Below are 56785 nucleotides of genomic sequence, written 5' to 3' on the forward strand. Positions count from 1 at the left end.
ATGGGAAATCTTTCGTCGCTGGGGGCTGTTGCGCCCGTGCTGAGTACAGGGCTGTTTCCGGATTCGGACCTGACGGGCGAAAGGACAATTTGGAGACAGTCCCTACGCCAGGCGCATAACCCGCAGGATATGCTCGCTCACCTTGTCGGCGTCGAACTCGGTTTCCGCCAGCCGCCGCCCGGCCTGCCCCATGCGGGCGATCAGGTTGCGGTCGGCAATGAACCGTTCCATGGCGGCGGCCAGCGCCTCGGGGTCGCGCAGGGGCACGCGGAAGCCGTTCACCCCGTCCTCCACCACCTCGCGGCAGCCGGGGGCATCGGTGACCACGGCGGCGCGGCCCATGCTCATGCCTTCCATCACCGAGCAGGGGGTGCCTTCGCGCCACGAGGGCAGCACCACCACGCTGGCGTCGGCCACGTACGGTCGCACGTCGCGGGTCTGGCCAAGATATTCGATGATTCCTTCGCGCGTCCAGCCTTCCACCTCGGCAAGGGGCACGCTGCCCGGTCCGGTTTCCGGCGGGCCCAGCACGCGAAAGCGGGCGTCGGGGTGTTTCGCCTTCAGCAGGCGCGCGGCCCCGGCGTATTCGCGCAGGCCCTTGGCCTCCAGCAGGCGGCCCACCAGCAGGAACGTGGGCGGGTCCAGCACCGGCTCTGCCTGGGCGAAGTGGTCCAGCGCAACCCCGGTGCCCCGGCACATGGCCACGGACGTGCCGTGCGGAATGATATGGTTGTCCTCGAACACCCGGCGGTCCTCCATGTTCTGGAAGAACACCGTGCGCACGCACGAAAGGGCAATGCGGTAGAGCAGGGCGGCCACCTTGGTCAGCACGCGCTTGACCGGGGTATCCGCCTCGAACATGTAGCCAAGCCCGGTGATCATGGCGAAGCGGGCGGGCACGCGCGCCAGCGCCGCCGCCGTGGCCCCGTAGATGACCGGCTTGATGGTGAAGCAGAAGGCCACGTCGGGCCGTTCCTGCCGAAAGACGCGGTACAGCGTGGTGAAGGTGGCGGCATCGCGCACGGGGTTCAGCCCCTTGCGGTCCAGGGGATAGCCCGCCACGCGCGCCCCCATGGCCTCGAGCGCGGCGCGGCCTTCGACGTCGGTGTCGGCGTCGGGCACGATGCACAGCACCTCGTGCCCCAGTGAACGGAGCCTGCGGATGAGCACGCTCCAGAAATTGACCATGGCCCGGGCCTGATTGCCCAGAATGGCGACCTTCATCTTATGCCTCGCTGGCTGCGCGCCCTGTCACGGTGGTCATGTCTGTCGTACAGGAGGGGCCGGACGCTGGTCCCGGCAGGGTGCCGGGGTGGTGTTGCCCCGCCCTTGGCGCACGGGGCGCGGGGGGCGGAAGAACGCGCACCTTGTAACAGGTGGGCAGCACGCTGAAAAGGGGGCCGCACGGCGGGCAGCCGGGCGGCGTTTACGGGCCAGGCGGACCGGACGTGCGCCCGATGTGAACCCGACGTGCGCCCAATGTGCGCCCAATGTGCGTCAGACACGCGGGAAGCGGCGGGGGTTTGCCCCGAGCGTCGGCATCCCGCCGCCATGCACGTACCGGAGGAAACTCATTCACGTTTCGTGCCGCACCGCGCGCCACCCCGTCGCCTCTTTACAGGGTGTGGCGTTGGGGGTAGAAGCGCGCACGTTGGGGTGGTGCGCGGCGAACCCCACCGCAAGGCCGTACCGTCAGCACGCCGCCGGGCATGTGCGCCTTCGCGCAACGTTCGCGCGGGGGCCTCGACGCCCTTCATCCCGTTGGCCCCTGCCCCATCATCTTTTGACGCGGCACTCCGGCGCACGTACAATAATCACTCTATCCGAAACCGCCACTCCCTTGGGAGGAACCTCCATCATGACCCGTTATACCGCCCTGCTGCAGGAACTGGAAGCCGCCCCCCGCACCTGGCTCGTCACCGGGGTTGCCGGCTTCATCGGCTCGAACCTGCTGGAAACGCTGCTGCTGCACGGCCAGAAGGTGGTGGGGCTGGACAACTTTGCCACCGGCTACCAGCGCAATCTGGACATGGTGCGCGAAATCGTGGGTGCGGACCTGTGGCGCAACTTCCGCTTCAAGGAAGGCGACATTCGCAACCTGGACCACTGCCGCGAAGTGTGCGAGGGCGTGGACCACGTGCTGCACCAGGCGGCCTTGGGCTCGGTGCCGCGCTCCATCGAAGACCCCATCCTGGCCAACGAAAGCAATATTTCGGGTTTCGTGAACATGATGGTGGCCGCCCGCGACGCCAAGGTGAAGACCTTCGTCTACGCCGCGTCCAGCTCCACCTACGGCGACGAACCCACCCTGCCCAAGGTCGAGGACAAGATCGGCAAGCCGTTGTCGCCCTACGCGGTGACCAAGTACGTCAATGAATTGTACGCCGACGTGTTCGCCACCTGCTACGGCATGAAGGCCATCGGCCTGCGCTACTTCAACGTGTTCGGCAAGCGGCAGGACCCCTTCGGCGCGTACGCCGCGGTCATTCCGCAGTGGTTCGCCTCGCTGCTGCGCGGCGAGACGGTGTTCATCAATGGCGACGGCGAGACCAGCCGCGACTTCTGCTACATCGACAACTGCGTGCAGGCCAACCTGCTGGCCGCCACCGCCACCGACGAGGCGGCCCTGAACACGGTGTACAACGTGGCCTTTGGCGAACGCACCGACCTGAACCAGTTGTTCGACCTGATCCGCGAGGAAGTCAGCCGCCACAAGCCGGAAGCCGCCACGGCCAGGCCGGAGCATCGCGAATTCCGCTTTGGCGACGTGCGCCATTCGCTGGCCGACATCAGCCGCGCCCACACCCGGCTGGGGTACAAGCCGGTGTACAGCGTGCGTCAGGGGCTGCGCCTGTCCGGCGACTGGTACGCCGCCAACCTGAAGTAGACGCGGCGCGCGGACTGCCCCGCGCAGCCTGCAATGATCGCATTGCCCGTTCCGCCCCGCCGCAGCCACTGCGGCGGGGCGTCGTGCGTGGGGTGCCCGCTGGTGACCGGCTACCGGACGGCGCACGGATCCGGGGACTTGCCAAGTCCGGCCCGGAGGAGTATTTGGCGAAACATGCAAATGATCGCATCGCAACGCCCCGCCGCCCACCGCAGGCTCATCGAGGCCCAGGCCGAAATCTTCAAGGCCCTGGGCCACCCCAGCCGTCTGCTGATGGTCGAGGAACTGACGCGCGGCGAGCGCTGCGTGTGCGAGTTGCAGGCGCTGGTGGGCTCGGATGTGTCCACGGTGTCCAAGCACCTGTCCATTCTCAAGGGGGCGGGCGTAGTGCGCGACGAGAAGCGCGGCGCCAATGTGTACTACTCGCTGGTGCTCGGGTGCGTGCGGTCCTTTCTGGAATGCACGGGGCGGCACATCGACCAGGCCGCCCAGGATTTGTCCCAGGATCTTGCCCGTCTGGCCGCTTTGCGGTCCGGAACATAACGCCGCGCGCGCCGATGTCGCCGCCGTGGCGTCCGCTTTTTTTTATGGCAACACTTGCACATTTAGCCAAATAAGCAAGCTTGGTGGCGGGCACGCAGGTGCCCCTCACCGAGCGCAAGGGAACGCGATAATGACCAACGGACACGGTAATGACGGCAAGGATACGGGGGCGTTCGCAGCACCCACGAATACGTCAGCGGACACGTCGGCGAACACATCGGCGGACACGCGGGACGGGCAGGGGATGCCATCCGGCGCGGCGGGGGGCACATCCGGGTGCGCCTGCATGGCGGGCAAGGGTGCGGCCCCTGGTGTTCGCGCGACAGGATTGCAGCCGCTGCAACCGGTTGCGCCACAGGGGGCGCCTTCCGGCGGCGGGTGTGGCTGTACGTCTGCGCCCGGCCCGTCTTCTCAGTCCGGCATGTCCGCCACGTCCGCCATGTCCGCCACGTCCGGGGAGTCTGGCCCGCCTGGTCCGCCTGGCCCGTCCGGTCCCTTGTTGACGCCTCTGGCACCCCTGTCCGGGGGTACTTCCGCTGCCGGTGGCGGCTGTGCCTGTGCCGCCCCTGCCGCGTCCGTACACTCCCCGGACCTGTCGCCACAGCAGGAGCGTGCCGGACTGCTGCGCCGCCTGGCCATCATGTCCGCGTGCCTGGTGGCGTGGTGGGCGGTGTACCTGAATCTGCCCGCCGCCTCGCGGGCGCTGACCTACGGCGTGCTGGGACTGGCGCCCGGCTCGCATCTGGGCGAGGCGGTGGAATTTTTCCTGTATGACACACCCAAGGTGCTCATGCTGCTTTCGCTGGTGGTGTTCGGCATCGGGATGGTGCGTTCGTTCTTCACCCCGCAGCGCACCCGCCGCCTGCTGGCCGGGCGTGGCGAGGCGGTGGGCAACGTGCTGGCCGCCCTGCTGGGCATCGTCACCCCGTTCTGCTCCTGTTCGGCGGTGCCGCTGTTCATCGGCTTCGTCTCCGCCGGGGTGCCGCTGGGGGTGACCTTTTCGTTCCTGGTGTCCGCGCCCATGATCAACGAGATCGCCGTGGTCATGCTGTACGGCCTGCTGGGCTGGAAGGTGGCTGCCCTGTACGCGGGCACGGGCCTTGCCATCGCCATCGTTTCCGGGTGGGTCATCGGGCGGCTGGGCATGGAGCGCCACATCGAAGGCTGGGTGTTGCAGGTGCGGGCCGATGCCGAGCAGCAGCATGACGCGGAGCTGTCCTGGTCGGGCCGCATCGACTACGGCGTGCAGGCCATGCGCGACATCGTGGGCAAGGTCTGGCCGTGGGTGGTGCTGGGCATCGCGGTGGGCGCGGGCATCCACGGGTACGTGCCGGAGGGCTTCATGGCCTCCATCATGGGCCGGGGGGCGTGGTGGGCGGTGCCGCTGGCCGTGGCCATCGGCATTCCCATGTACTCCAACGCGGCGGGCATGATTCCCGTGGTGCAGGCCCTGCTGGGCAAGGGGGCCGCGCTGGGCACGGTGCTGGCGTTCATGATGGCCGTCATCGCCCTGTCCCTGCCGGAGGCGGTGATGCTGCGCCGCGTGCTGAAGCCCCGGCTGGTGGCCGTGTTCTTCGGCGTGGTGGGCCTGGGCATCGTGCTGGTGGGATATCTGTTCAACGCCCTGGTCTGAGTTGGCGGGCCTGGCGGAACCAGTCCGGCCCGTTTCGGCTCTTCCTGAAGAGTGCTGGCCAGTTCTTGTCGCCCCAGATCAGACGGGATCGGGCCTGAACGGGCGGCATCCGGCGCCAAGGCATTTTTCCTTGGCGCCGCCGGAAAAACGCTGACGGTCGCATGGCACTCCCCCGGGGAAGTGCCATGCGACCGTACTGCGTTTCCGCTCCCTCTCGCCGCCTGAGCGTTGGCAGAATGACGGCGAAAGGTGATTTTCCGGCCCCTAGCGCCAGCATCGGGGCCGGAAAATCGTATGGGGAGGGGAGTATCTTGCCGATGCCTGCCGCGCGAAGCGGCCAGCGCCTCGGCTACCCGAGCAGGGCGTACATCTCGCGGGCGTCGGCGTGGTCGGGCACGCGGTCGAGAATGGTCTCGAGCTCGGCCCGCGCCTCGTCCTTGCGGCCAAGGGAGATCAGGCACCCGGCCAGCGAGAAGCGTACGTTGTCCTTATCGGGGGAAAGTTCCAGGAAGGCCCGCAGGTGGGCCACCACTTCGTCGATGCGCCCAAGGTGGTAGCCAAGGCGCAGCACGCCGTTCATGGCCACCAGGTTGCCGGGGTTCATGCCCAGCGCGGCCACGAAGTGGTCGAAGGCCTCTGCGTGCGCGCCGGTTTCCATTTCCACCAGGCCCATGCCCGCCAGCGACTTGTCGGTGGCTTCGATGTTGGCGGCCTTGCGGTACAGTACCAGGGCGGCTTCAAGGTTGCCGCGCTGCACGGCGATGGTGGCGAGCCCGAGGTACGGATCCGGATGCACGCCGTTGCTGCCGGCGGCCTTGCGGTAGTACTCCTCGGCCTTTTCCAGGTCACCCATGAAAAGGTAGCACTCGCCCAGTTCCTTGTTGATTTCGTAATCGAGATGGTTGCTCATGTTCTCCCCTCCATGCCGTAAGGCATTGCGCTTCTGGGTCGCCCCGCGCTGCGCGGGGCGGGCGCCTTGTCCGGCGCCGGAGCGGTTCGCCTGTCGGTTTCGCGAACGCTCACGGGAAAGCTGTGCCCATGCCCTCCGCTTAGCACGATGCGTGCCATTGCTGGCTGCGGAGTTGTCGTGAGCACAGCGAACCTAGCAAGCCGCATGCCACACCATTTTGACGGGTTGGCGGGCTATAGGCAACCCATGAATATATAAGTTGTATTTGTAATCGTTAAGCTGGGCGGCAGTCACCTCCGCATGCCGTGCGCGCCATCTGCCCAGGCACAAAGCGCCGGTTTGCCGTCCCTCCGCCATGCTCCTGTCCGGTACGGGGGGGCAAATCCTGCCGCCACGACCCCATGCCCCGCATGACAGCAACGCCGCCCGACCATCCGCGTGATGGCCGGGCGGCGTCGTCATTCCGGCGGGTGCGGTACGTGCGAAACAACGTTTTTTGTATGTAGTTATTTGAAATTAAAAAGATTCATGGTGCTGGAACAGCTCTTGCTGAACCGGGGGTGCATCCACGGGCCGCACGTCGGTCACCACCCCCCCTGGCGGTTCAGCCCCAGGGGCGAAAAGGGGAGGAATCCCGCATGAAAAGCCTTTACGAACCGCATGTGAACCTTGTCGGCAAGGTCATGGACATGCAGCTCCAGCGTCAGAATGTCGTCATGAGCAACATCGCCAACGTCCGGACGCCCGGCTACAAGCCGCGCGAACTGGAGTTCGAGAAGCAGTTGCAGGCGGCGCTGGGGCTGGACGCCAAGGGGCGGATGACCCGCACCGAGCAGAGCCACATGCCCTCCGAGTTCAGCCCCGACGGTTTCAACGCCGACTGGGAAAAGGCGGCCAAGCCGCGCATCATCCATGGCGAAGACCGCGTGAACCTGGACAAGGAAATGGCCAAGATGGCCAAGAATTCCCTGCATTACACCGCCCTTTCCACCGTCATTCGCGGCAACCTCGAGGGCGTCAAGAACATCATACAGGAAGGGCAGAAGTAATGGACTTCATGACTGCCATTGATATCGGCGCTTCCGCACTCAATGCGGAACGCACGAACATGAACATCATTTCCATGAACCTGGCCAACGTGAAGACCACCCGCACCGAGGACGGGGGGCCCTACCGGCGCAAGACCACCATCATGGCGGCCCAGGACGTGGACGACCCCTTCTCCAAGCATATGAAGGGCGCCCTGGACCGCGAGCTGAAAGGCGTGCGCGTGATGCACGTGGCCACCGACTCGCGCCCCCTGAAGCGCGTGTACGAGCCCGGCCACCCGGACGCGGACCAGGACGGCTTCGTCGCCTACCCGGACATCAACGTGGTGGAGGAAATGGCCAGCCTGATGACCGCCCAGCGCGGCTACGAGGCCAACGTGACCACCATCGACACCGTGAAGGCCATGTATACCAAGGCCTTGGAAATCAGCCGCTAGGCAGCGGGGAGACACGGCCATGAGCATCCAGGCAGTAGGACTGAAGGCGTATTCCAACGCCCTCGGCAATTTCATGAAGGCCGAACAGGCCACCCGCACCACCCCCGCGTCCACGGCCTCGGGCGTTCAGGCCAAGACGTTCACCAACACGCTCTCCGAGTCGCTGACCAAGGTCAACGACATGCAGACCGAAAAGGCCAGCATGATCCAGGCCTTCGCCTCCGGCGAAACCCAGAACGTGCACGAACTGATGATCACCCTGCAAAAGGCCGGGCTTGCCGTGAACATGACCTCCGCCGTGCGGAATAAGGTCATGGAGGCGTATAAGGAACTCAGTCGCATCCAATTCTAGCGATCTGCCGACCTTCCGCCCTGCGGCGTCGTCAGGCATCGTTTTTTACTCCGGTCACGTACGAGAAAAGTACGCTCCCTTCGTAAAAAGCTCGCCTTCCTCGCCGCAGAACGGAAATCCGGCAGATCGGGACGCCCGGCAGACGACGGGAATCATCCGAATGCCCCGGCGGGGTGCCTCCCGCCGGAGAACGAGAATCCGACCACGCCAAGCGCTCGGCAGGCGACGGGAATCACCCGAATGCCCCCGAATGTTTGTCCCGGCCTTTCCTGAGACTGCACACACGGCTTACAGCATCACGACCACTCGCCAGAGACGCCCCCGGAGGAAGAACACATGGCTCCCGCTCTCGCAGACGTCATCCAGAAGGCCAAGGGCTTCTGGGAACGCATCTCCATCTCGCAGCGCATCTTCATCGCCGGCATGGCCGTGGCGGTGGTGGCCGTGTTCTTCGGCCTGGTGTTCTGGATCAACCGTCCCGACTACCGGGTGCTGTACTCCAACCTGTCGCCCGAGGACGCCAGCCGCGTGGTCAAGCTGTTGCAGGCCGACAAGGTGGCCTACAAGCTGGAGGGCGGCGGCTCTTCCATCACCGTGCCCGCCGACAAGGTGTACGACCTGCGGCTGAAGGTGGCCGGTGAAGGCAACCTGGTGGGCCAGGGCATCGGCTTCGAGATTTTCGACCAGGTAAAGGTGGGCCAGACCGACTTCGTCCAGAAGATCAACTACCAGCGGGCCCTGCAAGGCGAACTTTCGCGCACCATCTCGGAATTTCCCAACGTGGAAAGCGCGCGCGTGCACCTGGTCATTCCGCATCGCAGCCTGTTCATCGAAGAACAGCAGAAGCCGTCCGTCTCGGTGGTGCTGAAGCTGCGCGACAGCACCAAGAAGCTGGAACCCAAGGACGTGCAGGCCATCGTCAACCTGGTGGTCATGGCCGTGGAAGGGCTGGACAAGTACAAGGTGTCCATTGCCGATACCACCGGCAAGATCCTGTACGCCCCAGACGAGGACGGCAGCATCAACGGCATGACCACCACCCAGCTCGACCACAAGCTGCGCATGCAGCAGACCCTTGAGCGGCGCATAGAAGAGCTGCTCTACCCGGTGCTGGGCGCGGGCAAGATCATCGCCAAGGTCAACGCCGACCTCGACTTCAGCCAGCGCACCATTCGCAAGGAACTGTACGACCCGGAAAAGACCGTGGTGCGCAGCGAACAGCGCAGCGAAGAATCGCAGCGCGGCCGCTCCAACCTCGAGGCCGGATCGCCCGACGCCAACTTCCGGGGCGATTCGCCCACGGGGGGGGCCTCCACCCAGGAAGGCAACCGCGAAAGCCGCACCACCAACTACGAGATCAACAAGGAAGAGCAGAACATCGTGGCCCAGGTGGGTGATATCTCCCGCCTGACCGTTGCGGTGATCGTGGACGGCACGTATGAGAAGGGGGCGGACGGCCAGTGGACCTTCGTGCCCCGCAAGGCTGAAGATGTCGAACGCATCCGCCAGTTGGTGGCAAATGCCGTGGGCTACGAGCGCTCGCGCGGTGACACCATCGAGGTAAGCAGCATTTCGTTCGGCGGGCCGGACGTGCAGCAGGAATCGAGCCTTGCCCAACTGGTCATGGACTACGCCCTGCGCCTCGGCAAGCCGCTGCTCAACGCCCTGCTGGTCTTCCTGTTCCTGGTGCTGGTGGTGCGCCCGGTGGTGCTCGCCATGATCCGTCCCCGCGTGGAGGGAGAGATGATCGAAGGGTTGGAAGGTCTGCCCGAAGGTGAAGAGCGCCTTGCGCTCATCGAGGGTGACGAGGAAATGGACGCGCTGGACGCGTTGAAGAAGATCGAGGACATCAAGGCTCACGCCCTGCAGATGGCCGAACAGAACATGGATCAGGCCGTGAGCATCATCAGGAGCTGGTTGAAGCATGGCGACGGAACAAAGGTTGGAGCAGCTTAAGGGGCCCCAGAAGACGGCGATCCTGCTTCTCGCCCTGGGCGACAAGTTTACCGCCGAAATCTTCAAGCGCATGGAGCGGCAGGAAATCGCCGCCGTCTCCAAAGCCATCGTGGAGCTGGAGACCGTGCCCAAGGAACTGGTGGAGGACGTCCTGCGCGAATTCCACCACGCCCTGGTCACCGGCCAGGACATGATCTCCGGCGGTGCCGAGGCCGTGAAGCGCATGCTCATGAAGAACCTGGACAGCGAGACCGCCAAGTACATCATGGACTCGCTGAACCTCGACTCCGGCCCTGCGCCGTTCCGCGAGTTGGGCAACGTCAGCCCGCGCCTGCTGGCCCAGATACTGCGCAACGAACACCCGCAGACCCTGGCGCTGATCCTGGGGCACATGCACCCGGAAAAAGCCGCGGAGCTGTTGACCAACCTGCCTGCCGGCGTGCGCCCCGAGGTGCTCATGCGCCTTGCCCGGCTGGAAGCCGTGCCCGAAGACATGCTGATGGAAGTGGACAAGGTGTTGCAAAGCCAGCTCATCGCCATGGGCGGCAAGGAAGGCAAGAAGGTGGGCGGCGTGCCCTCCGTGGCCGAAATCCTCAACGCCGTGGACCGCGCCACCGAAGAAGAAGTGCTGGCCGAAATCGAGGAAGAATCCTCGCAGATGGCCGAAGACATCCGCAACCTCATGTTCGTGTTCGAGGACGTGAAGGCGCTGGACGACCGGGGCATCCGCGAACTGCTCAAGGAACTTTCCAACGAGGATCTGACCATGGCCCTGCGCGGCGCCTCCGAGGATCTGCGCGAGAAGTTCTTCAAGAACATGTCGGAACGCGCGGCCACCATGATCCGCGAAGATCTCGAGATCATGGGCCCCACGCGCCTGTCCGACGTGGAAGGCGCGCAGCAGAACGTCGTGAAGACGGTGCGCAGACTGGAAACCGAGGGCCGCATCATCGTGGGCCGCGGAGGCGGAGATGTCTTCGTCTGATTCCGGCAAGCCGGAACGGTGGGGCACCATCTTCATGGGGCCCACCCCCTTCTCCGAGACCACCCTGACCGGCATGGAGGGCGCCAACCCGCGCCCGTTGTGGGACGAGTCCACCGAAGAGGAATACATGGCGCGCGTGCGCGCCAAGGCGGAAGCCAGGGCGCGCGAGGTGCTGGACAAGGCCGCCGACGTGCTGGCCCAGGCCCGCGCCGAGGCCGAGGTGCTGCGTGCCGCCGCCCACGAGCAGGGTCGCAACGACGGCTACGCCGAGGGCATGGCCCAGGCCCAGCACGAACTGGACGAGTTTCGCGCGGCCATGGGCGAATCGGTGTCCGCCGTGCTTTCCGCTATCCAAGGGCAGTGCTCGTCAATCTTTGCCGCGTGGCGCGGTGACCTGGTGGACCTGATGCGCGCGGCGGTGGAACGCAGCGTGGGCCTGGTGGTGGACGCGGAACGCGCCGCCGTGCTGGAAACGCTGTTCGTGAAGTCGGTGCAGGCGCTGGAGCACCGCCGAACCCTCACCGTGCGCGTGAACCCGGAGGACGAACCGGCCGTGTCCGACATCATCGCCGCCACCAAGGACCGCTTTCCCGGCCTGGAGGCCTGGAGCGTGCGCGGCGATGCCGGCATCGACCCCGGCGGCATGGTGGTGGAAAGTCGCGACGGCATGGTGGACAACACCATCGAAACGCGCCGCCGGATCATCGAGGACGTGCTGGCCGGGCTGACCCTGCCCGAGGATCGCCCATGATCCTGTCCGCCCTGTCCGCCCTGTCCGACCTGTCCGAACCGTTGCCTGGGGATCGCTCGTGACCTCGCCAGACAGCCCGCACGACAGCCGCCTGTCCGGGCTCGATCCTGCCGCCTGCCTGCGCCTGCTGGGCGAGGTGCAGGCCATGCAGACCTACGGCAAGGTCACCAAGGTGGTGGGCCTGGTTGCCGAAGGCTGCGGCATAAAGGCCCCGCTGGGCGCGGTGTGCCACATGCTGCCCGAAGGGTGCGATTCCGGCCTTGCGGGCGGCGCCGGGCGGCAAGGGGCCGCGCCGGACCCCGCGACATGCGAAGGCATTGCCGCCGAGGTGGTGGGCTTTCGCGACGGCAGCCTGCTGTTCATGCCCTATGGCGACCTGCGCGGCATCCGCCCCGGCAGTCTCATCCGCAACACCAGCCTGCCCCCCGTTTTTCCCGTGGGCGATGCCCTGCTGGGCCGCGCCTTCGACGCCTTTGGCGCGCCGCTGGACAGCGGCGTCCACGTGGCCACCAGCGGCGTGGCCCCCCTGTACGCCTCGCCCCCCAACCCGCTGGCCCGGCCCCGCATTTCCGACCCGCTGGACGTGGGCGTGCGCGTCATCAACAGCCTGCTCACCCTGGGCAAGGGGCAGCGCGTGGGCATCATGGCCGGGTCGGGCGTCGGCAAATCGACGCTCATGGGCATGATGGCCCGGTACACCGTGGCCGACGTGAACGTCATCGGCCTCATCGGCGAACGCGGCCGCGAGGTGGTGGAGTTCATGGAAAAGGACCTGGGGCCGGAAGGCATGGCCCGGTCCGTGGTCATAGTGGCCACGTCCGACCAGTCGCCCCTGGTGCGCATGCGCGCCGCCTATGCCGCCACCGCCGTGGCCGAACATTTCCGCGACCAGGGCAAGGACGTGCTGCTGATGATGGATTCGGTGACGCGCTTCGCCATGGCCGCGCGCGAGGTGGGACTGGCCGTGGGTGAACCGCCCACGACCAAGGGGTACACCCCCACCGTGTTCGCCCAGCTGCCCAAGCTGCTGGAACGCGCGGGCCGCAGCGAAAAGGGCACCATCACCGGCATCTACACCGTGCTCGTGGACGGTGACGACTTCAACGAACCCATCGCCGACGCGGTGCGCTCCATCCTGGACGGGCACATCGTGCTTACCCGCGACCTGGCCGACATGGGCCATTTTCCCGCCATCGACGTGCTGCGCTCCATCAGCCGACTGCGCAGCGACATCTGCGCCAAGAACGTGGTGGACGCGGGCCGCGTGATCACCCGGCACCTGGCCACCTTCCGCAAGGCCGAGGACATGATCAACATCGGTGCCTACGCACAGGGCAGCAACCCGGACATCGACAAGGCCATCGCCATGAACGGTCCCATCAATGCCTTTCTGCGCCAGGACGTGACCGATGCCGCGCCGCTGGCCGATTCGTTCGCGCAGTTGCAAGGGTTGGCCGCTGGGTAGGGGGCAGTCTCCAAATTGTCCTTTCGCCCGTTGGCGTCCGACCCGAAGGGCGCGAAGCGTGGCCGTTGGGCGAGCTTGCGAGCCCTACGGCCATCGTGCGCAACGCGGTCAAACTTCGCCTGCCATAGCTCTGCTGTCCTTATCCGTAAGACTCGCGCTACGCGCTCGCCTAACGGCTAAGGCTCGGTCGAATACGATAAGAGTATGCGTTGCTGTCCTCATCCGTAGTGCTCGAAGACTCGCAAACGGCTGAGGCACTCCCTCATGGCAGGCTCGTTTTCCTCGCCAACGAACGAAATGCCTGCTTTGGAGCCCCCCTGAGCGCAAGACAGTTGCTTTGATTTTCCCAAAAAAAGCGGGCGGGGCAGCAATGTCCCGCCCGTTGGCGTTCTGAGGGGGAATTCGGCGTGGTGCGCAGGGGGCGGGTGGCCCGGGGTCACGCGGGCCGTCGCTGCCCGGTGGCCAGCCGCCACGCCCACACCGCCGCGTATCCGGCAAGCAGCCCCACCAGCCAGCCGCCCAGCACGTCGGAAGGGTAGTGCTTGCCAAGGTAGAGGCGCGAATAGCCCACCACCAGCGGCAGCAGGAAGGTCAGGTGCAGGAGGCGTGACGCGGGGCGCGGGGAGGCCGCGTCCGGACCGGCTGGTGAGGCCGGGGCGCCGTTCCCGCGTCGGGCGGCGCAGGCCGCGCCCAGGCCCGGCAGCAGGGCGTACAGGGCCACGGCCACGGCCATGGTGTTGGCCGCATGGGCCGAAACGAAGGAGTCGCCCTTGTTCTTGCGCTGTTCGAAGTCTGCGGGGTTCTGTTTCCACTCCCCGCCGTCGCGGTAGTGCACCAGCGGCAGGGCCTTCAGCGGGCGCACCCGGTCGGTGGTCTTCTTGAACACGTTGCTGGATGCATCGGCCAGCCCGGCGGCAATGCCCACCACCAGCAGCAGGGCCAGCAGTGGCCGCAGTCCGGCCTTGCCGGTGCGGACCAGGTACAGGGCCGCGCAGGCGGCAATGGCCACCCACAGCAGCAGGGTGCTGGAGACGAGCGGCATCAGCAGGTCGAGCGCCGTGTTGCGCCAGTCCACGTTGACGCGCAGCAGCCACTCGATGTCCCACGGGAAAGGGGTGTCGAAGATGTGCAGCATGGGGTGTGAGGAAAGAGTGTGAACCGGGCCGGGTGCCCCGGCCACGAGGGCGAAGCGGGCGTGCCTAGTTGAGGATGTAGCGCATGGGATTGACGCACACCCCGTTCAGGCGCACCTCGTAGTGCAGGTGCGGGCCGGTGCTGCGCCCGGAGTTGCCGATGTAGCCGACCAGGTCGCCCCGGTTGATGGTCTGGCCTTCCTTCAGCACGAAGCGCTGCATGTGCGCGTAGCGGGTGGAAAGCCCCCCGCCGTGTTGCAGCACCACGCAGTTGCCGTAGGCGCCGTCCACCCCGGCAAGGGTCACGGTGCCGCGCGCGGGGGCGTAGATGGGCGTGCCGGGACGATTGATGACGTCGATGCCCTTGTGGAATTCGCCCTTGCCGGTAAACGGCGAGACGCGCATGCCGAAGGTGGAGGAAATGTAGCCGTCGGCGGGCCAGATGGAGGGGGTGGCGGCCAGCACCTCGCGGTTGTCACGCAGGGCGCGCACCAGTTCCTGCTGGCGTACCTCTTCCAGCCGCACGTCGGTGGAAAGCTGCTGCAGGAAGCTGTGCATCTTGCGGGCCAGCAATTCCTGGCGGTGCAGGGGCAGGTAGCTCTTGGAAAAATCCTCCGAGCGCGCACCGCCCATGGATGCGGCCTCCCCGGCGTCCTTCTCCATGTTCATCATCAGGCGCAGCTTGGAGTCGAACTGCTGCACGCGCGAAAGGTCGGCCTGCAGGGTGCGCACCTTGCCCACCATGTTCAGCATCTGTCCGTTCTGCTCTTCCACCGTGCGCTCGGCCTCGGCCAGGCGGCGCTGTAGCGCCAGGTTGTCGGAGTAGAAGCCCCACAGCCACACGTTCGCTCCGGCCAGCGCCAGCACAAGGCTTACCGCGACGAAACCGAACCACCCGCGCATGCGCAGGTTGCGGTGGGCGCCGTCGCGCTCCTTGAGGATGACGATGTGGTACTTGCCGAGCAGCATGTGTCGGATGTTGTCCCTGGTTACAAGGGGAGCCGGGGTTGCAGGGGGGCCGGGCGTGTGGGCGTGGGTGGGCCGCGCTGCGGCTGGCGTCAGGGCGTACCGAATGGTCTAGCGTTATTGGTCCGACGGTGTCAACCCGAGCTGCCAACGGATTAACCCATTGAAAATGTTTGCTTTCGCAAATTTGCTGCCCTTGCACAACTCCTTCACCTCGTCGGTCATCTCGCTGCGGCGCGAATCGAAGGCCGACGGGCAGGGGTTTGTCCACACCGGCAGGTTCCACTGCTTCACGGCGCGGGCGATGACCGGTTTTTCCACCAGCATCATGGGGCGGATGACCATCAACCTGCCGCCGAAGAACGCCTCTTTCATGGACATGCCGTCCACCCGCCCGGTCTGGACCAGGTTCATGAAGAAGGTGGTCACCAGGTCGTCGGCGTTGTGGCCGAAGGCCAGGTGGGTCAGCCCGTACTGCTTGCACAGTTCGAACAGCCGGGTGCGGCGCAGCTTTGCACAGTAGAAGCACGGCGAGTTGCGCAGGTTGGCGGGCGAATGGGCCACCGGGCCGTGGTCGGTGACCTCGATGTGCGCGGGCACGCCGTTGGCGCGCAGCCAGGGCAGCAGCGGGGCGTGGTTGTGCGGGTCGAAGCCGGGGTTCACGTGCAGGGCCATGATTTCGAACTTGAAGGGCACGATGCGCTGGCGCAGCTTCAGCACCTGCAACAGCACCCAGCTGTCCATGCCGCCGGAAACGGCCACGCCGATGCGCGCGCCGGGGTGGATCATGGCGGTCTGCTGCATCAGCTTGCCTGCGGCGGTGACGCACTGCTTCTGGGCGTAGGACAGTTTTTCGCGGGGCATGGAATTCTCCGTAAGTCGGGATGGCGGGGCGGACCGGGGAGACAGGGTGGACCGGTCGGCTGCGGGCGGCAAGAGCCGGCACGGAGCGGTGCATGGCGGGATGCCGACCCGCGCAAGGCAGGTCGCCGGGCCGCCCCCCGATACCCCGGCGCGGGGGCGGAAGCAACCGCTGACCCTTGCCGGTACGCAGGCGGCACGTGTCCGCATGCGCCGCGCAATGCCTTCCGTGGCCTGTCGCCCGGTCATCGCGTCAATGCGCCATCCAGAAGCAATCGCGCATCATTAGCATGGTGCCCGTCCGCGTCCTGCCCCTTCGCCACAAGGTGCTTGACGCGCCTTGACAGTGCGGGTATCTTGCGCAGCTTGGCGTAATGCGTCCGCATGTCGCCAGTGTGCCGCCCCCAATGTCGCCCCAATGTGGACCAGTGCCGGAAGTTCACCGCCGCCCGCCGGAAATCGCGCGGGGGGCTGGACAACCGGCCTTGCCGCATTACCTGAAAGAGGCGTTGCGCGCCCGTGCCGCACGCCCAATCCTTTCCGCAAGGAGCTCCCATGGCCCGCATTACCGTCGAAGACTGCCAGGAACGCGTCGATAACCGTTTCCTTCTCGTGCAGATGGCCATCAAGCGTGTGCATCAGTACCGTGAAGGGTACGAGGCACTGGTCGATTCGCGCAACAAGGAAGTGGTAACCGCCCTGCGCGAGATTGCCGCCGGCAAGGTGCTGCCCGATGAAGAGGCGCGCTACGTGGAGACCGAGGAAGACTTCCGGGCCGAATAGCCAGCCATGAGCCAGCGTGACTATTACGAGGTGCTCGGCGTAGCCCAGGACGCGTCGGAGGACGAGATCAAGCGGCAGTATCGCAAGCTTGCGCTCCAGTACCATCCCGACCGCAATCCGGACAATCCCGAGGCCGAACAGATGTTCAAGGAGGCCGCCGAGGCCTATGACGTGCTGCGCGACGCCGACAAGCGGGCGCGGTACGACCGCTTCGGGCATGCGGGCCTCAATGGCAACGGCGGCGGACATGGCTTCGCCAATGCCGACGACGTGTTCGCGCATTTCAGCGACATCTTCGGCGATCTTTTCGGCTTTGCCACCGGCTCGTCGCGCATGCGCGGTCCGCGTCCCCAGGCCGGGGCAGACCTGCGCTACAACCTGTCCATATCCTTCCGCCAGGCCGCCAAGGGCGACGAAGTCACCCTGCGCCTGCCCAAGAAGGTGGTCTGCGACGAGTGCAACGGTTCCGGCGCGGCAGCGGGCACCAAGCCAGAAACCTGCCGCCACTGTGGCGGCAGCGGGCAGATCCGCCAGAGCCAGGGCTTCTTCCAGATCGCCGTACCCTGTCCCGTGTGCCGGGGCGAAGGCCAGGTCATCCCCACTCCCTGCCCCAAGTGCAAGGGATCGGGCATTCTCCAGCAGGTGCGTGAACTGGCCGTGCGCATTCCCGCCGGGGTGGATACCGGCAACCGCCTGCGCCTGCGCGGCGAGGGCGAGCCGGGGCTGCATGGCGGCCCGCCCGGCGACCTGTACGTGGTCGTCAGCGTGGAGCAGGACAAGACCTTCCGCCGTCAGGGCCAGGACCTGGTGATCACCCACGAGATCAGCTTCGTGCAGGCCGCCCTTGGCGACCGCATCGAGGTGCCCACTCTGGACGATCCGGTGACCCTGGAAATTCCCAAGGGCACCCAGAGCGGCGAGGTGTTTCGCCTGACCGACCAGGGCCTGCCCTACCTTGGGCACCACCAGAAGGGCGACCTGCTGGTGGAGGTGCGCGTGCTGACGCCCGTCAACCTGACCAAGAAGCAGGAAGAACTGCTGCGCGAGTTCGCCAAGCTGGAAGAAGGCAAGCCCTTCGAGAAGGTCAAGAAGGTGGCGCGCAAGATAGGCAAGGCCATGGGCATGGAATAGGGGCTTGCAGACGCAAGCCCGGCCTTGCGCCCTGGTCTTGCCGCAGGTTTCTTTTTTCGCTGCATGTTTCGTCCGCCCCCGGTGTTCCGCCGGGGGCGGACGTCGTTTGCGGGTGGGGGCGGCTGTGCGCGGTGCCGGTTGATCACCCGCACAGCAATAGGGGTTTTGCCTACCTTTGAATGGGGGAATACCCATAAAACCCCCATAAGTCCCTCCCAGAATCTTGACGGCCCGCAAGGGACCGTGTCACTACACAACCAACCGGAACGCACGGTATCCGTGCACTTGGGCCGCTGGCGCACGCCTGCTGCCCCCTGGGTTCCCGTACCGGTCTGGCGCGGCCGCCGGAGTGCCATGCCCGCCCGCATCCCCCATTCGTGTCCGCAAGGAAGCACCCCGACATGAATCCAGTCCAGCCGTTCCCGCGTCACGCCCAAAGCCGTACCCCCGGCAGGGGTGAGGCACAGGCGCGGTGCGGGGCGCACGTCGCTGGACGGGAAACACCCGGTCTCGGCATGGCCGATTCGTGGCGGACGGTCCTGCTTGGGGCGGGGGTGTTGCTGATCGCGCTGTCCTGTCTTGCCGTCCCGTGCACGGTCCCCGCATTTGCGAAAGACGCGGCCCCTGCGCTTGTGAATGACGCGGCATGCCCTCCCTGTGCGTCGGCGCGGCCCCGGTGCCCGGCGTCCGCACAGTCCCCCTCCCAGCCGTTGGGGCTTGCGCAATGCATCGCCCTGGCCCTGCGCAACAACGCGGGGCCAGCGGCCGCGCGCGAGGGGCTGGCCATGGCCAAGGCCCAGCACCGCCAAGCCCTTTCGGCCTACTGGCCGCAGCTCACCGCATCTTCCTCCCAGACCCGGCTCGACCGCGACCTCATCTTCATCTATCCGGAAAATTCCTTCGACTACACCGTGGACATGGGCGGCGGCCCCATGACCATGCGCACCACCGTACCGGAGCAACGCATTCGCATTGCCGATCGCGACATCGGTGAATTTCGGGCGGACCTTGGCCTTCTGCTGTACGATGGTGGCCGCCGCGAAGCCCGCGTGCGCGAGGCCGAGGCCGGGCAGGCCGCCGCCGCCGGAGAGGCGCGCCTGACAAGCCTGCAACTGGTGCACGACGTGACCACCCGCTACTACGGTGTGGTTCTGGCGCGGGCGCTGCGCGACCTTGGCCGGGAAACGGTGCAACGGCTGGAGGCCAGCCGCGATGTGGCCGAGCATTTCTACAAGGGCGGCTCGCAACGGGTGCGCAAGACCGACTGGCTGCGCGCCCAGGTTGGCGTGCTGGGCCTGCGTTCGCTGCTGGCCGAACTGGACTCCAACGTGGAACTGGCGGAATCGGCCCTGGCCAATACCCTGGGGCTGCCGTGGGACGGCCGGGTGCGGGTGGCGGACACGGAATTGCCCGCCGCGCCTGAAACAGGCGACCTGGATGGCGCCGTGGCCGACGCCTACCGCCTGAACCTGGACCTGGCCCGCTTCGATGCCGGGGTGCGCGCGGCAGAGGCCCGGCTGGACGACGCCACCGGCGAATACCTGCCGGTGGTTTCGCTGTTCGGCTCCCTGTCCACGGTGACCAATGCCTACGACGGCGGGCTGGTGGCCGAGGGCGAACGTACGCACGGCGCGACGGGGCTGACCGTGGAGTTGCCGCTGTTCGAAGGTTTTCGCACCCAGGCGCGGGTGGAGGAAATGCGCGCCCGCCTGCGTCAGTTGGCCCACCAGCGCGTGTTGCTGCGCGAAGGCGTGGCCCTGCGCGTGAAGGACGCGGTGCTGCAAGAGCGCCGCGCGGCCCGGCAGGCCGCCATCGGTGCCGAAACCGAGGCCGTGGCCACGGAAAGCCGCGCCCTTACCGAGCGTGCCTACCGCGAAGGCCTGGTGGATACCCGCGAACTGCTGGAAACCCAGATTTACGAGGCCATGGTCCGCGCGGCGCGGCTGCGCGCCCTGTACGAGGCGCAGGCGGCCGCCGCCGCGCGCAATCTTGTGGCGGGCACCGAGATTCTCGAACAGCTGCGGGAGGTGGGCTATGGCGCCCGTGCGCTGCCCTGAGTCTTCCGCCCGCTCCATACGGTCTGGCCTGTCTGGCCGACATGTCAGGAAGCTGCTGCCCCTGCCTGCGCTGCTGATGCTGCTGTGCGCCATGGCCTGGGCCCGGCCCGTGCCTGCCGCCTCGGCGGAACTGCGCCTCGGGTACGTGGAATATTTCCTGCCCGGCGTGGACCGCAAGGACGTGGCCCTTGCCGTGCAGTTGTGGGCGCGCCGCTACGTGGAGACAGAGCGGGGCCTTGGCGTGCAACTGTCGGCTTACGGATCGCGGGCCGAAATTCGCGCGGCGCTGGTGGCGGGGCGACTGGACGTGGTGCACCTGCCCACCGTGGACTATCTGCTGCTGTCGCGCGAGATGGACCTGAAGCCCTTCGGTGTGCCCGTCACCGACGGCGAATACGGTGAGCGCTACGTGCTGCTGGTGCCCAAGGGGTCGGGTATCACCCGGCTCGGGCAATTGCGCGGCAAGCGGCTGCTGGTGCAGGCCATGTCCCTGGGGCCCGAAAGCCTGCCCGCGCGCTGGCTGGAGCGGCAACTGCGCGAGCAGGGGCTGCCCCCGACCGCGAAGCACTTCGTGTCCGTCGAGTACGAGGTACAGCCCTCGCGCGTGCTGCTGCCGGTGTTCTTTGGGCAGGCCCCGGCCTGCCTTGTCACCGAGCGGTCGTTGCGCACCATGACCGAGCTGAACCCCCAGATCGGGGAGCGCTTGGAGCGCATTGCCGTTTCGCAGCCGCTCGTAGATTTCGTGATGTGCCTTGCGCCGTCGGTGGACCCTTCGCTGGCGCCGCGCTACGCGGAACTGGGCCTGGGGCTTTCGGACAACCCGTGGGGCAGGCAGATGTTGCTGCTGCTGCAACTGGACGGCATCGCGCCGTTCCGGCCAGAGGCCATCGAACCCGCGCGTCGCCTGGTGGAACCATGAGCATGCCCCCGAACGATATCCCTGCGCTTGATCCGGCCATTGCCGGGGCTGCGCGCGGCGGGCCGCGTGTTCCGGCCACTGGCGCTGGCTCGGTGGCAGCGGCGGGCACGCATGGGCAGGCCGGGGTGAAGGCAGGGCGGCCAGATGTGCCGGGCATGCCAGATGTGCCGGACATGCCAGATATGTCGGACATGCCAGATATGGGGGACGGGCCCGGTGCGCCCGGTATGGCAGGTGCGTCACGCCCGTCCAGTCCATCCGGCCCGTCCAGTCCATCCAGTCCATCCGGCCCGGCTGGCCCGACTGGCCCGACTGGCCCGGCCCGCCCGCCGCGTCGCGGGTTCGGCATTGCCTTCAAGGCGGGTGTGTTGGCCTTTGTGGCGGGCGTGATGATCATTGCGGCCGTCCTTGGCATGATCATTCCGTACCAGCAGGGGGTATTGCGCCGGGGCATGGAATCGCAGGCCGACAAGCTGGCCTCTTCGGTGGCCGAGGTGGCCGCCAGCGCCCTGGCGGCGGAAGACTACGCCGCCCTTGTCGATCATTGCACCGGCGTGCTGCACCGGCAGTTGGGGCTGGAATACATCGTGGTCACCCGCGTGGACGGATCGTCGCTGGTCTTCCGGCGCGGTGGCTGGGGATTCCGGGCGGCACCGCATGCCCTTGCCGGCGCTGCCGCCCAGCCGGAACAACCCAGCGGTTTTCGGCGCGGGCTGCCCCCCGGCACGGATGCCCCGGCGGCAGACTGGAGCGCCCAGTGGCTGGGCGGCATGAGCGGGCAGGCGGGCGTCCTGGATTCCACGGACACCGCCGCTGACCCGAATGCTTCCGCCAGTCGCCCCGATGCGGCCAGTGCTCCCGGCCCGGCCAGTGCTCCGGATTTGACCGCCAAGGCCGCAACCGCCGACGGGCCGGAAGTATACCACCATCTGCTGCCCGTGGAACGGGCGGGCATTTCCATCTGCACCGTGGCCGTGGGGCTTGCCCTGGACGGCTACCGGGCGGAGCAGCGCGCCGCGTGGTGGCACATCGGCGCGCTGACGGCCATGGCCATGCTGGTGGCCCTGGCCACGGCGCTGCTGCTGTCGCGCACGGTGACCCGCACCGTGTTGCAACTGTCCGACTGGGTGCGCTCCATCGGTCCCGGCAACATGGGCCAGCGCATCCAGATACGTACCGGCGACGAACTGGAGGGGCTGGGCAGCGCCTTCAACGGCATGCTCGACCTGCTGGAGGCCTCGCAGCGAGAGCTGAACGAGGCCCACCGCGAACTGGAACGCCGCGTGCGCGACCGCACCGCCCAGCTGTGCGACGCCAACGCCAAGCTGCACCTGATGGGCGAGGTGTTCACCCACGCTGTGGAGGGCATCTTCATCACCGACAGCGCGGGCATGGTGGTGGCCGTCAACCCGGCCTTCGAGCGCATCACCGGCGTGGACGCGCAATCCATGGTGGGGCGTCTTTCCCCGACCCTGGGCATGGTGCCCGTGGGCGGCACGCGCAGCGTGTGGGACGAGATGCTGGAGCACGGATCGTGGATCGGCGAGACGCGTGGACCGCACCGCGACGGCTGGCAGATTCCGCAGTGGCTGAGCCTGGTGTCCATCCGCGACGAGGCCGGGGTGATCCTGAACTGCGTGGGGGTGTTCTCGGACATCACCGACATCAAGCAGAAGGAAGCGCAGATCACCCATCAGGCCAACCACGACGACCTGACCGGCCTGCCCAACCGCAAGCACATTTTCGAACTGCTGCGCGAGGCCATCGCCAAGGCATCCGTGCGCGGGCAGAAGCTGGCCGTGGTCTTCATCGACATGGACGGCTTCAAGTTCATCAACGATTCGTACGACCACGCCACCGGCGACCAGTTGCTGTGCGACGTGGCCCGGCGGCTGCGCGCGGCCCTGCGGCCCGGCGACATCCTGGGGCGGCTGGGCGGCGACGAATTCGTGGCGGCGGTGGGCGGCATCAGCGACAAGGGGCATCTGGACGGCATCATGCGGCGGCTGTTCGAAACCTTTGCCGAGCCGTTCGAGTACGGCGGCATGGGCTTTTCGGTCACGGCCAGCTTTGGCGTTTCGGTCTACCCCGACGACGGCGATTCGGCCAACGCCCTGCTGTCGCGCGCGGACATCGCCATGTACCGCGCGAAAGACATGGGCAAGAACGCCATTGCCCTGTTCTGCGAGGAACAGTGCCTGGAATTCACCCGGCGCTACCGCATGGACCAGGACATCAAGGCGGCCATTGCCGGGCGCGAGTTCCGGCTGGTGTACCAGCCCATCACCGACGCGCGCACCCTGCGGGTGCGCAAGGTGGAGGCGCTGCTGCGCTGGGAGCGCGACGGCACCGTGGTGGCCCCGCCTTCGGTGTTCATCCCCGTGGCTGAAAGTTCCAATTCCATCCGCGAGATAACCCGGCTGGTGGTGGAAATGGCCTGCGCCCAGCACGCCGCGTGGCGGCTGGAGGGGCTGACCCTGCCGGTGGCGGTGAACATTTCGTCGCGCTGCCTGAACAGCGATGAGACCATCAGCCACATCGCCGCGTGCCTGAACGCCTACGACGTGCCCCCGGACGCGCTGGAGGTGGAGATTACCGAAACCTCGCTGATGCAGAACTACGAGCGCGGCAACGCCATGCTGTGCACCCTGCGCGACCTTGGGGTGCGCGTTTCGCTGGACGACTTCGGCACCGGGTATTCGTCGTTGCAGTACCTTGCGCGCATGCCCATCCATGCCCTGAAGATAGACCGCACCTTCGTGCAGGAACTGCTGGACGAGGGCGGCAGCCTGGAGATCGTGGAAACCATCCTGGGGCTGGCGCGCAGCCTGCGCCTGGCCACGGTGGCCGAGGGAGTGGAGACGGCGGCCCAGCTTTCCGCCCTGCGCGGCATGGGGGTGGACTATCTGCAAGGCTACTGCCTTGCCCGGCCCCTGCCCGCCGACGACATCCTGACCCTGTGCCGCAGGGGGATGCGGCTGGTGCCCAAGGACGTGGAGGGGTAGAGCGCGCACGACGCGCCGTATCGGCCCAGTACCGGTCCAGTCCCGTCGAGTCCCGGTCCGGTTCCGCTCCAGTCCCGCAACCTGCGCTCGGGACTTTTCATGCCCGGCACGCCACTTCCGATTCCCGTGCCCTTTCCGACGGACGCCGCATTGGCGTCCGTCCTGTTTTGGGCTACAGCCAAGAAGGATGGAACCGCCAGCGCGGGGCCGCGCCAGCGCCATCCCTTTGCCCTGTTTCACGCCCGGCAGGAGGTTATCCCCATGTCTTCCGATACGCCCAAAACGCCCAATGCCCCTGAAGGCGATGCGCCCGACGTCCGGCTTGACGATATGCCCGACCCCCTCGACCCCCTCGACCCCCTCGACTATGACGAAGACGGCCCGGACCTGCCCAACACCGGGTGCGGCTGCGGGTGCGGCGCACCATCCGCGCTGGAATGCACCGGCGGCATGCACCATGCCGGACCGGAGCACGACGACGCGGAGGCCGCCTTCAGCCACATGACCGAGGACGGCAGCGTGACCATGGTGGACGTGGGCGCAAAAGCCCCCACCCAGCGCACCGCCATAGTGCGGGCCGTGGTGGAGGTGAACGAAAATACCCTGCACCTGCTGAAGCACCGCGCCCTGCCCAAGGGCGACGTGCTGACCACCGCCAAGATCGCGGGTATCATGGCGGCCAAGCGCACGGCGGACCTGATTCCCATGTGCCACCCGCTGGCCATCAGCTACGCCGACGTGCGCTTTGTGGTGGTGGACGCCCCCCCCTCCATCGAACTGGAGGCGGAGGTGCGCACCACCGGCCAGACCGGCGTGGAAATGGAAGCCATGGTCGCCGCGCAGGTGGCCGGGCTGACCATCTACGACATGTGCAAGGCCGTGCAGAAGGATATCGTGCTGCGCGACTGCCGCCTGGTGTTCAAGTCCGGCGGCAAGAGCGGCACGTTTCGGGCGGAGTAGGGGGAAGGGCGCGGGGGGCGGCTGTGGCGGCGTGCGCCATAGCCTGCGCGGTTACAGCATCACCGCTTCAAGCCCCTTGTGCTTGACGATGGCCAACAGGCGCAAGGCCGGGCCGCCTGGTTTCTTCACGCCGCGCTCCCAGTCGGAGACCAGGTTCTTCGAGACGTTCAGATAGCGGGCGAACACGGGCTGGGAAAGCCGGGCCTGTTCGCGGATATGCCGGATTTCTTCCGGAGTGATGCCGTCCACGGGGGCAAGGCAGGAATCGTCGAATTCCTTCATGGTGACCTTGTCGATCACGCCGTGCGCGTGCAGCGCCTCTGCCGTTTCGTGGACAGCCGCCAGCAGGTCGCTTTTGTATGTCTTGGTCATGATCTACTCCTGGCGAAGAACTTCCTGAAATGTTCCGGCCCGGACCTCGGCCTGCAACTGTTCGTCACTCATGGACAGCAGTATCTTTGCCAGTTTCTTGAGGCTGTCGCGTTCCTTCGCCGTGATGTTCCCGCGCTTTGACTTGGGATACCCGTAGACGAAAAAGGCCCGGTCTCCCCGCCGGAAACAGACGATAACCCGGTAGCCGCCGGATTTTCCTTCCCCCGGTCGGGCTACCCGCTGCTTGTACACACACCCGCCAAGGTCTGCGTCAAACTGCCCGGCATCCACGTCCGCCACCGCGTCATGCAGGGCTGTGCCAGTGATGCCCTGGGCATCCGCGAAGCGCGCGAACCAGGAGTTGGCGTAGATTTTCATGCGGTTCCTGCGGATGCGTGGCTGTGCGGACGCCATGGTCGGATAGCCAAGACATAGGTCACACCTTGTGTGACGTCAAGGTGCGTGGTCTGGCGCGGTTGCCGCCTGGTGTTCATATCCGGCAGGGGCCAGCCACGGCGGATTCCGCCAGTTTTTGGAGAGTTGAAAAGCAGAGAGGCCGCCCATGCGGCCTCTCTGCTTTCGTTGTATCTGCATGTACCTAGTCCACGAACTCGCACCCCTGCTCTTTCAGCATCTCGTCCACCCAGGTGCGGTCCCAGGTGCCGTCCGCTATGGCGGCCATGACGCGGGTTTCCTTCTCGACCATGGCGCGGGTTTTTTGCAATACCGCCGGGGCGTCGTCGGGGCGCACCACCACGATGCCGTCGCGGTCGCCCGCCACGATATCCCCGGGGTTCACCACCAGTCCGCCGCAGGCGATGGGAAAGTTCACCTCGCCGCCGCCGTTCTTCATCGGGCCGTTGGGCGAAATGCCCGTGGCGTACACCGGAAAGTCCATGGCCTCGATTTCCTCGGCATCGCGGATGCAACCGTCAATCACCAGTCCGGCCAAGCCGCGCTGCTGCATCCATGTGGTCATCTGCCCGCCCACGATGGAGTAGAACGGCTCGTCATGAGCGTTGACCACCAGCACATCGCCGGGCCGGGCCATGTCCATGGCCTTGTTGAACAGCAGGTTGTCGCCCACGCGCACCCGCACCGTCAGCGCGATGCCCAGCAGGGGGACTCGGTTCATGGGGCGGATGCGCGAATGCATGCAGGCCATGCGGTTCATGGCGTCGCCGATGTTGGAAACGGGAATGCCACGGAAGGCTTCCACAAGGACGGCATCGGGCCGGGGGATGGTGGTGCGGACGCGGTAATAGGGGTTGGTCATGCGGGACCTCGTGCGTTGTTTGCGGCGCGCGTTTCGCCCCGCCCGGCAGGGCCGGTGCGGGTGTGGCACGGCGTGGGGCGGCACCGTGAGGGTTGGGAAATTTTCGGATGGAGCAGAGGGGCGGCAGTCCGCCAGTGTCGCAGTCCGTCAGTACAGCAGCCCGCCAGCACGACAGCCCGTCAGTGCAGCAGCCAGTCAGTGCGTCAGCGTGCGGCTTCCTCCAGCCGGGCGGTGATGAACCCGTCCACGGCGTCGGTATACGCGCCGGGCAGGCCCAGCTGGTGGTTGATCTCGCCGTGGGTCAGGGCCTGCGGCAGCACGGGCGTCTTGCGGCCTGCGCGCGCCGTCTTTGCGGCAAAGGCCTCTGCCGCCGTGCAGGGCTTGTCGGCCCGCTTGGTGGAGCACACCAGCAGCATGGGCACGGCGCTGGTCGTCCACTGCTGTTGGGGCGATGCCTTTATCCAGTAGGACGGGTTCTTGCCGAAGGCCTCGTCGTAGAAGCCCAGATGGCGGCGCTGCATGATGGCGGGCACGTCCATGGCAGCGGAATCCAGCACCACGGTGCCCGCCACCGGGCGGTCGAGCAGCGACGGAGTGGACGACACCAGCGCCACCAGATGCGCGCCCGCCGAATGGCCCATCAGGATGATGCGCGACGGGTCCGCGCCCCAGCCGGGGGCGGCATCGGCCACGCGGCGTACGGCGGCGGCCACGTCCTCGGCCTGGGTCAGGGCCATGGCATTGGGAAGCATCCGGTAATTGATGCTTACCAGCACGAAGCCCTTGGGCAGCCAGCGGGCCAGCTTGTTGTCCATCAGGCCGGGGTTGGCCTTGTCGCCGATCTTCCACGCGCCACCGTGCACCATGACGATGACGGGCGCGTGCTGCGGATTGGGCGGCAGGTACACGTCCATGCTCTGGGCGGGGTGCGGGCCATAGGTTTCGGCCAGCCTGCGGCTGCCGGGCACGATGGTGGCAGGGTCGAGCGGGGCGCTGCCCCGGCGGGCGGCGGCACCATCCTGCCGGTTTGTCGTGGCATTGCCCGATGTGGTGTTGCCCGGTGTTGTGCTGCCGGGCGTGGACCGCTCGGCCCGGCGTTCGCGCAGTTTGTCGAGGATGGGGCCTGCGGCGGCGTCGGGCGCAGGGCAGGCAAGGGCCAGGGCCAGCAGGGCGGCCAGCAGCAGGAGCGGGTAGGGAAATCTGGTGCGACGGGCAGGCATGGGGTGCCCTCCGGAAGAAGAGCAATGGTGGTGGGGGGATGGCGCGAGGGGGCGGGCAGCCGTGTCGGTGGCTCTGGTATCGTCAGCGGTCGTGCGGCGTCCGGTGGGTTGCCGGACGCCGCACGAAAGAACACGGGAGAATGCCTTTGGAGCCAAACGAGGGATTTTGTTCGTTGGCGAGGAAAACGAGCCTGACATGCGGGAGCATGCGGCAACCGTTATGCGAGTCTGCGAGCATTACGGATGGCGACCGCATCGCGCTCTTTTCGTATTCGACCGCATGTCAGGCGAAGTTTGACGACGCCAACGGGCAAAATATCCGTTTGGCTACCAGACCATGCGCAGCTTGGCCCCCATGCCCGAAATCTGCCGCTTCAGGTCGGGGATGGTGTACTGCCCGTAGTGCACGATGGAGGCGATCAGCGCGGCGGTGGCGCCGCCCTTGGTGATGGCGTCGTACATGTGCGCCGGGCTGCCCGCCCCCCCGGATGCGATGACCGGAATGGACACCGCGTCGGCAATCATCCGGGTCAGGGTCAGCTCGTAGCCGTCCTTGGTGCCGTCCGCGTCGATGGAGTTGACGCACAGTTCACCGGCGCCCAGCGCCTCGCAGGTCTTGGCCCACTCTATGGCGTCCATGCCCATGAACTTGCGGCCGCCGTGGATGACGATCTCGTAGCCGGAGGGAATGGTTTCGGACTTCTGCACCTGCTTCACGTCCATGCCCACCACCACGGCCTGCGACCCGAAGGCCGCCGCGCCCTGGCTGATGATGTCCGGGTTCTTCACCGCGCCGGAGTTCACCGACACCTTTTCCGCCCCGGCCACCAGCACGGCCCGCATGTCTTCCACGGTGTTGATGCCGCCGCCCACCGAGAAGGGGATGAAGATTTCAGAGGCCACCCGCTCGACCACGTCGAGAAAGATGCCCCGGTCCTCGTGCGAGGCGGTGATGTCGTAGAACACGATTTCGTCGGCACCCTGCTCGTAGTAGCGGCGGGCGGTTTCCACCGGGTCGCCGATGTCCACGTTGCCCTCGAACTTCACGCCCTTGGTCAGCCTGCCGTTGCGAACGTCCAGACAGGGGATGATGCGCTTGCTAAGCACGGCTGGCCTCCTTGCAGTATGCGTGGAAGTTGCGCAGCAAGGCGAGGCCGGGTCGGCCGCTCTTTTCCGGGTGAAACTGCACGGCCCACAGGCCGGGGCCGCCGTGGATGGCGCAGAATTCCTCGCCGTAGGTGCAGGTGGCGATGACGTAGCTTTCCGGCGGGGCGGGGTAGTAGCTGTGCACGAAGTAGAATTCCGCTTCCGGCTCTATGCCCTTCAGCAGTTCGCACGGGCGCTTCTGCACGATGCTGTTCCAGCCCATGTGCGGCACACGGATGGCCCTGCCGTCCTCTTCGGTCCAGGCGGCGTTGAACAGGCGGCATTCACCGGGCACGATGCCGAGCGCCTTGGTGTCGTTTTCCGGGCTGTAGTCCAGCATGATCTGGCAGCCCACGCAGATGCCCAGCAGCGGCTTGCCCGCCTGCACCTGGTCCTTCAGCACCTTGTCGAGCCCGGTGGTGAGCAACTCGTTCATGGCCTGCCCGGCCGCGCCCACCCCCGGAAAGATCACCCCGTGCGCCCCGGCGATGACCGCCGGGTCCGCCGTGATGACGCAGGGAATGCCCAGGTGGTCCAGCGCACGGCGTACGCTGGTCTGGTTGCCTGCCTTGTAGTCGAGGATAGCGAGCATGTTCCTGTCCCTCGTGTTGCTTGGCGGCATGGCCGCCGTCCGCGTGCAGGCCCGTTGGCTCCGTACGGTTCCGGGTGACGATATCCCGGTGCCGGGGCCGGGTGGCACTCCGCATGACAAAATTCGGAAATCACCCGCCGGGGCCGCCGGATTGGCTGCGCCTGCCGCGCGAAGCTGCGCCGGGCGTGGCCGGACGGTCAGCAGGTGCCGGGTGCCGGGGCCGGGTGAAGGCAATGCGGTAGCATCAGCGGGCGGTGGGGCGCAAGGGGCGGCGCGCGGCGTGGCGCCGTGCGGATTCGGGCACGGCGGTGGACAGACCGTGCCGTGATTGTGGCGCGCGGGGCGGCTCCGCCCGCGAATCGCGCACGGCGGCAAGGGGTTCCGGAAGGTGCGGGCGGGCTGTGCGGGGGTGGGACCGCGTGCTGGCCCCACCTGCGCCGACAAGGGAAACATGCCCCCCGCTTTCCCATCAATGTCAAAAAGCGGCGGTCTGCCCCCTTCACCACCCCGCGAGCGTCTTGCCAAGCGAGGGGTCGCGCGATATAAGAGCCAGATTGCTGACGGAGCGTGGGTTCATTCTTGCGTGTTCCGTAACAATCGCGGGTGGATGGCCGTTCCCCCGCGCCTCGCCGCGCCGGAACGCCCCGCACACTCCTCCCGCCTTTGACCCGGCAGCCCTCTTCTTTCCCGCCCCTGCGGGGCAACCCTGTTACCAGACAGAGTCCAATGCCCAAACGCACCGATTTGAAGCGGATCATGGTCATCGGTTCCGGCCCGATCGTCATCGGGCAGGCGTGCGAATTCGACTATTCCGGCACGCAGGCCGTGAAGGCCCTGAAGGAAGAAGGCTACGAGGTGGTGTTGGTCAACTCCAACCCCGCCACCATCATGACCGACCCCGGTCTTGCCGACCGCACCTACATCGAACCCATCGAGCCGGAAACGGTTGCCGCCATCATCCGCAAGGAACGGCCCGACGCGCTGCTGCCCACCCTGGGCGGCCAGACCGGCCTGAACACCGCACTGGCCCTTGCCGCCATGGGCGTGCTGGACGAATGCGGCGTCGAACTCATCGGGGCCAACAAGCAGGTCATCGAAAAGGCGGAAAGCCGCGAACTGTTCCGCGAGGCCATGGCCAACATCGGCCTGAAGGTGCCCGCCAGCGGCATTGCCCGCACCATGGAAGACGTGCGCCGCCTGGGCACCGAAATGCCCTTCCCGCTGATCATCCGCCCCGCCTTCACCATGGGCGGCACCGGCGGCGGCATCGCCTACAACATGGAGGACCTGGAAGAGATCGCCGCGCGCGGTCTTGCCGCCTCCATCAAGGACGAGGTGATGATCGAGCAGTCGGTGCTGGGCTGGAAGGAATTCGAGATGGAGGTGATGCGCGACAAGGCCGACAACTGCGTCATCATCTGCTCCATCGAGAACTTCGACGCCATGGGCGTGCACACGGGCGATTCCATCACCGTGGCCCCGGCGCAGACCCTGACCGACGTCGAGTACCAGATGATGCGCGATGCCTCCATCGCCATCATGCGCGAAATCGGCGTGGAAACGGGCGGCTCCAACGTGCAGTTCGGCATCAACCCGGTGAACGGCGACATGGTGGTCATTGAAATGAACCCCCGCGTGTCGCGTTCGTCCGCGCTGGCCTCCAAGGCCACCGGGTTCCCCATTGCCAAGATCGCGGCCAAGCTGGCCGTGGGCTACACGCTGGACGAAATTCCCAACGACATCACCCGCGAGACGATGGCCAGCTTCGAGCCGTCCATCGACTACTGCGTCACCAAGATTCCGCGCTTCACCTTCGAGAAGTTCCCCGGCGCCAAGGACGAGCTGACCACCTCGATGAAGAGCGTGGGCGAGGCCATGTCCATCGGCCGCACCTTCAAGGAATCGTTGCAGAAGGGCCTGCGCTCGCTGGAAGTGGGCGCGCCCGGCCTTGGTTCCGCCTTCCGCTGCAAGGGTCCGGAGCGCGAGGACATCATGCGCAAGCTGCGCACGCCCAATTCGCGCCGCATCTTCTACGTGCGCCACGCCATGCTCGACGGCATGACCGTGGAGGAAATCCACGAGGCCACCGCCATCGACCCGTGGTTCCTGCGCCAGATGAAGGACCTGATCGACATGGAAGCCGAGCTGCGCGACTTTGCCTTGGGCAACGCCATGACCGTGGAGAACGCGGAACTGGTGGCCCTGATGCGCCGCGCCAAGGAATACGGCTTTTCCGACCGTCAGCTGGCCGAAATGTGGAAGCGCCCCGAATCGGACGTGCGCACCCTGCGCAAGGCCATGGGCATCGTGCCCACCTACTATCTGGTGGACACCTGCGCCAGCGAGTTCGAGGCGTACACCCCGTACTACTACTCCACCTACGAGACCGGCCATGAAGTGGCCGTGGAAGACCGCAAGAAGGTCATCATTCTGGGTGGCGGGCCCAACCGCATCGGCCAGGGCATCGAGTTCGACTACTGCTGCTGCCACGCATCCTTCGCGCTGAAGGAAATGGGCGTGCAGGCCATCATGGTCAACTCCAACCCCGAAACGGTATCGACGGACTATGACACCTCCGACCGCCTGTACTTCGAGCCGCTGACCTACGAGGATGTCATGAACATCATCGAGGCGGAGAAGCCCGACGGGGTGGTGGTGCAGTTCGGCGGGCAGACCCCGCTGAACCTGGCCGTGCCGCTGATGCGCGCGGGCGTGCCCATTCTTGGCACCTCGCCCGATTCCATTGACCGCGCCGAAGACCGCGAACGCTTCCAGGCCCTGTTGCAGAAGCTGGGCCTGCGCCAGCCCGCCAACGCCACGGTCATGTCCCTGCCGGAGGCGCGCTGCGCCGCAGCCCGCATCGGCTACCCGACGGTGGTGCGGCCCAGCTACGTGCTGGGGGGCCGGGCCATGGAGATCGTGTACGACGAGGAACAACTGGCAGAATACTTCGCCAATTCGGTGGGTGAAAAGCCCAAGCACCCCATCCTCATCGACAAGTTTCTGGAAAGCGCCATCGAGGTGGACGTGGACGCCCTGTCCGACGGCACCGACGTGTACGTGGCGGGCATCATGGAACACATCGAGGAGGCGGGCATCCACTCCGGCGACTCTGCCTGCGTCATTCCGCCGCACACCCTGCCCGAGGCCATCGTCAACGAGATTGCCCGGCAGACCGTGGAACTGGCGCGCGAACTGCGCGTGGTGGGCCTGATGAACATCCAGTTCGCGGTCAAGGATGGCCTTATCTACATCCTTGAAGTGAACCCCCGCGCCTCGCGCACCGCGCCCTTCGTGTCGAAAGCCACGGCGGTGCCCCTGCCGCGCCTGGCTACCCAGATCATGCTGGGCGCCACGCTGAAGGAACTGGACCCGTGGTCCATGCGCCGCACCGGCTACTTCTCGGTGAAGGAATCGGTGTTCCCGTTCAACCGCTTCCCGGGGGTGGACATTCTGCTCGGCCCCGAAATGCGGTCCACGGGCGAGGTGATGGGTATTGCCTCCAGCTTCGAGGAAGCCTATCTGAAGGGCCAGCTTGCCGGTGGGCAGCGCCTGCCGCAGGGCGGCAAGATCTTCATCTCCGTCAACGACCGGGACAAGCTGCTGATTACGGAAGTGGCCAGCATGTTTGCCGACCTTGGCTTCGAGGTGCTGGCCACCAGCGGCACCGCCAAGCTGCTGCGCGAAGGCGGCGTGCCCGCCACCGCAGTGCACAAGGTATACGAGGGGCGGCCCAACATCGTGGACTTCATCAAGAACGGCGATATCGCCCTGGTGCTCAACACCGCCTCGGGCAAGCGCACCGTGCAGGATTCCAAGTCCATCCGGCAGGCCACGCTGATGTACGGGGTGCCCTACAGCACCACGGTATCCGGGGCCAAGGCCATCGCGCAGGCCATACGGGCCAGCCGCTGCTGCGGGGTGAACGTGAAGAGTTTGCAGGAATACTACGGAACCAACTAGAAGACCGACAAGGACCGGGCCTCAGGCCCGGTCCTGCGCTTTGGGGCCACGCGCACTGTGGCGAACGCCTGCTGAACGCCAGGCAAGGCCAGACGAGCGTTGTCGAGCGTTGACGAATGTTGACGAGTGGCTGGCGCATGACTGGCGCACGACATGACCACAATGGGCGCGTAACGGACCGTCTGCATCGAGGTAGAGCATGATCAAGCATTACTGCGGCATCTTCGGCATCTACAACCACGTCGAAGCGGCGCGCATGGCATACTTCGGCCTGTACGCCCTGCAACATCGCGGGCAGGAAAGCGCGGGCATCGTCACCTGGGACGGCCAGAAGCTGCGCGAGCACCGGGGCATGGGCCTGGTGCCCGACGTGTTCAACGAACGGCACCTGGGCAAGGAGCTGAAGGGCAACATCGCCGTCGGCCACATCCGCTATTCCACCACCGGGGCCTCGCTCATCCGCAACGCCCAGCCATTTCTGGTGCGCTTCAAGGGGATGGAAATCGCCATCGCGCACAACGGCAACCTGACCAACACGGTGGAACTGCGCGACGAACTGGAGCGCAAGGGGTCCATCTTCCAGACCTCCATCGACAGCGAAGTGTTCGTGCATCTCATTGCGCACAACATGAACGGCAAATCCTTCGAGGAAGCCGTCATGGCCGCGTGCAAGCGGGTGCAGGGCGCGTATTCGCTGATCATCCTCGCCAACGACAAGCTCATCGCCATGCGCGACCCGAACGGCATGCGCCCGCTGGCCCTGGGCCGTCTGGCCGGTTCGCCGGTGCTGGCGTCCGAAACCTGCGCCTTCGACCTGATGGAGGCGGAATTCATCCGCCCGCTGGACCCCGGCGAAATGCTGGTCATCGAAGGCAACAGCGTGAAAAGCTACAGCCTGCTCGACGAGGGCAACAAGCCCCCGGTGCGCCAGTGCATCTTCGAACTGGTCTACTTCGCCCGGCCCGACTCCATCGTGTTCGGCGAAGACGTGTACCAGTGCCGCAAGGAGATGGGCCGCCAACTGGCCATGGAATCGGCCCCGGACGTGGACTTCATCATGCCGTTCCCCGATTCGGGCATCTACTGTGCGGTGGGCTTTGCCCAGCAGTCGGGCCTGCCGTACGAGCACGCCATGATCCGTAACCACTACGTGGGGCGTACGTTCATCCAGCCCTCGCAGGACATGCGCGACTTTGGCGTGCAGGTGAAGATCAACCCGGTCAAGAGCATGATCCGGGGCAAGCGCATCTGCATCGTGGACGATTCCATCGTGCGCGGCACCACCATCCGCACCCGCGTGAAGAAGCTGCGAGAACTGGGGGCCAAGGAAGTGCACTTCCGCGTCAGCTGCCCGCCCATCAAGCACCCCTGCTTCTACGGCATCGACTTTTCGTCCAAGGGCGAACTGATCGCGGCCAACCACTCCATTGCCGAGATCGAGCGGTTCATCGGGCTGGATTCGCTGCACTACCTGTCCATCGACGGGCTGCTGCGTTCCGTGTCCCACCCCGAAAACTACTGCCTGGCCTGCTTTACCGGCGACTACCCCATCCCCTGCGCGGGCGGTGGGTGCAGCCGGGCGTGTCTGGAAGTGAGCGATTAGGCGGGAAATGTTCGATGGGTGCTTTTAGCAGCGGCAAGTGATCTATTTCCGCGATGGTTTGGGGCTTGTTCGTAAATAACGCGGGTCATTGCTGGCCCGCGTTATTTGTGATGGTTCCAATTTGTGGGGCTATGGTTTTTTGTCTGTTGTTGTGTAGCGTTGAATGTTGTCTTTATATCGTTCGCTGCAATTGCCTTTTTCGATAGATGCTTCTGTTTGTGTTTTAAATATGTCGAATGGTTGTAAGGCGAGGAGTAGTGTGTATATTTGTATTGCTGTAGCTACGCATAGCGATGCAAATGACAGCCCTCTTAATTCAGGGGCATAGAGAATTGAAAGAGGAAATTTTTTTATAAATGGAACTATTAGTGGAATTGTGAGTGAATATGTTATGATATAGAGTGATGATGTGATGGGTTTGAAAAGTTTGCATGTGAGATCTTGTGCATTTTTTTGGCTATCTCCTTGTGAGTGTACCATCGGAAATAGAACGGCAAGCCATGCGCCAACAACGCCAAATATGAGAACAGACGTCTGCCTGAGTGTATCGAAGGATTGAAGTTGCTTGGAGAATGGTGTCCCTTCGCCGTAGGTGTAACCTGCGACGAAGATGAGGATCAGGCCGACCCGCATGAATAATTTAAGTATTGTTGGGAGGATACGCACTGCGGATGATCCGTTCACGATTGGCTTCTAAGGCAGTTAAGAGGGAACCAGCGCTTACGACGCCCTGTTCATTTAAATGAACATTAAGGTTGATTTCACCCTTTGCCAAGCACTTGCCTAACCATTCAATTTCACTTGAATGCCCACGAATTCTGAATCCTACGTCATTGCTTCCGCTGTTGCCCCTTAGCTCTTCCCATTCGGTGATGATGGCCTCAAGTTCATCTTCTGTAGGGGTGTACGCAAATTCAGTGTCTAGCGCGACTTCGCTCTCCATTATTGATTTAGTGCGCATGCCTATTTTTTCGAGCAAGGCTTGCCATAGTGCGGTGTCGTCAACTTTTATCTGTGGGGTAAGGGTCGTCCTCTGTATTATTTTTGTAATAAAGGGGCGCTGGGCTTTGATTGCTTCGATTTTTCCGGGGAGTCGGAGTCTTTTTGTTGAAAAAGAAGGACGTAGTGTTTTTGAATCTTCAAATGTTGTGCCATATTTTGTTGTTTTTTCACCAAGATCATCTGTTATCTCGATTACATATGGTGAAAATCGCCTGAGATAGCAGTCAACATATTTGCAAAAAGCTGCTTGGCCGTTGTTTGACCTTTCAAATCTGATGGTTGCAAGAATATTTTTTTCAGGGAGTATCCAGAAATATGTTTCATGACCTGCAATATATCCAGCTGGGAAGTTTGACGTCTTGACATCTGATGTCCCAACTTCCGCAAGTCCATTTATCGCTGAAACTTGCCCGTCAGTTGTTGGTGTTGCATTCCATGTTGTAAGCACAATGCTGTTTGATTTTTCTATTTCGTAACAATATACGTTGTATTCATCAGAGTCTTCTTCTGGTTGGAATGTGGCAGTTTCGTATATATTTTTTCTAGATTTTATCCAATTGAAAATAGCTTCAAAAGCCAATGGAGTTGATGCTAATGTGAGTACTTTGTTCCTATACGTATAATATCCACATTCTGTGATATTATAAAACAAAAATTTAGCAGTTTTCTGTGTCATCGCAATGTCCCATTGTGTCGTGTTGTGGTAGGCGGTAGGAATGATGCTCGTGATGTTGCAGCACACGCGGGGGAGTAGTTGTTTTGCTATTAGCGAAGCGGTCTTGTTTTATTGATCGTAGGTATTGGCTTGGGGAGCTTTGAAGGCAGGTTTTTAGGTGTTTTTGAACATTAAAATTAGATTTTGCAATATTTATTTTTATTGCCCCTGACAGGAGACCGTCGAATTCGTGGTCCCAGTTGACCCGCCTCGCGTTTCGGGGGAAGAGAAGGACGCCGCGCCCAGCGCGGCATATCCGCAACATCCACAGGATTTCCACGGCATGAGCGATTGCACCTGCGGCGAACGCCGCACAGACTGGATACCCCTCGGGCGCGACGTGCTCGATATCGAAATAGAAGGCCTGACGGCGGTACGCGACAGGCTTGGCCCCTCGTTCGAGGCGGCCTTGGCGTTGCTGGCGGGCTGCCGGGGCCGCGTGGTGGTCACCGGGCTTGGCAAGTCGGGTCTTGTGGGCCGCAAGCTGGCCGCCACCCTGTCTTCCACCGGCACCCCGGCGTTCTTCCTGCACCCGGTGGAAGGCGCCCACGGCGACATGGGCAGCCTGCGGGCGGAAGACGTGGTCATCGCCATCTCCAATTCCGGCGAGACGGACGAACTGAACGCCATCCTGCCCAGCCTGCGGGCCATCGGCACGGCCATCATCGCCATGACCGGCAAGGCGCAGTCCACGCTTGGCCGCGCCGCCGACGTGGTGCTGGATTCCGGCGTCCCGCGCGAGGCGTGCCCCCACAACCTTGCCCCCACGGCCTCCACCACGGCGGTGCTGGCCCTGGGCGATGCCTTGGCGGTGTGTCTCATCCACTGGAAATCGTTCACCGAAAACGACTTTCTGCGCTACCACCCCGGCGGCTCGCTGGGCCAGCGTCTGCGCCTGCGCGTGCAGGAACTGATGCACACCACCGGCATTCCGGTCACCCAGGACGACGTGGGCCAGGAAGAGGCCGTGCGCGTGCTGGACAAGGGCGGCTTTGGCGCGGTGGCCGTGGTGGACGGCAGCGGCAGGCTGATGGGGATACTTACCGACGGCGACGTGCGCCGCGCCGTGATCAAGGGCGACTATGCCCCGCGCACCCCGGTGACGGCCATCATGACCCGCAACCCGCGCAGCGCCCGCAGCGATCAATCGGTGGCGGAACTGCTGGACATCATGGAACAGAAGGCCATCACCGTGCTGCCCATCGTGGACGACGCGCACCGCCTGCTGGGGCTCATCCACCTGCACGATCTGCTGGGCAAGGGCGGCGTGAGTTTTGCCGGATAGGCCCGGCGCGTACCCCGCACCTTGCGTTTGCGCACCCCGCGTTTCGTCACTCCAATACCCCCCGGAGCCAGCCGCATGACCGCCAAGCGCGTGCAAGACAGCGAAGTGGTGATGACCCACCGCCCCCTGCCGGAGGACGCCAACCCGGCGGGCAACGTGCATGGCGGGGTCATCCTGAAGCACATCGACCTGGCCGGGGCCGTGGCCGCCATGCGCCACTGCCGCACCGCCGTGGTGACGGCCTCCATCGACCGCATGGACTTTCGCGCGCCGGTGCACGTGGGTGAACTGATGCAGCTTAAGGCCAGCGTGAACCTTGCCGGGGGCACCTCCATGGAGGTGGGCGTGCGGGTGGAGGCGGAAAACCTGCTGACCGGCGAATCGCGCCACGCTGCATCCGCCTATTTGACCTTCGTGTCCATGGGGCCGGACCGCAAGCCTGTGCCCGTGCCGGAACTGCTGCTGGAAACCCCCGCCCAGCACCGCCGCAACCGCGAGGCGCAGCGCCGCCGCGAGCAGCGGCGCGACGAGCGCAAACGCGAAAGGGCCGATCAGGAAGCGCTGGCCACGGCCACCGTGGAAGAGGTGGAACAGTACTACTGACGGGCGGTCCGCTCCCGTGGATGCCGCCATGCGGACCACGCGCCGGGTTCCCTTGCCGTGTCGTCGCGGCGGCGACCGATGGCCGCATCTGGTCGCATCTGGCCGCGTCCGAACACGCCCCGTAACCCCCCCCGTACCCCCCGGTCATTCTCGGTCACATTCGCGCATATCCAGCAAAATGCGGCCCGTGGTTTTGCACCACGGGCCGTCGTGTTTCCGGCGTTGGCCGTCGTTCGCCGTGGTAGTGGCAGCCCTGGGCGTTCGCCTCTGCCGCCTGCCTGCCACGGGTGCGCGGCATGCGATGCCGCATCACACCATGATAACACTGGCCTTCGGCGCGCAGGGCGGGGTATGGTGCAAGGGTATATCCGCGTCTGCGTTACCCGCGGGGCGGCAGGCTCCACCCCTTAGGAGGTATCATGCGATACGGGCGATGGTTGGCCGCACTGGCCGCGTGGCTGTTCCTGCTTTCGGCGGGCCTGCCCGCGCACGCCGCCCCGGCGGCGGAAGACAAGGACGCCCCCCTGTTCATCAACCTGACCAGCGACGAGGGCCACCGCACCCTGATGGCCATCGGTTACGGGAGCAGCCAGTTGCAGCGTGGCCACCCGCTGACGCTGTTCCTCAACGACCGGGCCGTGGTGCTGGCCGCCAAGGGCAACGAGGCCAGGTATCAGGAACAGCAACGCATGCTGGCCAAACTGGTGGACAGCGGGGCCACGGTGTACGTGTGCCCCATGTGCATGAAGCAGTACGGCGTCCAGCAGGCCGACCTGCTGCCGGGGCTGGTCACCAGTACGCCGGACCTGACCGGCGCGGCGCTGTTCCGGGAAAACACCCGCACCCTGTCGTGGTAGTGCCGGGCGCCTGCGCCCGCGTGAAAAGAAAGACGAGGGGGGATGCCGTGGGCGCGGCGTCCCCCCTTTTTGTCACGGGAAGGACGGCTGCGTGGCGGCGGGGGGCGGAGCGGGCGCGGGCCGGTGTCAGGCCGGGCGGGTGGACCGGGATGGGTGCAGGCGTTGGGGCTGCGCGGGGACTGGAGTGCGGGGGGAGGACGAGCGGCAAGGAGGGCGGCCCTGCGTGGGCGAGCCCTGGTGCCGTTGGTGCAAGCCGTCCGCCATGATCCATGCGGCAGCCGCCATCAGGCACGCGGCGAGCAGCCACAGCGTGGCCGGAACGGAAGGCGCGTCGGTGGACAGCATGTGCACCAACGGACGCAGCAGATGCTCCACGGCGGCGGCACCGGCGGCGGGGCCGTTGGCCGTCGCGTCAGGTGCGGCCCCGGCGATCCGCGTGGCAAGGCCGGACAGCAAACCGGAGAGCACGGCGGACAGGAAACCGACAGGGAAGCCGGACATGGGAACCCCCGCCCATCAGGCTGAATGCTGGTGGGGCTTGTCCCATATCTAGGCAGCGGATGCTACGGCCGCGTGGCGGCGGGGTGACGATCCCGTGGCTGTCCGCACCAGCCCGTACCCGCCTGGCTTGGCTCGAACCCGCCTGGCTCGGCCCGGATTCGCAAGGGCAGTGCTGGCCGGTGATGGCCGGTGATGCGCACTGAGCACCGACGGGAATCGGTACGGGTCCATCCGGCCCGACAGGCTCTGACGGGTGGAAGGTGCGCAATCACTCAGGGCGGGGCGTCCGTAGGGTGCCCCGTTTCGTCAATGCCTCAGGGCCGCGCGTCCAGCAGTTCCAGCACGGTGTCCGCCAGTCCGGCCCTGGTCTCCGGGTCAGGCCGGTCACGATAGGTGTAGCGCACCCGCAGCCATGGCCGGTCGATGCGGATCAGCCGGTCAAGCCGCACCGGCGTGCCCAGCAGCACGAGGTCGCACGGGGTGGCGTTGATGGTGGCCTCCAGGTCGTCCAGTTGCCTGCGCGAATAGCCCATGGCGGGCAAGGCCTTGCCCAGGTGCGGGTAGGTGCGGAAGACCTCCTTCAGCGTTCCCTGCGCGTACGGGCGCGGATCGGCGATGCGCCCCGCGCGGTGCATGTGCGCCGCCGCCTGGGCCGCACCGAAGGGCAGGCCGCCGTGCGTCAGGGTGGGGCCGTCTTCCACCAGCAGCACCCACGCCCGGCGGATGGTGCCGGGGTCGTCCACCTCCACCACGGAATCGGCCAGCAGTACCCGCGCGCGGGGATTGGCGGCGGCGATGTTGGCGCGCACCGTGGCCACCTGTTCCGGCGTGGCCGTTGCCACCTTGTTGATCACGGCCACGTGGCACATGCGCAGGTTGGTCTCGCCGGGGTGGTAGGTCAGTTCGTGCCCGGCGCGCAGCGGGTCCAGCACGGTCAGATGCACGTCGGGGCGAAAGAAGGGGGTGTCGTTGTTGCCGCCGTCCCACAGCAGCACGTCGGCCTCGGCCTGCGCTGCCGCAAGGATGCGCGCGTAGTCCACCCCGGCGAACACGGTGATGCCCGCGTCCACCAGATGCTCGTATTCCTCGCGCTCTTCCACCGTGCAGTCGGCGGCGTCCATGTCCGCGTGGCTGGCAAAGCGCTGCACCGCCTGCCGTTCCAGGTCGCCGTAGGGCATGGGGTGGCGCACCACGACAGGGCGGATGCCCCGCGCAAGGAAGGCCGCGCACAGGTGCCGGGTGACCGGCGACTTGCCGCAGCCGGTGCGCACGGCGGTGACGGCCACCACGGGCTTGTCCGCACGCAGCATGGTGGCGGCGGGCGACAGCAGGCGAAAGTCTGCCCCGGCGGCCAGCGCCTGCGAGGCGGCGTGCATGACGGCGGTGTGCGACATGTCGCTGTATGAAAAGATCACCTCGTGCACGTGGTTGTCGCGGCACAAGGCCGTCAGCTCTCGTTCGGCCAGGATGGGCACCCCGTCCGGGTAGCGCGGCCCGGCCAGGGCCGCCGGGTAGCAGCGCCCGTCGATATTCGGAATCTGGGCGGCGGTGAAGGCCACCACGTGCACGGCGGGGTCGTTGCGCAGCAGCACGTTGAAGTTGTGAAAGTCTCGCCCGGCGGCACCCATGATCACCACGTTGCGCACCCCGACACCGTCGGCGGGCACGGGCGCGCGGCAGGTTGCGGCCCGTTCGCCGGAGTGGGCGAAGCGGGCGGAGTGGCCGGATTGTCCGGATTGGTCGGAGTGGGGGGGATTGGCGGCGCGGGATGATCTGGTCATGCGGCGGGCCTCCTGTGGTGGCGGTGCGGCGCAGGGGGGAAAGCGGGCAATGACTCCGGGGGGTATTGGGGGGGGTATCCCCCATATGTGTATGGGGAATATTCCCCATGCTATGGCAGGGTATCTGGGCGGCGTCAACCCGTGGGGGGGCGTCCGCCGGGCTTGCGAAGTGCTGCTGCGCAGGGCTGTGAAACGGCGCGGCACCTTGCCGCGCCGGTGCCTCAGGCTGGGGTTATGGTGCCGCGTTCCACGGTGAACAGGGTGGCATCCGGCGCCGCCGTGCGCAGCATGTCCACGGTGTGCGGGTGGCAGGTAAAGAACAGGATCTGATGCGGCGTGCCGCTGGCGAGGGGGGCGGCATCGGCCGGGCCATGGTTCGGGGTGTCGCTTGACGCGGCAGCGGCGGCGCCGTCGCGTCCGGCGCGTTCCCCGCACAGGTCCGCAAGGGCGGCGGCGGTGCGGGCCGCGCGCTCCGGGTCGAAGTTGACCAGGATGTCGTCCATGATCAGGGGCAGCGGTTCGGCGTGCAGGGCGTGGGTGCGCACGTAGCCCAGCCGCAGGGCCAGGTACAGCTGCTCGCGGGTGCCCCGGCTGAGGTGCTCGTGCGGCACCGGTTCGCCGTCGGCGGGCACGGCGCGGGGCACGCCGTCTTCCAGCGATGCGGCAATGGACTGCCAGCGCCCCCCGGTGATGGTCCGGAAGATGGCCGCCGCCTCGCGGATCACGTGGGGCTGGCGCTCCCGCTCGAAGCGCCGCCGCGCCGTTTCGATGAGGTGGCGGGCCAGGGCGTTGCGGCTCCATTCCAGGGCCATCTGGCGGGCAGACTCCAGCAGGGCGGCCTCCTGCCTGCGCAGGGCGGCCACGTCGTCGGCAGAGGCGACCTGCTCGCGCTGCACGCGCAGCGCGGCCGCCTTGTCCACCAGTTCCGCCTCCTGCGTGGCCAGGGCGGTCAGCTCCGTGGCCAGTTCGTCGCAGCGGGCCTGCATGGCCTCGCGGTCGGCGGTGGCCAGTTCGGCGCGCAACGCGGCCAGCGGGTCTGGTTGCAGGCTGGTGGATGCGCCGTCCGGCAAGCTGCCCGTGGCAGAGGTTGCAATGTCCGGCAGGGCGGCGGCCAGATGGTCTGTCAGGTCGCCCTTGCGGCGCAGCAGTTCCTGCCGCTCTGCAAAGGACGCGGCGCGGCGCAGGAAGTCTTCCTCGTCCGTCGCGTCGCCAGCGGCCAGCAGTTCGGCCACGGCGGCCATGGCGGCGGCGTGGGCGGCTTCCGCGTCGTGCAGTTCGGTCCGCAGTTCCGCGTGCCGGGCGGCCAGCCTGTCCCGTTCGGCGGCCATGGTTACGGCGGCTTCGGCGGCGGTGGCCAGCGCGTCCAGCGTTGTCACTGGATCATCCCCTAGGGCGGCATCGGGCAGGGCATTGGCGCAGTCTGCGGCCATGCGGACCAGCGGGGTTTTAAGCGCGGCCAGCTCCGCGTCCAGCGCGGCGCGGCGGGCGGCAAGCCCGGCGGCCTCGTTGTCCAGGCGCAGCCATTCGTCCATGACTGCAAGGGCGTCGCGGGCGGTGGCCGGAGTCAAATCCGGGGACAGGCCGCGTTCCGCCAGCCAGCCGCGCCATGCGTCCGTGGCTGCGCCTGTCGTGGCCGTTGCGGCGTGCAGCGCCGCGTCGGCTTCCTGCACGGCGGTCAGGGCCTGCTGTTCCCGTTCGCGCCGGGCGGCCAGTTCCGCCATGGCCCGTTCCCGTTCCTGCCGCCGGGCCTCGGCGGTGCGCAGGTCGGTCAGCATGCGGTCCACACCGGCCAGCAGGGCGGCGGCGGCCTCGTCGGTCATTCCCGCCCCGTTCGGCCCGTTTGGCCCATTCGGCCCGTCCATTTCGTCGGGGCACAGCGGGGCCAGGCCGGGCACGTGGCGGGCGGCATCGGCGAGTGTTGCGATCTGTCCCGTCAGGGCCGCAACGCGGGCGGTCAGCGCATCGGCCTGCGCCGCACGGGCCGTGCAGGCCTCCACCCGGTCGAACAGGCCGAGGGCCGCTTCCGGGACGAAGGATTCCGGCAGGCCAAACCGGGCGCAGTGCGCGGTCCAGTCCGCGCGGGCCTGGTGCAGGGCCGCTTCCGCCGCCTCGCGGGCGTGCAGGGCCTGCAGGTGCCGGGCGCGCAGGGTGGCGCAGTCGGTTTCGCGGGCTGCGGCTTCCGCATCGGCCCGGTCACGCCGGGCGCGCTCGTCGCGGGCGCGTTCCAGCGCGCGTTCGGTCACGTCCACGTGGTCGGCAAGGGCAGAACCGCTGATGGCAGCGTCTGCATCGGATATTCCCGCCTCGCGCAGCAGGCGCGCCGCGTCTGTGCGCAACGCGTCATGGCGTTCGGCCAGTTCCCGGTGCCGTGCGGCAAGCTGGGCGGCACGGGCCGCATGGGCGGCCTGTTCCGCCGCATCGCGCCGGGGCCAGCCCGTTGCCAGCAGGGCAAGGCCGCACAGCGCGGCCACCCCGCACAGGTACACGGGGGCAAGGCCCATGGCCGCGAAGGGGGCCAGCCCGGACAGCCAGGCCAGTGAAGACGCGGCGGAAATGTCCAGCGCGCCCCGCAGCGCCGCCAGCAGCAGCCCGGCGGACACCGCGCCCGCCGCCAGCAGCGCGCCGCCAAGGGCGAGCAGCACCACCGATTTGCGAACCACGGGCGCGTTGGCCGCGTGGTCCCGCTCCGCGCGGGCGGCTTCGGTCGTGCGTTCCGCCTCCAGGGCAAGTCCGTCTGCCACCCGGCGCAGGCGGCGCACGGCCTCTGCCCGGCGGTCCAGTTCCTCGCGGGTGGGTGCGGTGATGGCCCGTGCGCTCAGGATGGCCTGATCGCGTCGGGAGGAAAGGTCGTCCAGTTGCGCGGCCAGTTCGTCGGCCCGTCGGGCGGCCTCGCGGGCAGCGTCGGCAGCATCGGTGGCGGTGCGGGCGCGGGCGGCCAATGCCTCGCGGGCGCGGGGCGATGTGTCGAAGCCGCGCAGGGTTTCCGGGGTCCAGCCGGGGGAAATGTCCGTCAGCGACCGGGCCAGCGCGGCGGCCTGCACGCCCAGTTCGGCGCGCAGCCCCGGCAGTTCGGCCAGCGCGGACCCGGCCTGGGCGCGCAGGCTGCGCAGCCGTTCGGCCTGTTCCACGCCGAGGGTATCGGCGGCGTCCGCGCCCAGCGCGTCGGCCTGGGCGTGGGCCAGTTCCGCCGCGTGGCGGGCGGATTCGTGCTCTGCGGCACGGCGATCGCGTTCGGCGCGGGCCTGGCGCAGGTCGGCCCCGGCGGCATCCATGGCGGCCTCGTGCGTGGCGATGGCCTCTCGCGTGAACAGCGAACGGTCGAAGCCGCGCACCCGCTCCGGGGTCCAGTCCGCGCCAAGGGCGGCCAGCAGCCGTTCCCGGTCGGCGCGGTTGCGTTCCAGGTCCGCCAGCAGGGCGGGCAGGGCGGCGTGGGCGTTGCGGTAGCTGGCCTTGCGTTCCAGCAGGGCGCGCAGCTCCGGCGCGGCGGCCAGCAGCCGGGCGTCGGGCGTGCGCTGCGCCAGCGTTGCCTCCAGCGCTGTCAGTTGCGTACGCAGCCCCTGTGCCCGCAACCCTCGCTCTGCGGCGCGTTCGCGCTCCCGCTCGAAGCGGGCCTTGCCGTCCTGCGGAAAGCGTTCGACCACCACGTCAAGCCGGGCCAGTTGCCCTTCCACGGCCACCAGTTCCTGCCACTGCCGCCACACGCCCAGGCGGCGTTCCAGCGCGCGGTGTTCGGCCTCGCGCCCGGCACGGTCGGCGCGCACCCCGGCCAGCCGGGCGGACAGGTCGTCCAGTTCGGCGGACAGGGCGTCGTAGCGGGCGGTGTCCCGTTCGTGGGTGCGCAGGGTGGCGCGCAGGGTTTCCAGTTCCTTCAGCGCGTCGTTGAGTGGTGGCTTGCGGCCCTCCGGCAGATACAGCGCGGCCATGCGGCCCGAAAGGTCGTCCAGCAGCTGGCTGGGCGGCCGCAGCCCCTGCCCGGCCCCCGCGCCCAGCAGCACGTTGCGCGCGCCTTCCGCCGAGAGAGAGGAAAATTCCTGCAATTCCGATAGGCTGAACCCGTAGATGTTGCGGTAGAGGTCGGGCGTCACCCCGTGCAGCAGGGCGGCGGCCAGTTCCGTGTCCAGCGGCGTGCCCTGGGCATCGGTGAAGGTCAGCGTGCCGCCGTGCGCGCCGGGGCGGCGGGTAAGCCGCACCACGCCGCAGCGGTCGGTGTGCAGGGTAAGCGTACCACCCGCCTCTGCCGCGCGGCCCGAAAGCGGCACGCGGTGCGCGGCGCGGCTGCGCGGGTAGCCCGCCAGCATGGCCCGGAAGAAGTCGAGGCAGGTGGATTTGCCCGCCTCGTTGCTGCCGAGGAAAATGGACAACCCCGGCGGCAGTTGCTGGATGGTCTGGCCCGCCAGAACGCCGAAGCCGTCGATGTGCGCGCGCTGGATGTACATCAGTCGGCCTCCAGCATGTCGCAGCAGATGCGTTCGGCGTCGTCCAGCAGGGCAGCCAGGTCTTCGGGCGACAGGGCGTCGGACGGGCCGAGGAAGCGGCGTCCGCGCGGGCCGTCGTACAGCGGGGCGAGCACGGCGGCGGCCAGGGCGCGCAGGGCGACCGGGTCGGCCGGGAGGTAAAGATCAGGGGGCGCCTCGGGTGATGGCGCGCCGTCCGATGGCGTGCCGGGTGATGCGGCGTCGGGGGTGCCCGCCGGGCAGGCGGCACCATCGCCCGCAGGCGGTTCCGGCAGGCCCCGCGCGGCGGCGGCCACGCGCAGCACTTCGCCCAGCAGGTCGTCGCGGCGGCGCAGCGCGTCCATGTCCACGTCGGGCCGGGTGCGCAGTTCGATGTCCTTGACCCAGACAAGGGGATCCAGCGAGGCCCCGGCCTCGCGCAGCATTTCCAGCAGTCCTTCCACCGCGCCGGGGCGGCGCAGGTGGCGGTCCAGCGGACCGCGACCGTGCAGGATCACCCGGCACAGGGCGGCTTCCACCGGGAAGGCGGGCGCGCCGGGGGTGCCGGGGGCGCCGGGCGCATCGGGCGTCGCAGCCCCTGCGGCGGCGCGTTCCATGGCCTCCAGGATGCGGCCATGCAGGGCTTCCAGCGAGGCCGCACCGTTGGCCGTGTCAGCGTCATCGGGGCTTCTGCCCCCATTCTCGTTGTCGCCGCCAGTTGCATCCGTTCCTATGGTCACCTCCACCACCTGCCAGTGCACCGGGGCCAGGGGGCGGAATTCCGTTTCCACCTCGCCGTCGTCGTGCACGGTGACCAGTTGGCAGCCGCGTGGCCCGTCCTCGTTGATGTGCAGCCCCTGCGTGGAGCCGGGGTAGACCACATGGGGCCGCGTGCGCAGCACCTGCGGCAGGTGGATGTGCCCCAGCGCCCAGTAGTCGAGGCCGGTGGCAGTCAGGTCGTCCAGGGTGCAGGGGGCGTAGCGGCCCGCGTCGCGCGTGCCGGGCGTGGCGCCCACGTTGCAGTGCAGCACGCCGATCTGCGGCGCGCCGGGGGGCACGTCCGTGTCCTGAATCGCGGTGGCGCGGGAAAAACGTTTGGCAAGGTTGCGGCCCTCGCGGTCGGTCTCGTGGCTGATGCCGTGCACCACGGCCACCACGCGTCCGTCGCGGGTCAGGGGATGGGATTCCACCTGCGGGCCGAACACGGTGACCCCGTCCGGCCAGTGCAGCGAGTGCACCCGCGAGGTGAGCGGGTCGTGGTTGCCGTGGGCGATGAACACCCGCACCCCCGCGTCCGTCAGGCGCGTGCAGCCGTCGCGCAGGGCCACCTGGGCGCGCAGGCTGCCGTCCTCGTGGTTGTGCACGTCGCCCGCGATGAGCAGGGCGTCGGGCCGTTCGGCAAGGCACAGTTCCACCAGCCGCTCCCACGCGGTGAAGGTGGCGCGGTGCAGCCGGTCGGCCAGACGGGGGGAAAGGTCGCGCGAGACGCCCGCGAAGGCGGCGTCAAGGTGCAGGTCTGCGGCATGGACGAAGCGGAATGCTGGCATGGGTGACGGGAGGGTTGGGGGTGACTGGGAATCCCGTCGTTTGCGGGGCGATAGCGCCTTGTCTAGCACACCGCGCGGCGGGCCGTCACCGTGCCCGGCGCGCACGGGCCGGGGGGCATGCCGGGGCGGGAAGGCGGGGCTAGCCGCGTCGTTCCGCCGCGTACACCCCCGGGGGAATGCCCATGAGTCGTTTGAAGACCCTGTTCAGGTGGCTCTGGTCGCAGAATCCCGCCGCCTGGGCGACCTCGGGCAGGGGCCGGGCTTCATCCAGCAGGCTGCGCGCATGGCGGATGCGCTCGGCCTGCTGGTACTCGTGCGGCGACAGGCCGGTGTGCCGTTGGAAGAGCCGCTGGAAATGGCAGGGCGACAGCCCGGCCAGCGCGGCAAGGTCACCCAGCCGCAACGGATCGGCATGGTGCTTGCGGATGTGGGCGGCAACCCGGTCCATGGTCCGCACATGGCGTTCCGGCGGTAGGGGGGCCGGGGGGGCGATGTCCGCGTGGCGCAACAGTGCGACGAGAAAGGCCAGCAAGTCTTCTTCGCGCTCCAGCGTCGAGGCGGGCCGGGTGAGCAGGCCCAGCAGGCGGCGGAATTGCCGGGCCAGGGGGGCGTCATCCAGCACGGAGGACGCAAAGCGAGGGTGCGCGTTCGTCGTGCCCGTCAATTCCGAGGCGAGGGCATGCATCCGCTCCGGCAGCAGGCTGAGCACGCGGTAACAGTGCGGCCCCGTGGCCTCGCAGGCATGGCGTTGGCCGGGGGCAATCACGAACAGGCCCTGCGCGGGAATGACACACGACCTGTCGGGCAGGTGCAGCACCCGTTGTCCCGCGTCCACCAGCCCCACGCAGTAGCTGCCATGGGCGTGGGCCGGAAAGCGTGCCTCCACGCCCCGGCCCAGCACAAGCTGCACGTCCGGCAGGTCCGGTACGCGCGGAAATCGGATGAGCGGACGTTGCGGCGTCATGTGCCTCCGCAGGCGCCACCAGTTACAGCAGCGCCGGAAAGAACTTGGCCAGCAGCCACAGGCCGTCGTCACCTGCCTGCACGCGGTGCGCCGTGCCCATGGGGATGACGTTGACCGAGCCCGGACGGTAGTCCATGCCCTTGCCGGACACCTCTGCCCGGCCGGACCCGTGCATGACCTCGTGCAGTTCCCACTGTCCCTCGTGGACGTGTGTTTCAAGGGTGCATCCCGGCGCCACCCGCACCATGTGGCAGGACAGGCGCCCTTCCGTGGATGCGCCGCGCACGAGGTGCTTCATTTCCACGCCCTGGAAGGACGGATGCGGATTCCATGCCATGCCGCAGGCATCGTAGTGGCCGTCGGGGCAGCCGATTTCCGCGTGTTCCATGCATTCGCCAAGACAGTCTGCCGTTTTCATCCGGTTGTCTCCCGTGTCTGGGCGCAGGGCCCCTTGCCCGCGCCGGAAGAAACCCTATGTCCGATGCAGTGGGACGTCTTGGATGATCGTGCGATTCCGGAACATTCCCGGGAGTGGATCAAGCCCATGCCCCAGTACGCCATTGCGGGCTCGCCCGTGTGGTATCGTGTTGCCTGCCACATTCCGTCCCGTCCACCGTTCGTCCCACGGTGCCGCACAAGCTTCGCCCGCAATCCGGTCTGCAACCGGGGTGCAAGCGGGCCACGGTGCCTGCCTTGGCCCCGCCACGGCCTTGCCGGTCCCGACAACCGCGCCCCGCTTCCGGCCTCGTTCCCCCTCTGCTAGAACAGGGCATGGCGCAACGCTGGATCATGCATATCGACATGGACGCCTTTTTCGCGTCCGTGGAGCAGATGGACGACCCCTCCCTGCGGGGCAAGCCGGTGGCCGTGGGCGGCTCGCACCGGGGGGTCGTTTCCGCCGCGTCGTACGAGGCGCGGCGCTTTGGCGTGCGCTCGGCCCTGCCCATGAGCACGGCGCTGCGGCTGTGCCCACAGCTGATCGTGGTGCCGGGGCGCATGCGCCGCTACGCCGAGCTTTCGCACCGCATCATGGACGCGTTGCGCGAATTTTCGCCGCTGGTGGAACCGGCCTCGGTGGACGAGGCCTATCTGGACGCCACGGGGCTGGAGCGGCTGTTCGGCCCGGTGGAGAACATGGGCATGGCGGTGAAGGCCCGCGTGCTGGACGTGACCGGCGGGCTGACCTGTTCCGTGGGCGCGGCCCCGGTGAAATTCCTGGCCAAGATCGCCTCGGACGTGAACAAGCCGAACGGCCTGTTCATCCTGTACCCGGAAGACGTGACGGAATTCCTGCGCACCCTGCCCGTGGGTCGTATACCGGGGGTGGGCAAGCGATCGCTGGATGCACTGGATCAGTTGGGCGTGCGCAGCGCGGGCGACGTGCTGCGCTATTCGCGCGAATTCTGGGAGCGGCGCTTCGGCAAGGGGGGCGTGCACCTGCACGAACGGGCCAGCGGCGTGGACCCGCGCGAGGTGGAACCGTATTCCGAGCCCAAATCGGAAAGCGCGGAGAACACCTTTGCCGAGGATACCGCCGACCGCGACGTGCTGCGGCGCTGGCTGCTGGCGCAGGCCGAGCGGGTGGGGGCATCGCTGCGGCGGCAGCGGCTGGCGGGCCGCACCATCACGCTGAAGGTGAAGTACGCGGACTTCAGGTCCATATCCCGCAGCCACAGCCTGCCGGAGCCCACGGCATCGACGCAGACCATTTTTGACGAAGCGTGCAGGCTGCTGGACGCCCTGACCCTGGCGGACAAGGTACGGCTGATCGGGGTGGGGGTGTCCAACTTCGGCCCGGCGCACCACGGCCCGCGCCAGCTCCCCCTGCCGCTGGAGATTCCCGGCAGGGGGAAGGGCGGGAAGGCGTCCGGCAAGGACGGGGCTGGTCGGAGCACGGCAGGCCGTGAGAGGGGCAGGGACGCCGGGCAGCGGGGTGCGGACGGTGCGCGTTCCGTGGGGGCATCCGCCGAGCATGACGAACAGGACGGGCCAGGTGGATCGGACGTGTCGGGCGGGCAGGGCGGACCGGGCAGGCCGGGTGGTCAGGCCCCCCCCGCTGCCGCACTCCCCGCCGCATCCATCCCCCCGCCGGATGAGAACCGCCGCAAGAAACTGGACGCCGCGCTGGACGCCCTGCGCGACCGGCATGGCCGCGATGCCGTGGTGCGCGGTCGCCTGTTCGGGTTCGATTCCAGGAAAAAGTAGATCGTTATGTGGCCTTCCAGGGGGCTGTTTCCAGGATTCCTGTTTTGGCAACAGCCCTTGCTTATTCCCCCAGCAACACCGGATTGCACCGCTCGCAGGTGGCGAAATCGGGCGTGAAGGCATGCGAGCCGATGACCGTGACCGGGCGCATGCCTTGCAGCGAGTTCAGCAGGTAGGCGTGGCGGAAGGCGCGCAGTTCTCCGGCGCGCACGGTGCAGTCGCGCACGGGCAGCAGCTCGCGCACGGCGGCCAGGGTGGTGCTGGGCAGGCGGCAGCCGCCCGTAGGGGTGCAGAAGCAGTCGCCGTCGCCGAACAGCAGCGCGGCGGTGGTGGCCTCGGTCACGATGCCGCCGGGCTGGGTGAGTACGGCGTCGTCCTGACCCAGGGCGCGGGCGGCCCTGCGTTCCAGATAGCAGAGCATGTAGTTCATGGACTTGTGCAGGGCCAGCGAACCCAGCGTGGCGGGTGGCGCCAGGCGCAGGCTGTAGGTGCGGTCGGGCGCGGGCGGGTCGTAGGGGGCGGCGGTGACAAGCGGGGCCATGGCCGCGTCCTCGTCCTCCAGCGGGGTGATGATGTTCACCCGCGCCTGCCGCCCGGCAAGGCCGTTGGCGTGCACCACTTCCGCGATGACCGCCGGGTAGTCCACGGGTTCGGCCACTAGGCCGAAGTGGTCCAGGCTGGCCTGCAAGCGCGCCAGATGCGCATCCAGGCGGCTGGGACCGTGCCCGTTCCACAGGATGGTTTCGAAGAACCCGGCCCCGTACCGGAAGGCCGGACTGCCGATGTCCAGCCGTACCCCGCCCTCGTGCAGCGCGCCGCCCCGCCAGTGGATCATGCACATACCTCCCGGAAGTTGGCTCCCTTGGCCCATGTTTCTTCGTATTCGCTTTCCGGGTCCGAGTCCACGACGATGCCGCTGCCCGCGCAATGCTCGAAGCGGCCCGTCGTCGCGTCGTGCCAGCCGGTGCGGATGGCGATGGAGGCATCCATGGTGCGGGCGTCGGCGATGGCCAGCAGGCTGCCGCAGTACACCTCGCGGCTGTGGGGTTCCCCGGCCTCGATGATGGCCAGCGTGCGCCGCTTGGGGCAGCCGGTCACCGAGCCGCCGGGAAAGGCGGACAGCAGCAGGTCCAGACAGGTGCGGTCGGGCCGCAGGGTGCCGATGACGTCGGAATACATCTGCACGAGGCCGCTGGCCCCGCCGCCCACGCGAAAGGTGGCGCAGTGCCGGGCCACGGCCACGCTGCCGTGGGCGCAGTCGGCGGAGATGTCGTTGCGCACCAGGTCCACGATCATGGACAGTTCGGCGCGCTCCTTTGGGGTGGCGGCCAGCAGGCCCGGCAGGCCGGGGTGCCAGACGGGATGCGGCGTGCCGGGGCCGAAGGCCAGGGTGCCCTTGATGGGCTGCGACAGCACGCGGGCCGGGCCGTTGCCCGGCGCATCCACGCGCAGGAACCGTTCCGGCGAGGCGGACACCACGTGGCGCGCGCCAATGCGGAACAGCCCGTGAAAGGGCGCGGGCCGGGTGCGCCACAGGTGCAGCGACAGGGCCGCCGGGTCCAGCCCCGGCGCATGCAGGCCGAAGCGGGTGGACAGGTTGCACTGGTAGGTATCGCCCTGTCGGATGCGGCGCAGTATCTCGCGCACGCCCGCCGTGTACCCGGCGCGGTCCAGCGAGGGGGGCTGCACCACACAACCGTTGGGGGCGATGAAGGCGACGTGCCGGGGGGCGTCCGTCAGCTGGCGGGCGCAGCGGGCGGTCAGGTCCGGCGGCGCATCCGGGTGCACGGACAGGGTCAGCGCGCCGGTGGCCGGATTCCAGCGGGCCACGGCGTGATAGCGGCGGAGCAGGGCGTGCGGCAGCACGCGGGGCTTGGCGCTGCGGATGCCGAAGCGCGGCAGGCCGTAGGTGTAGGCCAGAAAGCCGAGGGCGATGTCGTGGTCGGCACGGGCGGGCTGCCAGGGAAGGGGAGACGTGTCGCGGGTGGGCGTGACGGTATGCGTACCTGCGGGAGTCGGCAGGCCGAGGAAGGCGGCCAGCGCGGCGTCGGTGTGCGGGCCGGGTTCATGATCCGGGGGAAGAGTGTCGGACGCGGGATCGCCCAGGCACAGTTCCTGACGCGGGCCGATGCCGACGAGACAGCACGGGCCTTGCGCCTCGCCACCGGGCCAGACCGTCCAGCCGGGGGGCATGGCGGTGTGGATGTGGGGGGCGCCGGTTACGTCGGCGGTGCCGGAAGGCTGGCCGGATGGGGCGGCGCCAGCACACGGGGCATCCGCCCCGTCTGCATCCCCGTGACCGGGGTCGGGGTGACACAACAGCAGGTCGGCGCCCTGCCGGGCGCAGGCCAGGGCGAAGGACGCGAAGACGTCGGCGTCAGCGCAGGCCGAGAGCATGCAACGCATGGCGTATCCACCACACCCCGTCCGGGGTGAGGAACGATTCGGGGTGAAACTGGTAGCCCAGCAGGGGCAGGCATTGGTGCCGGGCGGCCATGACCACGCCTTGCCCGTTGCGGGCCAGCACGCGCATGCCCGCGCCCATGGCGGACAGGTGCAGCGAATGGTAGCGGGCCACGGTGCGGACCTGCCCGGCGTAGTGCAGCGTGTCCGGCTTGCCGTGCACGCACCCGGGCAGCGGCGCGGTGACCCCGCCGAAATGGGCGTTGATGATTTGCAGGCCAAGGCAGATGCCCAGCACGGGGACCGGCACGGGGCAGGATTGGACACACGGGAGAGATGCCGTGGCGGTGGGCGCGGCTGCGGACTGGTTGGGGGACGGACCGGCGGTTGCGATCTGCTCGGCAGCCTGCTCGGCGGACGAACCGGCGGCCTGACCAGCGGGCGAATCAGCAGGCGGGTGGGCCTGCGCCCCTCCATCCGCTGCGTGCGGTTTGTGCACCCGCGTGACCTCGCCGCCCAGCAGCGGCGCGTACTGCGGATATTCCTCCGGCGTGCCGGGGCCGGGTGAGATTACCAGCAGGTCCCAGTGGGTTGCGGGGGCTGCGGGGGCCGGGCCATCGGTCGCATGGGGCCAGCCGTCCGTGACCGCATCCAGCCGATCTACCGGGACTACTGTGGGCACACAGCCGGTGGCGGCCACCAGCAGATGTTCGAGGTTGCGCGTGAAGCTGTCGTGATTGTCGGCAAGCAGGATGCGCATGCGGTGGTGGTGCGGCGTCCGGTGGTGCCGGGCCGGGCTACCCCTCCATCCAGATGATGGACGCCTGCCGTCCGGTGGTGGCGGCGCGGCGGTAGGAGAAGAAGTCGTCGGGCAGGGTGTGGGTGCACAAGTCCAGCCCGTAGATGCGTTCCGGCAGCAGGCCCGCCTCGGCAAGCTGGTGGCGGGTCAGCGTCCACAGGTCCATGGTGCGGCTGGCCGAGCGGAACCAGCGGGCGAAGTCCTGCCCCCATTCCGTGGCGAAGTTGACGAATTCCGCCGCCGCCGGGCCAAGGCTGGGGCCGCGCACGGCCAGCACCTCGCGCGGGGGAAATCCGTAGCGCTCGCAAAAGGCGCGCACGCCCGATTGCGGAAAGCCGATGCGGTTGCCCCGCCACCCGGCGTGCAGCGCGGCCACGTACTTGCCGCTTTCATGCGCCAGCAGGATGGGCTGGCAGTCCGCCGTCTTGATGACCAGACCCACGCCGGGGCGCGAGGTGGCAAGGCCGTCGGCCTGGGCCACAGGGGTTGCGGCCAGCGCGGCGGCCAGTTGCACCGGTTCCGGGTCGATGATTAGGGCATCGCCGTGTACCTGTTTGGCCTCCACCCATTCGGACAGGTCCAGGCTGGCGGCCAGGGCTGCGCGGTTGGCGGCCACGGCGGCGGAGTCGTCGCCCACCTCGTAGGAAATGTTGCCCCCGGCCCACGGACCATCGGAGATGCCGCCGCGTCGGGTCTGGAAGGCGCACTGCACCCCCGGCACGCCCGGAAAGGCGAAGCGGATGCAACGCGGGGTTACGTCATCGGGATTGGCGGCGGGGGCGCCGGTACGGGAAAGCGGCGGAAAGGCCAGCGACGGGGTGGTTACAGCCATGTCAGTCCCTCCTCGGTGCACAGTGCATGGACGGGGCGGTCCCATGGGGCCACGGGCAGCGCCGGTACGATCTGGAACGCGTAGGCCAGCCCCACCAGCGCGGTGCGGGCCATGGCCGGGTGGGCCAGGAATCGGTCGTAGTAGCCCGCGCCGTGGCCAAGGCGGTTGCCTTGCCGGTCGAAGGCCACGCCGGGGATGATGGCGAGGTCTGGCGCAAAGGCGGACGCATGGCCGGGCTCGGCATTCATGTCGATGGCCGGGCAGCGGGTGGGGTCCGGTTCCGCGATGCCGTAGCGTCCGGGTTTGAGGTCCGCCGCGCAGGCGCAGGGGGCCAGGCACATCTCGTTGTCGCAGTTGGCGGTGGGGACGGCGGCGCCAGTTGCGGAGGGTGCGGGGCCGGTTGTGGGGGACGTGGGGGACGCGGGGGGCGCGGGGGACGCGGACGCAGGCGTCACGCAGCGCGGCAGCAGCACCTGCTTGCCGTCCGCCCAGGCGGCATCCAGCAGGCGGGCGGTGGCGGTTTCGTTGCGCACGGCCACGTACAGCAGCACCTGTCGGGCGGCCTGCCATGTCGGTGACGCCAGCAAGGCATTTTGCGCGGCATCACCCAGGCGGGCGGCCTCGTCGGGGGGCAGCGCGGCGCGGCGGGCCAGCATGGCGTGGCGCAGGGCCTGTCGGGCTTCGACGTCTGGCGGGGTTGGGTGCGTCATGTGGGGTGCCGGGGCAAGTTTCAGGGTGTGCGCTGCCTGGTGTTGGGGAACCGCAGGGGCCGAGAAATAATGAAGCAGCCCTGAAGCGGACTTACTGGCGCTGGCCTTTCACCGCCGGTCAGTCCGCATGCCTTGCCGCAGCGGCGTGGCGGGTGGGCGGGGCCGCTGCGGCCTGCGGAGAGTTTTGTCAGGTGGCGGGTGCGTGGTGTAAAGTGCGGACGCGGGCGGCGTCCAGCTGACAACCGAGCGGCAATCGGGCCGCAATCAGGCAGCAACCCCATTTCATACGCCCTCTCCGTCGCGCAATCTAACAAGGAAGGCATCGCATGCAAAGCGCACCCTACTGGATAGCGTTCGGCGACATCCACGACGACGTTTCGCCCATCTCGGACATTCCCGGCCTGTCCGAGGCGGCGGGCGTGATCATTACCGGGGACATCACCGTGGTTGGCGGCGTGCGCCAGGCCGAGCGCGTGCTGTCGGCCATTGTCGCGCGCAACCCGGCCATCCACGCCCAGATCGGCAACATGGACAAGGCCGAGGTGACCGACTGGCTGGACGGGCGCGGCTGGAACATCCACCGCGCCGCGCGCGAACTGGCCCCCGGCGTGGGCCTGCTGGGCGCGGGCTATTCCACGCCCACTCCCTTCGGCACGCCCAGCGAGGTGCCGGAAGCGCGGCTGGCCGAATGGCTGGACGCGCTGCGGGCCGAGGCGGGCCGCTGGTCCCGGCTGGTGCTGGCCGTGCACACCCCGCCCAAGGACAGCCTGTGCGACAAGCTTGGCAACGGCGCGCACGTGGGCAGCCCGGCGGTGCGGGCGTTCATAGAGACGGTGCAGCCGGACGTGTGCCTGTGCGGGCACATCCACGAATCGCGGGCGGTGGACCGCATCGGCCGCACCGTGGTGGTGAACCCCGGCGCGCTGGGTGCGGGCGGCTACGCCGTGGTCAGCGCCCCGGAAGACGGCCCGCTGACGGCGGAACTGAAGGTGCTGCGGGGGTAGCAGGGCGAGATTTGAAGAGCGGACGTGCCGGTTTGCCCGGTGAAACGACGGGGGGCTGGCGGACAGCGCCGCCAGGTCTGCGCGAAAAAGCAGGTTCCCGCGAAATTTTTATCCTGCTGTGTCGGCGTGTTGTTCTTCTTCTTTGATGTTTCTCCAGTTTTCTGTTGACACCGGGTGGCTGCGGGCATA

The 56785-nt window shown here is 67.2% G+C and carries 47 protein-coding genes; 23 read left to right on the forward strand and 24 right to left on the reverse strand.

The annotated features are described in order from the left end of the window. Positions 1-102: 102 nt before the first annotated feature. A complete protein-coding gene (locus tag ABWO17_RS12530; protein WP_353119029.1) occupies positions 103-1224 on the reverse strand; it encodes a glycosyltransferase family 4 protein in 1122 nt (373 codons plus the stop codon). A gap of 634 nt (positions 1225-1858) precedes the next feature. On the opposite strand from ABWO17_RS12530, the gene ABWO17_RS12535 reads away from it, so the two are divergent. From ABWO17_RS12535 to ABWO17_RS12545, 3 genes are all read left to right on the forward strand, one after another. After that, a complete protein-coding gene (locus ABWO17_RS12535) occupies positions 1859-2887 on the forward strand; it encodes an NAD-dependent epimerase/dehydratase family protein (RefSeq protein ID WP_353119031.1) in 1029 nt (342 codons plus the stop codon). A gap of 174 nt (positions 2888-3061) precedes the next feature. Continuing rightward, entirely contained in the window at positions 3062-3430 is a 369-nt protein-coding gene (locus tag ABWO17_RS12540; RefSeq protein WP_353119033.1) for an ArsR/SmtB family transcription factor, read from the forward strand. A 640-nt stretch (positions 3431-4070) separates the two neighbouring features. Then, complete coding sequence (locus ABWO17_RS12545; RefSeq protein ID WP_502914920.1) at positions 4071-5063, forward strand: permease; 993 nt, start codon at positions 4071-4073, stop codon at positions 5061-5063. A 349-nt stretch (positions 5064-5412) separates the two neighbouring features. Here ABWO17_RS12545 and ABWO17_RS12550 read toward each other — a convergent pair whose 3' ends face one another. Continuing rightward, complete coding sequence (locus ABWO17_RS12550; protein ID WP_353119035.1) at positions 5413-5973, reverse strand: tetratricopeptide repeat protein; 561 nt, start codon at positions 5971-5973, stop codon at positions 5413-5415. Positions 5974-6611: 638 nt separating this feature from the next. Here ABWO17_RS12550 and flgB point away from each other — a divergent pair. The 7 genes from flgB to ABWO17_RS12585 all read left to right on the forward strand — a co-directional run bounded on the left by flgB (position 6612) and on the right by ABWO17_RS12585 (position 12968). Beyond that, a complete protein-coding gene (flgB, locus tag ABWO17_RS12555; protein ID WP_353119037.1) occupies positions 6612-7022 on the forward strand; it encodes a flagellar basal body rod protein FlgB in 411 nt (136 codons plus the stop codon). Further along, a complete protein-coding gene (flgC, locus tag ABWO17_RS12560) occupies positions 7022-7459 on the forward strand; it encodes a flagellar basal body rod protein FlgC (RefSeq protein WP_353119039.1) in 438 nt (145 codons plus the stop codon). The genes flgB and flgC overlap by 1 nt, the downstream gene beginning before the upstream one ends. A gap of 19 nt (positions 7460-7478) precedes the next feature. Then, positions 7479-7811 (forward strand): flagellar hook-basal body complex protein FliE, encoded by a 333-nt coding sequence (gene fliE / locus ABWO17_RS12565; RefSeq protein ID WP_353119041.1) that lies wholly within the window; start codon positions 7479-7481, stop codon positions 7809-7811. Positions 7812-8147: 336 nt separating this feature from the next. Next, positions 8148-9767, forward strand: a complete 1620-nt coding sequence (gene fliF, locus ABWO17_RS12570) for a flagellar basal-body MS-ring/collar protein FliF (RefSeq protein ID WP_353119043.1) — start codon at positions 8148-8150, stop codon at positions 9765-9767. Continuing rightward, entirely contained in the window at positions 9736-10752 is a 1017-nt protein-coding gene (fliG, locus tag ABWO17_RS12575; RefSeq protein WP_353119045.1) for a flagellar motor switch protein FliG, read from the forward strand. The genes fliF and fliG overlap by 32 nt, the downstream gene beginning before the upstream one ends. Further along, positions 10739-11503: a FliH/SctL family protein gene (locus ABWO17_RS12580; protein WP_353119047.1), complete on the forward strand. Its 765-nt coding sequence runs from the start codon at positions 10739-10741 to the stop codon at positions 11501-11503. Before fliG ends, ABWO17_RS12580 begins: the two co-directional genes overlap by 14 nt. A gap of 91 nt (positions 11504-11594) precedes the next feature. After that, positions 11595-12968, forward strand: coding sequence for a FliI/YscN family ATPase (locus tag ABWO17_RS12585; RefSeq protein ID WP_353119261.1), 1374 nt, complete (start codon positions 11595-11597; stop codon positions 12966-12968). 436 nt (positions 12969-13404) lie between these two features. Here the strand turns inward: ABWO17_RS12585 and ABWO17_RS12590 are convergent, their stop codons facing one another. The 3 genes from ABWO17_RS12590 to ABWO17_RS12600 all read right to left on the reverse strand — a co-directional run bounded on the left by ABWO17_RS12590 (position 13405) and on the right by ABWO17_RS12600 (position 15931). Next, a complete protein-coding gene (locus tag ABWO17_RS12590) occupies positions 13405-14103 on the reverse strand; it encodes a phosphatase PAP2 family protein (RefSeq protein WP_353119049.1) in 699 nt (232 codons plus the stop codon). A gap of 64 nt (positions 14104-14167) precedes the next feature. Continuing rightward, positions 14168-15070, reverse strand: coding sequence for a M23 family metallopeptidase (locus ABWO17_RS12595; protein ID WP_353119051.1), 903 nt, complete (start codon positions 15068-15070; stop codon positions 14168-14170). Positions 15071-15184: 114 nt separating this feature from the next. Further along, positions 15185-15931, reverse strand: a complete 747-nt coding sequence (locus tag ABWO17_RS12600; RefSeq protein ID WP_353119053.1) for a tRNA lysidine(34) synthetase — start codon at positions 15929-15931, stop codon at positions 15185-15187. A 552-nt stretch (positions 15932-16483) separates the two neighbouring features. On the opposite strand from ABWO17_RS12600, the gene rpoZ reads away from it, so the two are divergent. The 6 genes from rpoZ to moaC all read left to right on the forward strand — a co-directional run bounded on the left by rpoZ (position 16484) and on the right by moaC (position 24783). Further along, positions 16484-16711 carry a DNA-directed RNA polymerase subunit omega gene (gene rpoZ, locus ABWO17_RS12605; protein WP_012613402.1) on the forward strand — a complete coding sequence of 76 codons (228 nt, stop codon included), beginning with the start codon at positions 16484-16486 and terminating at the stop codon, positions 16709-16711. A gap of 6 nt (positions 16712-16717) precedes the next feature. Next, positions 16718-17842, forward strand: coding sequence for a molecular chaperone DnaJ (dnaJ, locus tag ABWO17_RS12610; protein WP_353119056.1), 1125 nt, complete (start codon positions 16718-16720; stop codon positions 17840-17842). A gap of 632 nt (positions 17843-18474) precedes the next feature. Further along, entirely contained in the window at positions 18475-19899 is a 1425-nt protein-coding gene (locus ABWO17_RS12615) for a TolC family protein (protein WP_502914917.1), read from the forward strand. Beyond that, complete coding sequence (locus ABWO17_RS12620; protein ID WP_353119059.1) at positions 19877-20818, forward strand: phosphate/phosphite/phosphonate ABC transporter substrate-binding protein; 942 nt, start codon at positions 19877-19879, stop codon at positions 20816-20818. Before ABWO17_RS12615 ends, ABWO17_RS12620 begins: the two co-directional genes overlap by 23 nt. Before the next feature lie 389 nt (positions 20819-21207). Further along, positions 21208-23823 carry a putative bifunctional diguanylate cyclase/phosphodiesterase gene (locus ABWO17_RS12625; protein WP_353119061.1) on the forward strand — a complete coding sequence of 872 codons (2616 nt, stop codon included), beginning with the start codon at positions 21208-21210 and terminating at the stop codon, positions 23821-23823. A gap of 450 nt (positions 23824-24273) precedes the next feature. Further along, the gene (gene moaC / locus ABWO17_RS12630) at positions 24274-24783 is read left to right on the forward strand and encodes a cyclic pyranopterin monophosphate synthase MoaC (RefSeq protein WP_502914921.1); all 510 of its coding nucleotides are present in this window, start codon (positions 24274-24276) and stop codon (positions 24781-24783) included. A gap of 51 nt (positions 24784-24834) precedes the next feature. On the opposite strand, the gene ABWO17_RS12635 is transcribed toward moaC, so the two are convergent. The 6 genes from ABWO17_RS12635 to hisH all read right to left on the reverse strand — a co-directional run bounded on the left by ABWO17_RS12635 (position 24835) and on the right by hisH (position 29389). After that, positions 24835-25155, reverse strand: a complete 321-nt coding sequence (locus ABWO17_RS12635) for a helix-turn-helix domain-containing protein (RefSeq protein ID WP_353119065.1) — start codon at positions 25153-25155, stop codon at positions 24835-24837. A 3-nt stretch (positions 25156-25158) separates the two neighbouring features. Further along, entirely contained in the window at positions 25159-25533 is a 375-nt protein-coding gene (locus ABWO17_RS12640) for a type II toxin-antitoxin system RelE/ParE family toxin (RefSeq protein ID WP_353119067.1), read from the reverse strand. Between the two features lie 220 nt (positions 25534-25753). Beyond that, positions 25754-26431, reverse strand: a complete 678-nt coding sequence (locus tag ABWO17_RS12645; protein WP_353119069.1) for an RraA family protein — start codon at positions 26429-26431, stop codon at positions 25754-25756. A 203-nt stretch (positions 26432-26634) separates the two neighbouring features. Further along, on the reverse strand, positions 26635-27651 hold the full coding sequence (locus tag ABWO17_RS12650; protein ID WP_353119071.1) for an alpha/beta hydrolase fold domain-containing protein: 1017 nt from the start codon (positions 27649-27651) through the stop codon (positions 26635-26637). Positions 27652-27978: 327 nt separating this feature from the next. After that, entirely contained in the window at positions 27979-28758 is a 780-nt protein-coding gene (gene hisF / locus ABWO17_RS12655) for an imidazole glycerol phosphate synthase subunit HisF (RefSeq protein ID WP_353119073.1), read from the reverse strand. Then, positions 28751-29389, reverse strand: coding sequence for an imidazole glycerol phosphate synthase subunit HisH (gene hisH, locus ABWO17_RS12660; RefSeq protein WP_353119075.1), 639 nt, complete (start codon positions 29387-29389; stop codon positions 28751-28753). The genes hisF and hisH overlap by 8 nt, the downstream gene beginning before the upstream one ends. Before the next feature lie 726 nt (positions 29390-30115). On the opposite strand from hisH, the gene carB reads away from it, so the two are divergent. Both carB and purF read left to right on the forward strand, forming a co-directional pair. After that, positions 30116-33352 carry a carbamoyl-phosphate synthase large subunit gene (gene carB, locus ABWO17_RS12665; RefSeq protein ID WP_353119077.1) on the forward strand — a complete coding sequence of 1079 codons (3237 nt, stop codon included), beginning with the start codon at positions 30116-30118 and terminating at the stop codon, positions 33350-33352. Positions 33353-33551: 199 nt separating this feature from the next. Further along, positions 33552-34955: an amidophosphoribosyltransferase gene (purF, locus tag ABWO17_RS12670; RefSeq protein WP_353119078.1), complete on the forward strand. Its 1404-nt coding sequence runs from the start codon at positions 33552-33554 to the stop codon at positions 34953-34955. Between the two features lie 129 nt (positions 34956-35084). Here the strand turns inward: purF and ABWO17_RS12675 are convergent, their stop codons facing one another. Together ABWO17_RS12675 and ABWO17_RS12680 are read right to left on the reverse strand one after the other, a co-directional pair. After that, a complete protein-coding gene (locus ABWO17_RS12675) occupies positions 35085-35639 on the reverse strand; it encodes a hypothetical protein (RefSeq protein WP_353119080.1) in 555 nt (184 codons plus the stop codon). Further along, positions 35596-36633, reverse strand: coding sequence for a hypothetical protein (locus tag ABWO17_RS12680; protein ID WP_353119082.1), 1038 nt, complete (start codon positions 36631-36633; stop codon positions 35596-35598). The genes ABWO17_RS12675 and ABWO17_RS12680 overlap by 44 nt, the downstream gene beginning before the upstream one ends. A 322-nt stretch (positions 36634-36955) precedes the next feature. On the opposite strand from ABWO17_RS12680, the gene ABWO17_RS12685 reads away from it, so the two are divergent. The 3 genes from ABWO17_RS12685 to ABWO17_RS12695 all read left to right on the forward strand — a co-directional run bounded on the left by ABWO17_RS12685 (position 36956) and on the right by ABWO17_RS12695 (position 39417). After that, the gene (locus ABWO17_RS12685; protein WP_353119084.1) at positions 36956-37957 is read left to right on the forward strand and encodes a KpsF/GutQ family sugar-phosphate isomerase; all 1002 of its coding nucleotides are present in this window, start codon (positions 36956-36958) and stop codon (positions 37955-37957) included. 75 nt (positions 37958-38032) lie between these two features. Further along, positions 38033-38560: an acyl-CoA thioesterase gene (locus tag ABWO17_RS12690; protein ID WP_353119086.1), complete on the forward strand. Its 528-nt coding sequence runs from the start codon at positions 38033-38035 to the stop codon at positions 38558-38560. A 419-nt stretch (positions 38561-38979) separates the two neighbouring features. After that, on the forward strand, positions 38980-39417 hold the full coding sequence (locus tag ABWO17_RS12695; protein ID WP_353119088.1) for a DsrE family protein: 438 nt from the start codon (positions 38980-38982) through the stop codon (positions 39415-39417). Positions 39418-39543: 126 nt separating this feature from the next. Here the strand turns inward: ABWO17_RS12695 and ABWO17_RS12700 are convergent, their stop codons facing one another. From ABWO17_RS12700 to ABWO17_RS12725, 6 genes are all read right to left on the reverse strand, one after another. Further along, positions 39544-39918 carry a hypothetical protein gene (locus ABWO17_RS12700; RefSeq protein WP_353119090.1) on the reverse strand — a complete coding sequence of 125 codons (375 nt, stop codon included), beginning with the start codon at positions 39916-39918 and terminating at the stop codon, positions 39544-39546. A 314-nt stretch (positions 39919-40232) separates the two neighbouring features. After that, positions 40233-41699 (reverse strand): cyclic 2,3-diphosphoglycerate synthase, encoded by a 1467-nt coding sequence (locus ABWO17_RS12705; RefSeq protein ID WP_353119092.1) that lies wholly within the window; start codon positions 41697-41699, stop codon positions 40233-40235. 221 nt (positions 41700-41920) lie between these two features. After that, a complete protein-coding gene (locus ABWO17_RS12710) occupies positions 41921-46135 on the reverse strand; it encodes an AAA family ATPase (protein ID WP_353119094.1) in 4215 nt (1404 codons plus the stop codon). Further along, the gene (locus ABWO17_RS12715) at positions 46135-47679 is read right to left on the reverse strand and encodes a metallophosphoesterase (RefSeq protein ID WP_353119096.1); all 1545 of its coding nucleotides are present in this window, start codon (positions 47677-47679) and stop codon (positions 46135-46137) included. The genes ABWO17_RS12710 and ABWO17_RS12715 overlap by 1 nt, the downstream gene beginning before the upstream one ends. Before the next feature lie 139 nt (positions 47680-47818). Next, entirely contained in the window at positions 47819-48643 is an 825-nt protein-coding gene (locus tag ABWO17_RS12720; protein WP_353119098.1) for an AraC family transcriptional regulator, read from the reverse strand. Positions 48644-48665: 22 nt separating this feature from the next. After that, entirely contained in the window at positions 48666-49061 is a 396-nt protein-coding gene (locus ABWO17_RS12725; RefSeq protein ID WP_353119100.1) for a cupin domain-containing protein, read from the reverse strand. Between the two features lie 353 nt (positions 49062-49414). Here ABWO17_RS12725 and dinB point away from each other — a divergent pair, with 353 nt between their 5' ends. Continuing rightward, positions 49415-50848: a DNA polymerase IV gene (gene dinB, locus ABWO17_RS12730; protein ID WP_353119102.1), complete on the forward strand. Its 1434-nt coding sequence runs from the start codon at positions 49415-49417 to the stop codon at positions 50846-50848. A 61-nt stretch (positions 50849-50909) separates the two neighbouring features. On the opposite strand, the gene ABWO17_RS12735 is transcribed toward dinB, so the two are convergent. The 5 genes from ABWO17_RS12735 to ABWO17_RS12755 are packed head-to-tail and all read right to left on the reverse strand — an operon-like array spanning position 50910 to position 55592. Beyond that, the gene (locus tag ABWO17_RS12735; RefSeq protein ID WP_353119103.1) at positions 50910-51683 is read right to left on the reverse strand and encodes an aminotransferase class IV; all 774 of its coding nucleotides are present in this window, start codon (positions 51681-51683) and stop codon (positions 50910-50912) included. Beyond that, positions 51680-53254 (reverse strand): chorismate-binding protein, encoded by a 1575-nt coding sequence (locus ABWO17_RS12740; protein ID WP_353119105.1) that lies wholly within the window; start codon positions 53252-53254, stop codon positions 51680-51682. Before ABWO17_RS12740 ends, ABWO17_RS12735 begins: the two co-directional genes overlap by 4 nt. After that, positions 53226-54011 (reverse strand): glutamine amidotransferase-related protein, encoded by a 786-nt coding sequence (locus tag ABWO17_RS12745; RefSeq protein WP_353119107.1) that lies wholly within the window; start codon positions 54009-54011, stop codon positions 53226-53228. The genes ABWO17_RS12740 and ABWO17_RS12745 overlap by 29 nt, the downstream gene beginning before the upstream one ends. Positions 54012-54048: 37 nt before the next feature. Continuing rightward, positions 54049-54882, reverse strand: coding sequence for a purine nucleoside phosphorylase YfiH/LACC1 family protein (locus ABWO17_RS12750; protein WP_353119109.1), 834 nt, complete (start codon positions 54880-54882; stop codon positions 54049-54051). Beyond that, positions 54873-55592 (reverse strand): 5-formyltetrahydrofolate cyclo-ligase, encoded by a 720-nt coding sequence (locus ABWO17_RS12755; protein ID WP_353119111.1) that lies wholly within the window; start codon positions 55590-55592, stop codon positions 54873-54875. Before ABWO17_RS12755 ends, ABWO17_RS12750 begins: the two co-directional genes overlap by 10 nt. A 326-nt stretch (positions 55593-55918) precedes the next feature. On the opposite strand from ABWO17_RS12755, the gene ABWO17_RS12760 reads away from it, so the two are divergent. Continuing rightward, positions 55919-56596, forward strand: a complete 678-nt coding sequence (locus ABWO17_RS12760) for a metallophosphoesterase family protein (protein WP_353119113.1) — start codon at positions 55919-55921, stop codon at positions 56594-56596. The last annotated feature ends 189 nt before the right edge of the window (positions 56597-56785 follow it).

It is taken from the genome of Nitratidesulfovibrio sp. (genome assembly GCF_040373385.1).
In the GTDB taxonomy this organism is placed as follows: Bacteria; Desulfobacterota; Desulfovibrionia; order Desulfovibrionales; family Desulfovibrionaceae; genus Cupidesulfovibrio.

Bases quoted from the DNA above. Each gene is read 5' to 3' on its own strand.
- ABWO17_RS12735 (WP_353119103.1), bottom strand. From the start codon at position 51,683: ATGATCCACTGGCGGGGCGGCGCGCTGCACGAGGGCGGGGTACGGCTG.
- ABWO17_RS12640 (WP_353119067.1), bottom strand. From the start codon at position 25,533: ATGAAAATCTACGCCAACTCCTGGTTCGCGCGCTTCGCGGATGCCCAG.
- ABWO17_RS12645 (WP_353119069.1), bottom strand. From the start codon at position 26,431: ATGACCAACCCCTATTACCGCGTCCGCACCACCATCCCCCGGCCCGAT.
- dinB (WP_353119102.1), top strand. From the start codon at position 49,415: ATGGCGCAACGCTGGATCATGCATATCGACATGGACGCCTTTTTCGCG.
- fliG (WP_353119045.1), top strand. From the start codon at position 9,736: ATGGCGACGGAACAAAGGTTGGAGCAGCTTAAGGGGCCCCAGAAGACG.
- ABWO17_RS12745 (WP_353119107.1), bottom strand. From the start codon at position 54,011: ATGCGCATCCTGCTTGCCGACAATCACGACAGCTTCACGCGCAACCTC.
- carB (WP_353119077.1), top strand. From the start codon at position 30,116: ATGCCCAAACGCACCGATTTGAAGCGGATCATGGTCATCGGTTCCGGC.
- ABWO17_RS12690 (WP_353119086.1), top strand. From the start codon at position 38,033: ATGACCGCCAAGCGCGTGCAAGACAGCGAAGTGGTGATGACCCACCGC.
- ABWO17_RS12695 (WP_353119088.1), top strand. From the start codon at position 38,980: ATGCGATACGGGCGATGGTTGGCCGCACTGGCCGCGTGGCTGTTCCTG.
- ABWO17_RS12590 (WP_353119049.1), bottom strand. From the start codon at position 14,103: ATGCTGCACATCTTCGACACCCCTTTCCCGTGGGACATCGAGTGGCTG.
- ABWO17_RS12705 (WP_353119092.1), bottom strand. From the start codon at position 41,699: ATGACCAGATCATCCCGCGCCGCCAATCCCCCCCACTCCGACCAATCC.
- ABWO17_RS12700 (WP_353119090.1), bottom strand. From the start codon at position 39,918: ATGTCCGGCTTCCCTGTCGGTTTCCTGTCCGCCGTGCTCTCCGGTTTG.
- fliF (WP_353119043.1), top strand. From the start codon at position 8,148: ATGGCTCCCGCTCTCGCAGACGTCATCCAGAAGGCCAAGGGCTTCTGG.
- flgC (WP_353119039.1), top strand. From the start codon at position 7,022: ATGGACTTCATGACTGCCATTGATATCGGCGCTTCCGCACTCAATGCG.
- moaC (WP_502914921.1), top strand. From the start codon at position 24,274: ATGCACCATGCCGGACCGGAGCACGACGACGCGGAGGCCGCCTTCAGC.
- purF (WP_353119078.1), top strand. From the start codon at position 33,552: ATGATCAAGCATTACTGCGGCATCTTCGGCATCTACAACCACGTCGAA.
- ABWO17_RS12740 (WP_353119105.1), bottom strand. From the start codon at position 53,254: ATGCGTTGCATGCTCTCGGCCTGCGCTGACGCCGACGTCTTCGCGTCC.
- ABWO17_RS12680 (WP_353119082.1), bottom strand. From the start codon at position 36,633: ATGACACAGAAAACTGCTAAATTTTTGTTTTATAATATCACAGAATGT.
- ABWO17_RS12625 (WP_353119061.1), top strand. From the start codon at position 21,208: ATGATCATTGCGGCCGTCCTTGGCATGATCATTCCGTACCAGCAGGGG.
- rpoZ (WP_012613402.1), top strand. From the start codon at position 16,484: ATGGCCCGCATTACCGTCGAAGACTGCCAGGAACGCGTCGATAACCGT.
- ABWO17_RS12580 (WP_353119047.1), top strand. From the start codon at position 10,739: ATGTCTTCGTCTGATTCCGGCAAGCCGGAACGGTGGGGCACCATCTTC.
- ABWO17_RS12530 (WP_353119029.1), bottom strand. From the start codon at position 1,224: ATGAAGGTCGCCATTCTGGGCAATCAGGCCCGGGCCATGGTCAATTTC.
- ABWO17_RS12595 (WP_353119051.1), bottom strand. From the start codon at position 15,070: ATGCTGCTCGGCAAGTACCACATCGTCATCCTCAAGGAGCGCGACGGC.
- ABWO17_RS12755 (WP_353119111.1), bottom strand. From the start codon at position 55,592: ATGACGCACCCAACCCCGCCAGACGTCGAAGCCCGACAGGCCCTGCGC.
- ABWO17_RS12550 (WP_353119035.1), bottom strand. From the start codon at position 5,973: ATGAGCAACCATCTCGATTACGAAATCAACAAGGAACTGGGCGAGTGC.
- ABWO17_RS12650 (WP_353119071.1), bottom strand. From the start codon at position 27,651: ATGCCTGCCCGTCGCACCAGATTTCCCTACCCGCTCCTGCTGCTGGCC.
- ABWO17_RS12760 (WP_353119113.1), top strand. From the start codon at position 55,919: ATGCAAAGCGCACCCTACTGGATAGCGTTCGGCGACATCCACGACGAC.
- fliE (WP_353119041.1), top strand. From the start codon at position 7,479: ATGAGCATCCAGGCAGTAGGACTGAAGGCGTATTCCAACGCCCTCGGC.
- ABWO17_RS12545 (WP_502914920.1), top strand. From the start codon at position 4,071: ATGTCCGCGTGCCTGGTGGCGTGGTGGGCGGTGTACCTGAATCTGCCC.
- ABWO17_RS12635 (WP_353119065.1), bottom strand. From the start codon at position 25,155: ATGACCAAGACATACAAAAGCGACCTGCTGGCGGCTGTCCACGAAACG.
- ABWO17_RS12750 (WP_353119109.1), bottom strand. From the start codon at position 54,882: ATGGCTGTAACCACCCCGTCGCTGGCCTTTCCGCCGCTTTCCCGTACC.
- ABWO17_RS12600 (WP_353119053.1), bottom strand. From the start codon at position 15,931: ATGCCCCGCGAAAAACTGTCCTACGCCCAGAAGCAGTGCGTCACCGCC.
- ABWO17_RS12535 (WP_353119031.1), top strand. From the start codon at position 1,859: ATGACCCGTTATACCGCCCTGCTGCAGGAACTGGAAGCCGCCCCCCGC.
- ABWO17_RS12720 (WP_353119098.1), bottom strand. From the start codon at position 48,643: ATGACGCCGCAACGTCCGCTCATCCGATTTCCGCGCGTACCGGACCTG.
- ABWO17_RS12620 (WP_353119059.1), top strand. From the start codon at position 19,877: ATGGCGCCCGTGCGCTGCCCTGAGTCTTCCGCCCGCTCCATACGGTCT.
- ABWO17_RS12725 (WP_353119100.1), bottom strand. From the start codon at position 49,061: ATGAAAACGGCAGACTGTCTTGGCGAATGCATGGAACACGCGGAAATC.
- ABWO17_RS12710 (WP_353119094.1), bottom strand. From the start codon at position 46,135: ATGTACATCCAGCGCGCGCACATCGACGGCTTCGGCGTTCTGGCGGGC.
- ABWO17_RS12685 (WP_353119084.1), top strand. From the start codon at position 36,956: ATGAGCGATTGCACCTGCGGCGAACGCCGCACAGACTGGATACCCCTC.
- flgB (WP_353119037.1), top strand. From the start codon at position 6,612: ATGAAAAGCCTTTACGAACCGCATGTGAACCTTGTCGGCAAGGTCATG.
- dnaJ (WP_353119056.1), top strand. From the start codon at position 16,718: ATGAGCCAGCGTGACTATTACGAGGTGCTCGGCGTAGCCCAGGACGCG.
- ABWO17_RS12715 (WP_353119096.1), bottom strand. From the start codon at position 47,679: ATGCCAGCATTCCGCTTCGTCCATGCCGCAGACCTGCACCTTGACGCC.
- ABWO17_RS12540 (WP_353119033.1), top strand. From the start codon at position 3,062: ATGCAAATGATCGCATCGCAACGCCCCGCCGCCCACCGCAGGCTCATC.
- hisH (WP_353119075.1), bottom strand. From the start codon at position 29,389: ATGCTCGCTATCCTCGACTACAAGGCAGGCAACCAGACCAGCGTACGC.